The organism is Chloroflexota bacterium (genome assembly GCA_026710945.1).
Classification (GTDB): Bacteria; Chloroflexota; UBA11872; order VXOZ01; family VXOZ01; genus VXOZ01.
On sequence record JAPOQA010000035.1, the window covers coordinates 1 to 57671 of the forward strand.

Annotated in this window: 47 protein-coding genes and 1 pseudogene (1 of these 48 running past the window's edge); 23 read left to right on the forward strand and 25 right to left on the reverse strand. The window is 59.1% G+C overall.

Going from position 1 to position 57671, the window contains the following annotated elements; translation table 11 throughout:
• Window positions 1-176: 176 nt before the first annotated feature.
• Entirely contained in the window at window positions 177-980 is an 804-nt protein-coding gene (locus OXE05_06930; GenBank protein ID MCY4437052.1) for a cysteine hydrolase family protein, read from the forward strand.
• Window positions 981-1354: 374 nt separating this feature from the next.
• Here OXE05_06930 and OXE05_06935 read toward each other — a convergent pair whose 3' ends face one another.
• The 4 genes from OXE05_06935 to OXE05_06950 form a co-directional block, all read right to left on the reverse strand.
• On the reverse strand, window positions 1355-2278 hold the full coding sequence (locus tag OXE05_06935) for an AAC(3) family N-acetyltransferase (GenBank protein ID MCY4437053.1): 924 nt from the start codon (window positions 2276-2278) through the stop codon (window positions 1355-1357).
• Between the two features lie 68 nt (window positions 2279-2346).
• Window positions 2347-3309, reverse strand: coding sequence for an aldo/keto reductase (locus OXE05_06940; GenBank protein ID MCY4437054.1), 963 nt, complete (start codon window positions 3307-3309; stop codon window positions 2347-2349).
• A 376-nt stretch (window positions 3310-3685) separates the two neighbouring features.
• The gene (locus OXE05_06945) at window positions 3686-5068 is read right to left on the reverse strand and encodes an extracellular solute-binding protein (protein ID MCY4437055.1); all 1383 of its coding nucleotides are present in this window, start codon (window positions 5066-5068) and stop codon (window positions 3686-3688) included.
• A gap of 552 nt (window positions 5069-5620) precedes the next feature.
• Complete coding sequence (locus tag OXE05_06950) at window positions 5621-7003, reverse strand: extracellular solute-binding protein (protein ID MCY4437056.1); 1383 nt, start codon at window positions 7001-7003, stop codon at window positions 5621-5623.
• A gap of 435 nt (window positions 7004-7438) precedes the next feature.
• Here OXE05_06950 and OXE05_06955 point away from each other — a divergent pair, with 435 nt between their 5' ends.
• The 3 genes from OXE05_06955 to OXE05_06965 all read left to right on the forward strand — a co-directional run bounded on the left by OXE05_06955 (window position 7439) and on the right by OXE05_06965 (window position 9559).
• A complete protein-coding gene (locus tag OXE05_06955; GenBank protein MCY4437057.1) occupies window positions 7439-8770 on the forward strand; it encodes a membrane dipeptidase in 1332 nt (443 codons plus the stop codon).
• Between the two features lie 94 nt (window positions 8771-8864).
• Window positions 8865-9386 carry a hypothetical protein gene (locus OXE05_06960; protein ID MCY4437058.1) on the forward strand — a complete coding sequence of 174 codons (522 nt, stop codon included), beginning with the start codon at window positions 8865-8867 and terminating at the stop codon, window positions 9384-9386.
• 2 nt (window positions 9387-9388) lie between these two features.
• A complete protein-coding gene (locus OXE05_06965) occupies window positions 9389-9559 on the forward strand; it encodes a hypothetical protein (protein ID MCY4437059.1) in 171 nt (56 codons plus the stop codon).
• Between the two features lie 365 nt (window positions 9560-9924).
• Here the strand turns inward: OXE05_06965 and OXE05_06970 are convergent, their stop codons facing one another.
• On the reverse strand, window positions 9925-11064 hold the full coding sequence (locus OXE05_06970; protein ID MCY4437060.1) for a DUF1295 domain-containing protein: 1140 nt from the start codon (window positions 11062-11064) through the stop codon (window positions 9925-9927).
• A 53-nt stretch (window positions 11065-11117) separates the two neighbouring features.
• Window positions 11118-12257, reverse strand: a complete 1140-nt coding sequence (locus OXE05_06975) for a DUF1295 domain-containing protein (GenBank protein ID MCY4437061.1) — start codon at window positions 12255-12257, stop codon at window positions 11118-11120.
• A gap of 374 nt (window positions 12258-12631) precedes the next feature.
• Between OXE05_06975 and OXE05_06980 the strand changes: the two genes are divergently transcribed.
• The 4 genes from OXE05_06980 to OXE05_06995 all read left to right on the forward strand — a co-directional run bounded on the left by OXE05_06980 (window position 12632) and on the right by OXE05_06995 (window position 17907).
• Window positions 12632-13936, forward strand: a complete 1305-nt coding sequence (locus OXE05_06980) for an extracellular solute-binding protein (protein MCY4437062.1) — start codon at window positions 12632-12634, stop codon at window positions 13934-13936.
• Window positions 13937-14179: 243 nt separating this feature from the next.
• A complete protein-coding gene (locus OXE05_06985; protein MCY4437063.1) occupies window positions 14180-15550 on the forward strand; it encodes a restriction endonuclease in 1371 nt (456 codons plus the stop codon).
• 10 nt (window positions 15551-15560) lie between these two features.
• The gene (locus tag OXE05_06990) at window positions 15561-16598 is read left to right on the forward strand and encodes a site-specific DNA-methyltransferase (protein ID MCY4437064.1); all 1038 of its coding nucleotides are present in this window, start codon (window positions 15561-15563) and stop codon (window positions 16596-16598) included.
• 55 nt (window positions 16599-16653) lie between these two features.
• Window positions 16654-17907: an amidohydrolase family protein gene (locus tag OXE05_06995; GenBank protein ID MCY4437065.1), complete on the forward strand. Its 1254-nt coding sequence runs from the start codon at window positions 16654-16656 to the stop codon at window positions 17905-17907.
• A 389-nt stretch (window positions 17908-18296) separates the two neighbouring features.
• Here OXE05_06995 and OXE05_07000 read toward each other — a convergent pair whose 3' ends face one another.
• Window positions 18297-19652, reverse strand: coding sequence for an extracellular solute-binding protein (locus OXE05_07000; GenBank protein ID MCY4437066.1), 1356 nt, complete (start codon window positions 19650-19652; stop codon window positions 18297-18299).
• A 305-nt stretch (window positions 19653-19957) separates the two neighbouring features.
• Complete coding sequence (locus OXE05_07005; GenBank protein ID MCY4437067.1) at window positions 19958-21295, reverse strand: extracellular solute-binding protein; 1338 nt, start codon at window positions 21293-21295, stop codon at window positions 19958-19960.
• A gap of 545 nt (window positions 21296-21840) precedes the next feature.
• Between OXE05_07005 and OXE05_07010 the strand changes: the two genes are divergently transcribed.
• Window positions 21841-23049: a Gfo/Idh/MocA family oxidoreductase gene (locus OXE05_07010; protein MCY4437068.1), complete on the forward strand. Its 1209-nt coding sequence runs from the start codon at window positions 21841-21843 to the stop codon at window positions 23047-23049.
• 415 nt (window positions 23050-23464) lie between these two features.
• Complete coding sequence (locus OXE05_07015; protein ID MCY4437069.1) at window positions 23465-24220, forward strand: creatininase family protein; 756 nt, start codon at window positions 23465-23467, stop codon at window positions 24218-24220.
• Window positions 24221-24498: 278 nt separating this feature from the next.
• Here OXE05_07015 and OXE05_07020 read toward each other — a convergent pair whose 3' ends face one another.
• The 5 genes from OXE05_07020 to OXE05_07040 form a co-directional block, all read right to left on the reverse strand.
• Entirely contained in the window at window positions 24499-25077 is a 579-nt protein-coding gene (locus tag OXE05_07020) for a rhomboid family intramembrane serine protease (GenBank protein MCY4437070.1), read from the reverse strand.
• Window positions 25078-25659: 582 nt separating this feature from the next.
• Entirely contained in the window at window positions 25660-26556 is an 897-nt protein-coding gene (locus OXE05_07025; protein MCY4437071.1) for an NAD(P)-dependent oxidoreductase, read from the reverse strand.
• Window positions 26557-26645: 89 nt separating this feature from the next.
• Window positions 26646-27089, reverse strand: coding sequence for a DUF5069 domain-containing protein (locus OXE05_07030; protein MCY4437072.1), 444 nt, complete (start codon window positions 27087-27089; stop codon window positions 26646-26648).
• A 689-nt stretch (window positions 27090-27778) separates the two neighbouring features.
• Entirely contained in the window at window positions 27779-28078 is a 300-nt protein-coding gene (locus tag OXE05_07035; GenBank protein MCY4437073.1) for a hypothetical protein, read from the reverse strand.
• Window positions 28079-28237: 159 nt separating this feature from the next.
• Window positions 28238-28561, reverse strand: a complete 324-nt coding sequence (locus OXE05_07040; GenBank protein MCY4437074.1) for a hypothetical protein — start codon at window positions 28559-28561, stop codon at window positions 28238-28240.
• Window positions 28562-28722: 161 nt separating this feature from the next.
• Between OXE05_07040 and OXE05_07045 the strand changes: the two genes are divergently transcribed.
• Window positions 28723-29013 carry a hypothetical protein gene (locus OXE05_07045; protein MCY4437075.1) on the forward strand — a complete coding sequence of 97 codons (291 nt, stop codon included), beginning with the start codon at window positions 28723-28725 and terminating at the stop codon, window positions 29011-29013.
• A 135-nt stretch (window positions 29014-29148) separates the two neighbouring features.
• Here OXE05_07045 and lysA read toward each other — a convergent pair whose 3' ends face one another.
• On the reverse strand, window positions 29149-30465 hold the full coding sequence (lysA, locus tag OXE05_07050; protein MCY4437076.1) for a diaminopimelate decarboxylase: 1317 nt from the start codon (window positions 30463-30465) through the stop codon (window positions 29149-29151).
• Window positions 30466-30688: 223 nt separating this feature from the next.
• Here lysA and OXE05_07055 point away from each other — a divergent pair, with 223 nt between their 5' ends.
• Complete coding sequence (locus OXE05_07055) at window positions 30689-31624, forward strand: hypothetical protein (protein MCY4437077.1); 936 nt, start codon at window positions 30689-30691, stop codon at window positions 31622-31624.
• A 166-nt stretch (window positions 31625-31790) separates the two neighbouring features.
• Here the strand turns inward: OXE05_07055 and OXE05_07060 are convergent, their stop codons facing one another.
• Together OXE05_07060 and OXE05_07065 are read right to left on the reverse strand one after the other, a co-directional pair.
• Entirely contained in the window at window positions 31791-32093 is a 303-nt protein-coding gene (locus OXE05_07060; protein ID MCY4437078.1) for a hypothetical protein, read from the reverse strand.
• The gene (locus tag OXE05_07065) at window positions 32021-33865 is read right to left on the reverse strand and encodes a hypothetical protein (GenBank protein ID MCY4437079.1); all 1845 of its coding nucleotides are present in this window, start codon (window positions 33863-33865) and stop codon (window positions 32021-32023) included. The genes OXE05_07060 and OXE05_07065 overlap by 73 nt, the downstream gene beginning before the upstream one ends.
• A 269-nt stretch (window positions 33866-34134) precedes the next feature.
• Between OXE05_07065 and OXE05_07070 the strand changes: the two genes are divergently transcribed.
• Window positions 34135-37092 (forward strand): AAA domain-containing protein, encoded by a 2958-nt coding sequence (locus OXE05_07070; protein ID MCY4437080.1) that lies wholly within the window; start codon window positions 34135-34137, stop codon window positions 37090-37092.
• Window positions 37093-37766: 674 nt separating this feature from the next.
• Here OXE05_07070 and OXE05_07075 read toward each other — a convergent pair.
• The 3 genes from OXE05_07075 to OXE05_07085 all read right to left on the reverse strand — a co-directional run bounded on the left by OXE05_07075 (window position 37767) and on the right by OXE05_07085 (window position 40528).
• A complete protein-coding gene (locus OXE05_07075) occupies window positions 37767-38237 on the reverse strand; it encodes a hypothetical protein (protein ID MCY4437081.1) in 471 nt (156 codons plus the stop codon).
• Window positions 38238-38556: 319 nt separating this feature from the next.
• A complete protein-coding gene (gene fabG / locus OXE05_07080; GenBank protein ID MCY4437082.1) occupies window positions 38557-39315 on the reverse strand; it encodes a 3-oxoacyl-[acyl-carrier-protein] reductase in 759 nt (252 codons plus the stop codon).
• Between the two features lie 370 nt (window positions 39316-39685).
• Window positions 39686-40528 (reverse strand): methyltransferase domain-containing protein, encoded by an 843-nt coding sequence (locus OXE05_07085; GenBank protein MCY4437083.1) that lies wholly within the window; start codon window positions 40526-40528, stop codon window positions 39686-39688.
• A gap of 409 nt (window positions 40529-40937) precedes the next feature.
• On the opposite strand from OXE05_07085, the gene OXE05_07090 reads away from it, so the two are divergent.
• The 3 genes from OXE05_07090 (at window position 40938) to rnhA (ending at window position 45155) form a co-directional block, all read left to right on the forward strand.
• The gene (locus OXE05_07090; protein MCY4437084.1) at window positions 40938-42125 is read left to right on the forward strand and encodes a mandelate racemase/muconate lactonizing enzyme family protein; all 1188 of its coding nucleotides are present in this window, start codon (window positions 40938-40940) and stop codon (window positions 42123-42125) included.
• 481 nt (window positions 42126-42606) lie between these two features.
• Complete coding sequence (locus tag OXE05_07095) at window positions 42607-44052, forward strand: CehA/McbA family metallohydrolase (GenBank protein ID MCY4437085.1); 1446 nt, start codon at window positions 42607-42609, stop codon at window positions 44050-44052.
• Window positions 44053-44675: 623 nt separating this feature from the next.
• A complete protein-coding gene (rnhA, locus tag OXE05_07100) occupies window positions 44676-45155 on the forward strand; it encodes a ribonuclease HI (protein ID MCY4437086.1) in 480 nt (159 codons plus the stop codon).
• 238 nt (window positions 45156-45393) lie between these two features.
• Here rnhA and OXE05_07105 read toward each other — a convergent pair.
• The 3 genes and pseudogenes from OXE05_07105 to OXE05_07115 all read right to left on the reverse strand — a co-directional run bounded on the left by OXE05_07105 (window position 45394) and on the right by OXE05_07115 (window position 47846).
• Window positions 45394-45573: pseudogene (locus OXE05_07105) on the reverse strand (NAD(P)-binding protein).
• A 64-nt stretch (window positions 45574-45637) separates the two neighbouring features.
• Window positions 45638-46561, reverse strand: coding sequence for a lyase (locus OXE05_07110; protein MCY4437087.1), 924 nt, complete (start codon window positions 46559-46561; stop codon window positions 45638-45640).
• Between the two features lie 304 nt (window positions 46562-46865).
• Window positions 46866-47846, reverse strand: a complete 981-nt coding sequence (locus OXE05_07115) for a phosphotransferase (protein MCY4437088.1) — start codon at window positions 47844-47846, stop codon at window positions 46866-46868.
• 283 nt (window positions 47847-48129) lie between these two features.
• Between OXE05_07115 and OXE05_07120 the strand changes: the two genes are divergently transcribed.
• The gene (locus OXE05_07120) at window positions 48130-48609 is read left to right on the forward strand and encodes a phosphate uptake regulator PhoU (GenBank protein ID MCY4437089.1); all 480 of its coding nucleotides are present in this window, start codon (window positions 48130-48132) and stop codon (window positions 48607-48609) included.
• Between the two features lie 46 nt (window positions 48610-48655).
• Here the strand turns inward: OXE05_07120 and OXE05_07125 are convergent, their stop codons facing one another.
• The 3 genes from OXE05_07125 to OXE05_07135 form a co-directional block, all read right to left on the reverse strand.
• A complete protein-coding gene (locus tag OXE05_07125; GenBank protein ID MCY4437090.1) occupies window positions 48656-49717 on the reverse strand; it encodes a hypothetical protein in 1062 nt (353 codons plus the stop codon).
• Between the two features lie 179 nt (window positions 49718-49896).
• Window positions 49897-51153 (reverse strand): transcription termination factor Rho, encoded by a 1257-nt coding sequence (gene rho / locus OXE05_07130; protein MCY4437091.1) that lies wholly within the window; start codon window positions 51151-51153, stop codon window positions 49897-49899.
• Between the two features lie 715 nt (window positions 51154-51868).
• Window positions 51869-52147: a zinc-ribbon domain containing protein gene (locus OXE05_07135; GenBank protein ID MCY4437092.1), complete on the reverse strand. Its 279-nt coding sequence runs from the start codon at window positions 52145-52147 to the stop codon at window positions 51869-51871.
• 500 nt (window positions 52148-52647) lie between these two features.
• Here OXE05_07135 and OXE05_07140 point away from each other — a divergent pair, with 500 nt between their 5' ends.
• The 6 genes from OXE05_07140 to mutS all read left to right on the forward strand — a co-directional run.
• Window positions 52648-53847 carry an MFS transporter gene (locus OXE05_07140; protein ID MCY4437093.1) on the forward strand — a complete coding sequence of 400 codons (1200 nt, stop codon included), beginning with the start codon at window positions 52648-52650 and terminating at the stop codon, window positions 53845-53847.
• A gap of 167 nt (window positions 53848-54014) precedes the next feature.
• Window positions 54015-54422, forward strand: coding sequence for a hypothetical protein (locus OXE05_07145; GenBank protein MCY4437094.1), 408 nt, complete (start codon window positions 54015-54017; stop codon window positions 54420-54422).
• 273 nt (window positions 54423-54695) lie between these two features.
• Window positions 54696-54839 carry a hypothetical protein gene (locus OXE05_07150; protein MCY4437095.1) on the forward strand — a complete coding sequence of 48 codons (144 nt, stop codon included), beginning with the start codon at window positions 54696-54698 and terminating at the stop codon, window positions 54837-54839.
• Window positions 54805-55428, forward strand: coding sequence for a hypothetical protein (locus tag OXE05_07155; protein ID MCY4437096.1), 624 nt, complete (start codon window positions 54805-54807; stop codon window positions 55426-55428). The genes OXE05_07150 and OXE05_07155 overlap by 35 nt, the downstream gene beginning before the upstream one ends.
• Window positions 55429-55588: 160 nt before the next feature.
• Window positions 55589-56659: a M42 family peptidase gene (locus tag OXE05_07160; protein MCY4437097.1), complete on the forward strand. Its 1071-nt coding sequence runs from the start codon at window positions 55589-55591 to the stop codon at window positions 56657-56659.
• A gap of 363 nt (window positions 56660-57022) precedes the next feature.
• Window positions 57023-57671, forward strand: partial view of a DNA mismatch repair protein MutS gene (mutS, locus tag OXE05_07165; GenBank protein ID MCY4437098.1) — the start only. The gene runs 1913 nt beyond the window's last position; only the first 649 of its 2562 coding nucleotides appear in the window; the start codon lies at window positions 57023-57025; the stop codon falls past the right edge of the window.

Below are 57671 nucleotides of genomic sequence, written 5' to 3' on the forward strand. Positions count from 1 at the left end.
ATTCTGTCAACGAATTACTCAACACTTACAGGTATGACGGATCGGTGTCGTGCGGGGGATGACGCGCGAATACGCTTTGAACACTCGGAGCATCTAGATTCCGGCTTTCGCCGGAATGACGGAACCGGATTGCTTTCCTGCCGCGCACGCTGCTCGGCAATGAGACTTGGTTGACAATGAAAAAGCGTCCATCGATGCCACTGCAACTCTCGGTGCGTCACATTGTTCACGAGCCGAACCCGCCGCATCTGCCGTATCGGGAGGAGCACTTCGGGTACGTGAATCTCCCTGTGAGCATTCCGACAGAGCAGGCGGCGTTGGTGCTGGTGGACTGCTGGGACCAAATCATCGTGGAGAGCTTTCAGGAACGTGCTGAGCGCATTTGCGAGCAAACGATTAGGCCGGTGCTGGAAGCGTGCCGGTCGAACGGCATTACGGTTGTCCATGCCCCGTCGCCGCCGGTGGCTGAGAAGTTCCGCCGGTTTTGGCCGGAGGACGCGGCGGACGAGGAAGCGCAGGTGAGATTGGGCAGGCAGGACTGGCCGCCGGAAGACTTCGCACTACGTCAAGGTGAATGGGCGCACTTGCAGGCCCGGCGCAGCGGCCTGCACCAGGAACTGCTCGACCGCATCGATCATGACCGTTCCATTCATCCGGCGGTGTTGCCGCAGACGGGCGACCACGTAATCGCCACCGGCGACCAGCTCCACCGGCTTTGCCGCGAGCGCGGCATTCTTTACCTCTTCTACGTTGGCTTTGCTACCAACATCTGTGTGCCGGACCGGGACTACGGCATGCGCGCTATGCGCGAGCGCGGCTACGCCCTGGTGCTGCTGCGTGACGCCACCACCGGCGTCGAGGCAAGCGACACGTATCCACTCCGTGCGGCCACCAGCGTGATGATCCACCAGTTCGAACTGCGCGACGTGGCGGGGACGATTACGTCGGAGGCCTTCCTTGGTGCTTTGGGTGGGGCCTGAGTCCCACTGAGAGGCGTGAGCGCATTTTGTCGGGTACCGCTAACAATACCTGTCGCGGAAGTATTGCTCGCCCGATGGAACTTGCGTTGGAAGCGAGAAGAGGGCCGGCCGTCACTCCGGCGGAAGCCGGAGTCCAGTGGACGGGGCAAAGATAGATACCGGCTTGTGCCGGTATGACTGAGTGAGGGTGTCTGCACACCCTATGGCAATCCTGCTTGCGCAGTGGAAACGCGCAACTACTCGGAGCACTCTTGGATACTGCCAGTAGCTAGGCTGCAGCCGCAGGTGGCAGAGCACGAGGGTTCTTAGCTGATTGAGAAGCTAGACTTGCGGACGAGAGAATCCAAGAGGGATTCTGGTCGCTTTGGGGCGATTTAGGATCCGGTGCGTTCCAGCCAGCGCACAAAATCCTCCGAGCACCAGTAGGCCGGGTCTGCTTCCGCCAGGGCGATCCAGGCATCCACGACCGGCTGAATGTGCATGTAGCGCAAGCGCGCGGACCCAATTGCCCCGTACTCTAACAGTCCCTTCTCCGCGAAGATCTCTTCCGCGACCAGGCGTTTGTCGGTGCCAATACCGGCCCAGATGCCGTTGCTTGTCCAGCCGCGCACCTGGGCGAGCAACGCCTTGCGGCGGTCAGGAGCGGCGCGCGCCAGCGCCCGGTGGACGAGATGCGTCTCGACAAAGTGCACCATGGTGAGGCGTTGGCAGTTCACGCCGATGAGGCAGTAGAAGACATTCCAATCGTAGAACCGCTGCCAGGGACTCTGCACGGCGAATGCGCCGGGGCCCCAGGGACTCTCGCGCAGACCGGACCGGCCGTGGTCTGCGGTGAGCTCCTCAGCCCGCGGGCCGATCGCGCTTACCGAGTGGGTATAGTGGTTGCTGCGTTGGGCTTTCGAACGTCTCCGGAAAGTTTCCGGAATCAGTCCGCAATAGGTGGGCGTATCCGCGATGCTCCACAGATCCCAGACTCGGCGCTTCTCATGCAGTTCTCGCCATGAACTCAATGTCGGCGCAGCGACGGTGCCAGCGGGCCCCACCGCGTCCAGGAAGCCGTCTATGACCGCATCCGCGCCGCCGACCACGGTGCCCATACTGCTCAGAGAGCTATGGAACAGAACAGTCTCGCCCGCGCTCAGGCCCGCTGCACGCAGGGCGTCTGCGATCTCGTGCCGCGTCACGCGGACTAAGGGATCGCCCGGTTCATGGTCCATATAGCCGCCGGCGGCAGCTTCCGGCTCCACGCTGGCCTTAATCCGTCGGGCGGCGCGCTCCGCGCTTTCACGTGATGCCACAGGCAGCGCCCCTCAATAGTGAACTGGCAGTGACCGCAAGCCGTGCGACATGACAAGAGTGGCCGTGGTCATCCTGGGAGGACGGACGCCGCCGGCACAATATCGTCGACAGCGGCGAGCTCACCATCCGACAGCGTGACCTCAAGAGCGCCCAGGTTGTCCTGCAGTTGATGCGGGGTACGCGGCCCGATGATGGGCGCGGTAACTCCGGGTTGCGCCAAGAGCCAGGCAAGGGCCAACTGGCTCAGCGTGATGCTCTTGCCAGCGGCCAGCTCCTCCAGATGCTCGAGCGCGTCGAAGGTCGGCGCGTAGGTATCGCCTGCGAAATCCATGCCGCGTCCAGCGAACCGCGAGTCGGCGGGCGCACTATCGCCGCGCCGGTACTTGCCGGTGAGCCAGCCGCCCCCCAATGGGCTGTACGGCACGACGCCGAGGCCGTACTTGCGCGTCACCGGCAGCACTTCCGCCTCAATGGAACGATTTACCAGGCTGTATTCAGGTTGCTCGGAGACGGTAGGGGCAAGGCCGAGCCTATCGGAGGTCCAGAGGGCCTCGCAGAGCTGCCAGCCGGCAAACTTCGAAGTGCCGAAGTAGAGGATCTTGCCCTGGCGCCGCAGGTCTTCCAGAGTGCGGAGGGTTTCCTCGATCGGCACTTCAGGATCGGGGCGGTGCAGTTGGTAGAGGTCGATACGGTCGGTATCCAACCGCCGCAGGCTGGCATGCACCTGCTCCATGATGTGGTAGCGGCTGGAGCCGCGGTCATTGGGGCCGTCTCCCATGGGGTGAAAGACCTTTGTGGCCAGCACCACCTTGTCCCGGCGGTCTTTAATCGCGCGACCCACGATAGTCTCAGCGTAGCCGCGGGGTTCCGAGTAGGCATTTGCCGTGTCTATCACGTTGATGCCGGCATCGAGCGCGGCATGAATGAGTTCGGTCGCGGCCTCCTCATTAATGCGCGTGTTGAAATAGGCGGTCCCCAACCAAAGCGGCGAGACCTTCACACCGGCACGACCCAGATTGCGATATTCCATACTCTTGGCTCCTCCACTGTTCGATATACTTGCGCTTCTAGCATACCGCCTTGGGCAATCTCGTGCGTCCGGAGTTGCGTGTTTTGCGGAGGCGAGATCGCAATTCGGCATGTGTGCTGACTACGAGAGCTGCTCTTGGTCGCAGCAGGATGAGAGTTGAGTGATCTCACACATCTGATAGAGGCACGACATGTCGTGCCCCTACACCCGGCTCGTGACCTGGCTTTGGTAGATTTGAGCCTGAAAATGAAACTAGCGCGCCTCCAGGCCCTGAGGACCCGTTGACACGCTAGTTTTCGTCTGGCTTCTACCGTCGTTGCGAAAATCTGCGCGACATACTTACTGAAGCGCAATCCTCACGTTCACCTGGCTGTGACTAGCCACCAAACTCTGCGATGAATTCGTCCATCGCCGTCTGGGCTTGCTCCTCGAAGTTGCGCATACCTTCGGCAACCGTGACCTCATTACGCATGATCGCCTGCAAGTTTCTGCTCGTGATCGGGAGGATGTCGCCTGCGCCAGGCACACTCACGACAAAGCGCGCGCCAACCATCTCATCGATGGCGAGCTTGCGGAGCTTGTCGTCGCCGATGTACTCGGCACTCTGGGCAACGCTCTCGCGCACCGGAATGCGGTCCATGGCCAGCGACCAACGCAGGTTCACGTCGGCGCCATACATGAAGTCGGCCCAGGCAAAGCCGCCGTCGGGATTGCTGCTGCCGTTGGGCAGGCAGAAGGCCCAGTCGCCGGAGTAGGTGGCCGGCAGGGCGGTGCTGGAATCCAGCGCCGGATATGGCCCAAAGTCGTAGTTGAGGCCTTCCGCGTAGGGCGCAAGAGAGACACGAGTAGCATTGGTCAGATACATGTAGGTGTTGCCGCCGCTGCCGTACTCCTGCAAGCGGTTCTCAAACGTGCCGTGGAACTCGCGGACCTTATCGTAGCCGCCCTGGCCGTCAAGGACTTTCTTGAGCCAGGTCACGGTGTTGATTGCCTGATCATTGTTGACCTGGATCTTCGTCCGGTCCGGGCTGAGCATCTCGCCGCCCTGCTGCCAGTAGCCCACCATCCAGGTGTGGATGCCGCCGGAGCCGCGGAACGGGTCCCAGCCGAGACGGGCGATGTTGTCGCCCTCGACCTTGTGCACTTTCAGCAGCGCCTCGTCCATCTCTTCCCGGGTGGCCGGCGGAGACTCGGGATCGAGACCGGCTTCCAGCGAGTGGTCCACGTTCAGATAGATGATGCGGGCGTCGATGCTATAGCTGATGCCGTACGTCTTACCCGCCCACTGCATGGCCTCGTATTTTCCCGGCCAGAGGTCGTCAATCGGCACGTTGGCGGAAGCAGCGATGTAGGCATCGAGCGGCCGCACGAGCTCAATCAGACCCCACTGGGGTTGGATGTAGGACTGGGTCTTGGAGTTGTCCGGCGCGACACCGGCTGCCACCACGGTGGGAAGATCATTGAAACCGCCGTTGCCGCGCACGAGCGGTACGAGCGTGTAGTTGGTGGTCTCGTCGAATTCTGCGCGGAGCTGCATGGGGACTTCTTCGCGATCGAAGTTCCATGGATCAAAGCCGGTATACCAGAATACGACCGGCGACTTCTCCATCATCATTTCGCCGGAATCGCCATCGCCCTCAGGCGCGGCTGCTTCCTCCATGGCCCCGGTGCCTGCTTGCGCGCCGCACGCGGCGAGCAGTGCGCCCGCGCCTGTCAGAGCAGCGGTACCAAGAAAATGTCGTCTGGACAATGATGCCATATCGTTCACCCCTCCTGGGTAAAGAACTACTCTCGAACGCTCTCTCTGCATTCTCCAGAAAAATCTACACGCTCTTCGGCGGTCCCGCCCATCGCCATTGCGCACGTCTTACTAAGAATGCTTGGTAGTAATTCTAGACGCATAGTCCATCAATTGGCAAGACTATTCAATGGGAAAGCTCCTCCAAAGATTGATTGTGAGGGGCGACGCTGTGTAGCCGGTCTGAGCGGCGCGCAATGCCAACGTTGATCGTGACCTGATCTTGTGTCTTAACGAAACGTCGTGCAGGGCCGGAAGAAAACAGGAGGAGAGGGAGACATCTGCTGAATCGAGAAGAATGCGGTAGGGGCACGGCATGCCGTGCCCGTAGCGTAGGTCGAATGAGAGTGATGGCCGTAGTCTTCATCTTAATGCGAATTAATGCGAAACTAGCGTGCCTCCAGGCCCTGTGGACCCGTTGACACGCTAGTTTTCGTCAGACTTCTATCGGCGTTGCGAAAATCTGCGCGACATACTTACTGAAGCGCAATCTTCACGTTTGCCCGTCTGTGACTAGCCACCAAACTCTGCGATGAACTCGTCCATCGCCGTCTGGGCTTGCTCCTCGAAGTTGCGCATACCTTCGGCAACCGTGACCTCATTGCGCATGATTGACTGCAGGTTTCTGCTCGTAATCGGGAGGATGTCGCCTGCGCCGGGCACACTCACGACAAAGCGCGCGCCAACCATCTCATCGATGGCGAGCTTGCGCAGCTTGTCGTCGCCAATGTAGGCGTCGCTTTGGGCAACGCTCTGACGCACCGGAATGCGGTCCATGGCAATCGACCAGCGGAGGTTCACCTCGGCGCCGTACATGAAGTCAGCCCAGGCAAAGCCGCCGTCGGGGTTGCTGCTGCCGTTGGGTAGGCAGAACGCCCAGTCGCCGGAGTAAGTGGCCGGCAGGGCGGTGCTGGGATCCAGCGCCGGATATGGCCCAAAGTCGTAGTTGAGGCCTTCGGCGTACGGCGCCATGGAGGTACGGGTAGCGTTGGTCAGGTACATATACGTATTGCCGCCGCTGCCGTACTCCTGCAAGCGATTCTCGAACGTACCGTGGAACTCGCGGACCTTGTCGTAGCCGCCCTGGCCGTCCAGGACTTTCTTGAGCCAGGTCACGGTGTTGATGGCGAGATCGTTGTTGACCTGGATCTTCGTACGATCCGGGCTGAGCATCTCGCCGCCCTGCTGCCAGTAGCCGGCCATCCAGGTGTGGATGCCGCCGGAGCCGCGGAACGGGTCCCAACCGAGCCGGACAATGTTGTCGCCGTCGGTCTTGTGCACCTTGAGCAGTGCTTCGTCCATCTCATCGCGGGAGGCCGGCGGAGTTTCGGGATCAAGGCCGGCTTCCAGCGAGTGGTCCACGTTCAGATAGATGATGCGGGCGTCGATGCTATAACTGATGCCGTAGGTCTTGCCTGCCCACTGCATGGCCTCGTACTTGCCCGGCCAAAGGTCGTCCAATGACACGTTGGCCGAGGCAGCGATGTAGGCATCGAGCGGCCGCACGAGCTCAATCAGACCCCACTGGGGCTGGATGTAGGACTGCGTTTTGGAGTTGTCCGGCGCGACACCGGCTGCCACCACGGTGGGAAGATCATTGAAACCGCCGTTGCCGCGCACGAGCGGTACCAGCGTGTAATTGGTAGTCTCGTCGAATTCCGCGCGGAGCTGCAGAGGAATCTCCTCGGAATCGAAATTCCATGGAGCAATGCCGGTGTACCAGAATACGACCGGCGACTTCTCCATCATCATTTCGCCGGAATCGCCATCGTCCTCAGGCGCGGCTGCTTCCTCCATGGCCCCGGTGCCTGCTTGCGCGCCGCACGCTGCGAGCAGTGCGCCCGCGCCGGTCAGAGCAGCGGTACCAAGAAAATGTCGTCTGGACAATGATGCCATATCGTTCACCCCTCCTGGGCAAGAACTACAAATGTATCCAATTGCATCCTACGGAGATTACAGCGCGTCTCCTGGCGGAATCCTCAACCGCTTGTGCGCAACTCTCTTAGAATGCTTGATAGTAATTCTAGACCTACTGTGCGTCAATTTGCAAGATTTGGGTGAAAAGCGGGGAGTCTACTGTTGAATCCTAGGGAGAATTGCCATGAATGCTAGGTTTAGACGGATTTTGGGCGAGCCACTATGCGTTGGTACTGTGGCAAGAGGCTCGGAGGGATGTGGATATAGTGCTTGGTCTAGCTGGGAGGGTGGGTAGCGAGGTCTTGGCAACAGGTGGGAGAGGACTATCATTAGAATAGCGATGAGCCGGAGATAGTACGAGCCTTGAGTTCATTTGCATGAGTAGACTGGTTTCCCACGAGCGGAGGGCCATTCATGAATGTTGAGACGACAGACTCCGATCTACCAAACGGTATTGCGCCGCTAGAACGAGCCCGCGACTATTGCGTGCGACATGAAACCTTGGATCGCATCCGGGCGGGACACCAGGTCATCCTGGATGAACTAAAACCCTCCAACGCGCAAATCGAACGCGGTCTGGAACTGCATTACAACAGCTTCGTCGCCGACGTGCAGGGGTCGGTGCAGATGAGCTCGACGCACGGCATTGTAGGTGACCGGTTGCGGCAGGACCTGGAGCTATTTCGCGAGGAACTATCCCAGCAATGCCTGGATCCGGAGGAACTCAACCGTCGCCTGCACGCCAGCCACTTCAAACGGAAGACGTTCGAATCGGCCTGTGACGAGCAGTGGATTGAGGAGTCTCGAGCGCTTTACGCCATCGCCGGAGTAGACCTGGGTGTCTCTGACGTTGCCGGTCCCGAGGAAAATACGTACGAAGTGGCCTTGGATCGCCTGTCGCGCATCAACTTCGTCTACGACCGGCGCGATGACCTTATGCGTGTTACCAAGGTCGACGATATCGAGCGGGGGCGCCGCAGCGGCAAACCGGGTGTGATGTTTCATCTCGCTGGCGTCGGTTGCTTCGCGGAATCCTCAGACCCCCTGCGGAACCTGGACCTCTTCTACGCGCTGGGTGTGCGCATGTCCCAGATGACGTACATCCAGGCCAACGGCCTCTGCAGTTCGTACCTGCAGGAACGCGATACCGGCCTGACGCCGCTCGGCACGCAGGTGGTCCGGCGCATGAACGAACTCGGCATCATGGTGGACCTGTCCCATAGCGGCGAACAGTCGTCGTATGACATCATCGCGGCTTCAACCGAGCCGGTGATAATCAGCCACACGGGGTGCCGGTCAATTTACGACGACGCCACGAACAGAGGCTACGTGGAAAAGGTGTTCCAGCAGCCGTATGCCCGCGGCGCCACGCCGCCGACGAGACCGGTCAGCCGCAATGCGGACGATGCCATGCTCAAAGCCGTGGCCGCGAGCGGCGGGCTAATCGCGATATACTCCATCGACTACGTGCTCGGTACGGGGCCGGAATCCTTCCACACCTGGTACCGCCATTTGGAGCACGCGATCAAGGTAGCCGGCATTGACTACGTCGGCGTCGGCACGGACCGCACCTTCTTCCCCGGCTGGCAACCCGCCGCGCTCGACTGGACCAACTGGCCCTTTTGGACCGTGGGGCTCGTCTGCATGGGGCACTCCGACGACGAAATCCAAAAGATCATCGGCGGCAACTACCTGCGCTACGCCCAGCAGGTGCTCGACAAGCACCCCTGGGGAGCATTTATGTGACTCTCGCTAATGGCAAGCACCTGCGAATGCGTGAGATGATGGATTCTGGACTGAACTCTAAGTGTTTTTTAGGGCGATTGGGATAAGGGAAGGCATGGCAGACGTAGTATTCCAAGTGAAGTCGCTAAGTGGAGAGACTGTAGGCAAGGCCGCGGTGCTAGCAGCTTTTCCTGACGGGAGGTATCTTACAGGTCAGACCGACGCTGACGGCATGTGCAAATTAAATCTATACCGCGTCGATCAGTGCATGACGGTGCTTGTAGCTGCAGAGGGCTATCTCCCTTTCCCAACAACTCTTGTGCCAGGAGATTCTGAGGTAGTTCCCTTGGAATTGGAGCCGTCCAAGGATGACAGGAAGGCACTCCTTTTCACCCGAAGCACAGGATACATCCCGGGCATAGAAGGACGGCTCAATCCGCACAAAGATGGGTATGTTTACGGTGACAATATCGCCATAAACGGTAAACTTGCAGCGCCTGCCGCGCATTTTGAGTTAGGAGAGCCTCTCCACCTGCTTGACGTCTACGGCGTTGAGACAACGATCCGCTTCTTGGTGGTCGAGGGCCAATTCTCGCTCATCGAGTACACTGAGCTCAAGGCGTACACAGGGGAGTAGACATGGCTACTGCAGAGCAGCACCGAGAGATTAGCCTACAGTTCTTGGACCATGCCGAGGATGAGTTGCGTAAAGGCGATTTCCTGCAAGCCTCTGAGAAAGCTTGGGGAGCAGTTTCACACTTTGTAAGCTCTGTTGCCCGTCAGCGGAATTGGCCGCTGGGTTCGCACTGAAGACTGATAGAGAATGCCAACAGGCTAATTGACCAAGACCCGGCCAACGCTCGCCATAGACGGAGATTGCTACGATCTCTAGAGGCGCTGCATGCAAACTTCTATCAGGCGCACTTGGACGAAGTCTCGGTCGGGGAAGGAATTGAAGACGCCAAGGAACTTATCAGGACCCTGGATGACCTCAATTCAGACTCATTCCTGATCTCCCGGACGCCCGAATAGGGCAATTGCGCCTACGTCGTCGTACCGAATTAGCCGAGTATTGGCCCGACCTTCACAGATATAGAAACCCACTTCAGACTCTGCGTCGAGGGACCAATAGTAGCTGGCCCAAGCTTCCTGCAATAGGGTTGCGCAAGTCCCGCCTAGTAGATGCCGGGAAAGACCCGGTACTTCACCTTTGCCTGGTACTCCGCCCACTTTTCCGCGCCGTACTTCTCGACGCATTCCTTTTCGTCGTCACGTTGGTGCGTGATTATGTACGTTGTCATGTAGACGAAGTATACCCACGCCCAGGGGTTCGCGATGTGGCCGAAGAGCAGGGCAACGGCCAGGGCGATGAGCACCTCGCCCATGTAGTTGAAGTGCCGCGCCGGGCCCCAGAGTCCGTTGCACAGGATCTTGCGGTCGCCGGCCGCGATGTATTCAGGTTCGATGAGCCCCAGGAATTTGCGGTCCGGCCAGCGCTTGAATGTGTACTTCTGCAGGCTTGCGCCGCGCGAGATGCTCCAGCCGATCCAGAGCAGCGCAGCCGTGCCGCCGAGCAAGACGTACGTCCACGGCGACGAGATTTCCGGGCGCGGCAGTGCCGCCATACCCCAGATTGGCAGAACGTACAGCCATCCCCAGACCATGAGAGCGCCCCAGATCAGCTTGAAGCCCAGTTTCTCGTGGATCAAGTCGTATGTATAGAGCTGGACGCGCTCGAAGACGAAGTAGTCCGCGATATAGAACGTCATGAACGCCGCAAAGAGAAAAACGCCCGGGTTGGAGTCCGCGCCAAAGCGGGCGTAGTGATACGCGGCGGCGGAGAGCGCGTTGAGCGCCAGCATCGTCCCGCCGACGACGTAGAGGTACATCTTCACGTCGAAGCGGTTGTTGAAGAACGACAGCTCCTGCGCCCGCCCCAGCCAGAAGGCCGCGATGGGATTCTTTACCTCGCCACGCGGCTGGCTGAACACCGCGATGATTGCCAGAATCAACGCAACCACTGAGCCGCCGGCCACCGCGTAGGGCGCCGATCGGTAGAACCAATCCCGGGGCATGCCGGTGAGTTCGAACCTCCACACGACCAGCGCGAGGGCAAACACCAGAAGGCCGCTCAGCTTGTAGCCGCGGGGTTCGCCGGTCGCCGGATCGGTGACGTAGCCGGGTACCCGCCTGCCCGGCAGGATGAGCTGCGCCAGGAAGAACACGACGAAGAGCGCCAAGGGGGTGAGAAAGCCCAGCAGCGCTTCCGTGCCGGTAAGCGCGAAAAGGTGCTCGATGCCAAGCCGTTCAAGCATGACAGCTAATCGCTTTCTGTTGGGCAATCGTCATTGCTATGAGAGCAGCACGCCTAATAGATTCCGGGGATGATGCGGTACTTCACTCGCTCCTGGTACTCCGCCCACTTCTCGGGGCCGTACTTCGCTTCGCACGCTTCTTCATCTTCGCGTTGCCGCAGGGTGAAGATAGTGACGATGAATACGAAGTACGTCCATGCCCAGGGATTGGTGAAGTAGCCGAACGCCAAGCCGTATGAAAAGGAGAGGATCCCTTCGCCCAGGTAGTTGAAGTGGCGGGCGGGGCGCCAGAAACCGCTGGTCAGGATCTTGCGATCGCCGGCCTCGATGTACGTCGGCTCGATGATCCCCAGAAACTTGCGGTCGGGCCAGCGCTTGAAGGTGTACTTCTGCAGGTTGGCGCCGCGCGTAATCGTCCAGCCGAGGAAGAACAGCGCAACCGATGCAATTAGCCACACAATCGTCCCCGTCGTTGAAAAACCGGGATGCGGCAGCGCGGCTATGCCCCACAGCGGCAGAATATAGAGCCAACCGTAGACCATGATGCCGCCCCAGAAAATCTTGAAGCCCAGCTTCTCATGGATTATGTCGTACGTGTAGAGTTGGACGCGTTCGAAGATGAAGTAGTCCACGACGTAGTACGTCACGAACGCCGCAAAGAGAAAGACGCCCGGATTGAAGTCAGCGCCAAAGCGAGCGTAATTATATGCAGCGCCGGAGAGCGCGTTGAGTGAGAGCATTGTGCCGCCGACCACGTAGAAGTACATCTTAACGTCAATGCGGTTCTTGAAGAACGACATCTCCTGGGTCCGTCCCAGCCAAAAGGCCACCAGGGGACTCTCACTTTCGCCCCGGGGCCGGCTAAACACCGCAATGAGCGCGAGAATAGTGACAACCACCGTGCCGCCAGCCACCGCGTAGAGCGCCGACCGGTAGAACCAGTCGCGCGGCATGCCGGTGAGCTCTAGCGCCCACACGACCAGCGCGATGACAAACACCAGCAGTCCGTTTAGCTTGTACTTGCGAGGTTCACCGGTCTCCCGATCGGTGACGTAGCCGGTCACCCACCTGCCCGGCAGAATGAGCTGCACCAGGAAAAACAGGACGAGGATCGCCAGCGGGGTGAGAAACCCCAGGAGCGCTTCCTGCCCGGATAGCTCGACGAGATGTTCGATACCAAGCCATTCAATCATGACCGCAAACCTCTCATTCCGGTGGTGGAGACTCGATGGGCGTGGCAAAAAGGGAGGGGTTATTGACACACACTATGCAGCAAAAAGCCCGACAGAGTCAACGCATCTCACTTTGCCCTGCCCTCGACTCTTGAAATGGTGCGCGAATGGCAACGGCGGGCATGAATTTGACCTATCTACGCGATCAAAGTTTGACATCAAGAGGAGGGTGCTATACATTCAGCATTGACGAGTTATGGATTTGTACTGCTCCTTGAATTCGTTTCTTTGAGAGCTGTCGGGTGGGGGTGTTGCCGGACTGCGGTGAGCCCTTGGCTTGCAGTAACAGGCAGCGGATGCCCGGAAGCAAATTGTCACACTTAGGAGGTAGCGTCATGGCGCGCATGAGTAGACGACAGATGTTGGCGGGAGTTGGCGTAGGTATTGGAGCGAGTCTGCTCGCTGCCTGCGGCCAGGTGCAGACGGTGGCGGCACCGGAAGCGCCGGAGAGTGACGCGCCTGCGGCGCCAGAGGAGCCGGCGGGGATCACCGGAGTCTTTCACGTATGGGGCTTTAGCTCCCAATACCTGCCGGGGGTGGTGCTGGACGCGTTTCAGGAAATGCATCCGGGAGCCGTGGTTGTGCAGTCCCAGCCGGCCGGCAACTTCCGTGGCGAGAAATTCCCGGCTGCGGTGGCGGCCGGCGCGCCGCCGGCGCTCATGCAAGGCTTCCTCGACTTTGTCGCCATGTACGCTGACCGCGGCTTCCTGGCGGATCTCGGTCCCGCGGCCAAAGCGGGAGACTTTGGCGATTTGGGCGCCTATCTCCCCGGTATCGTCGAGGCCGGCACTTTTAGCGGGGTCCTGCACTTCCTCCCGCACCGGCAGAGCGTGAACATTCCCCTCTACAACAAGGATATCTTCGAGAACGCCGGCATCAACGAGCCGCCCACCCAATGGGATGACGTAGCGGAGATCGCACGGCAACTAACCCAGAAGAGGGCGGATGGCTCCGACCAGTTTGGCCTGACCGTCACCACCAGTAAGAACACGCTGAACTCGTGGTTCAATCCGGTGCTCTGGCAGGCCGGTGGCGAGTTCTTTGCGGAGGACGGCCGGTCAGTCACATTTGATGAAGACCCCGGTCTGGCGGCACTGGAATTCTTGACCGATCTCTTTAACAAGAAGATTGCCGCTGAGGGCACCACGCCGTACTTCGAAGGCTACGGCGCCATGATCAACGCCCGTACGCCTACCCACGTGAAGCGCCCCTTCGACAACGGCAACATCCCCTGGCTCGCGGCCAGCCCCGCCTGGCAGAAGGAAAAGCAACTCGGCTTTGGTTCGCTCTCAGGCTGGGTGGTGCCGGTAAGCCCGCAGTCCGATGCGGCCATACAACTGCTGGCGCATACCTTGCAGCCCGAGAACGTGAAGGCGTTCCTCAAGCTCGTCTTCCTGCTGCCGGTGAGGAGCGACATCGAAGTGGACTTCGTCGGCGAGGAGTACAATGACTGGATGCCGACGTTCATCGAGCAGAGCCAGAACATGCACTATGACATCCCGCACCCGCACATCCGGGCCATCATGCCGCTGGTCTCAGCCGAGATGTATAAGGCAATTGCGGGCGAGGTCACGCCGCAGGAGGCCATCAGGACCGCCGGTGATATCGCGAACCAATTCCTGGCGGACAACATGAGCTAGCGGCTGACTCTAATCTCCACGAAACTCAACAAAATCGAGAACCTTCGTGGTAAAATCCGATCTGGAGCGATAAGTCTCGGCCCCGGCAGCTGTTACGCTTCGCAAGCTAGGAATGCTGTCACTCATAGAGTCTTGGCTTCTTAGAGCATTGACATTCTATCCACTGTGAGCAATAACGCAGCCTCTGCTGCGCATTACCACTTTGCGCTCCCAGCGATACCACATCGGATCAAAGAAACCTATATGGCGCAAAGCGACCTTCCATTCGGTAGTGAATTCTCTCCTGCCCAGATAGACCTGCCAGTCCTTCTGGAGCTGGCGCATTTGCATGCGGCCGACTGGAAAACCTTTGAAGTTGCAGTTCGTGACCGGTACTTTGCAGGACACAACACCTCGGACTACAACAAACGCAAACTCGCCAACAACACCAAGTTGTCGATGCGCGCCTATGGCCTCATTGGCGAGAAAGACGCCACGCTCACAGAAACCGGCCAAGCCCTCTTAGCCATCCGAGCCGACGAAGCAGGCCTTTACGAGACGTTCGCTCGTCACATCCTCAAGGAATGTCAAGGCATGAACTTGGTACAGTGTCTCCTTGACATGCAGGCTGCAGGCGAAGAGGTCAACTTAAACAAGCTTCGCCTCTGGCTTAAAGAACACGGCATCAACGTGCCTCGTGGCGGGAAGCACATGAGCACGATGAGACTGTGGTTGGAGAAGGCTGGGGTATTCGTTTCCGGCTACCGAGTCGACCAAGGTCGCCTCAATGATATCCTTGGTCTAAGTGTAGAGGAGTTCGAGGTTCTAGCTACCCTTTCTGCAGAGCAGCAGGCTTACCTAAAGGCACTGGCGAATATCGGAGGAGGCGGTCCTCACTCTTCCAACGATATCGAGCGCCTTGCCGCATCCACTTATGGGGTCAGCTTCAACGAAAAGAATCTGCCCAAACAGGTTCTTTACCCTCTGCGAGATGCTCAATACGTCACGCTGGAACGCGGTACGAAGGAGGCTGGTCGGGGTGCCAAACCGTTCCTTGTCACTGCTACCAACAGGCTTGCGGTTGACATCATCACGCCTCTAATAGAGCAGCTTGAGAAGCAGATTCAAGCAGATCTTCGGCCCTTATTGCGAAAACCCCTAAAGGAAATCCGCGAAGAACTGAAGTCCAAAAACCGTCATATCCGGGGCCTTGCCCTTGAAGCCTTGGCATTCAAGCTAATGCGCCTCATTGATCTCACCTATGTTGCAACGCGTCTTCGTGGGGAAGCAACAGGTGGCGCTGAAGTCGACCTTATATTTGAAAGTGCACGACTTGTCTTTTCGCGCTGGCAGGTACAATGCAAGAACACTGCACGCGTGTCACTCGACGATGTTGCCAAGGAAGTGGGGCTAACGCACTTTCTCAAGAGCAACGCCATAGTAATGGTCTCAACAGGAGAAATAGGTAGCGAGGCCCGCCGGTATTCCAACAAGATTATGGCTGATTCCAACCTTTGTATCGTCATGTTGGACAAGATTGACCTTGCTAAAATTGAGTCACGCCCTGCGGCGATAGTTGATGTGTTTACCCGTGAAGCTGAACACGCAATGGACCTAAAGAGACTCGAACTCTAGGGAGATGGCTGTGCAGGAAGGAAATCATACCGCGTTCAAGACTTTCCACAAGACATCCCTCGGTGAAGTGATCCATGGTGATAGCCTGCACGTGCTTGCCACATACGCCGATAATTCCGTTAATCTGATTATGACTAGCCCACCGTTTGGATTAGTCCGGAAGAAGGAGTACGGCAATGTTGAGGCTAGCGAATATGTCGATTGGTTCAAGCCTTTTGGCGCCGAGTTTCATCGAGTTCTCACGGAGAACGGCAGTCTGGTCATTGATATCGGTGGCGCATGGAACAGCGGCTATCCCACTCGCAACCTCTATCATTTCAAGCTGCTAATCATGCTTTGTGAAGAGATCGGCTTTCACCTCGCACAAGAATTCTACTGGTGGAACCCTTCTAAGCTCCCAACACCTGCCGAATGGGTTACCGTACGGCGCCTCCGCGTCAAGGACGCCATCAACACCGTATGGTGGTTGTCCAAGACACCCTGGCCCAAGGCAAGTAACCGCCGCGTTCTCCAACCCTATAGCGCAAGCATGCAAGACCTACTCGAAAAAGGTTACAAGGCGAAGAAGCGACCTTCAGGCCATGACATCAGCGAGAAGTTCAGCATCGACAACGGCGCTGCAATTCCGCCTAACCTCCTTGCGATTCCCAATACTGAGAGCAATAGCTTCTACCTCCGTTACTGCGAAGAACACGGGATGAAGCCGCATCCTGCCCGGTTTCCGGCGGAACTTCCCGAATATTTCGTCCGTATGCTGACAGACCCTGATGACTTCGTGGTTGATCCTTTTGCTGGCAGTTGTGTGACTGGCGAAGTCTGTGAGCGCACAAATCGACGCTGGACATGCATAGAACTACTACACGAATACTGTGAAGCCGCCCTCGGCCGTTTTGTTCGCGATCCAAGTGAGACCACTAAGTCTGATTCCTATCCCAGTGATCCCTCAAACTATTACCGCGTTCCCCGACCTGGCATTCTGTGGGATAGAACTCACAACGGCTCTTTGCCCAAGGACGGCGGTAGGAAGCGCCGTATAAAGGCGACTTGACGCGCCCTGCGGCGGGGTGTTTACAACTTTTCCACGCTGCAAGGAGAAACTCACCGTGGCAATAACAGCGCTCATAAACGGCAGGATAATTGACGGCAATGGCGGGCCGCCGCTTGTGGACGGTGCCGTTCTCATTGTGGATAACCGCATCGAGGCTGTGGGCAGCAATGTGGATATCCCGCCGGATGCCGAGGTCATCGACATTGCGGGCACGAGCCTCCTGCCCGGCATGATGGACCTGCACGTGCACCTGCACGGGCCGTATCAGGCGCTGCAGAAGCTGCGCAAGTCGCTCCTGGCGGGTTTCACGACGATCGCCCACGTGGCGGGCACCATGCCGCCGGCCTCCACGCAGTGCCGCCAGGCGATTGCGGACGGCTGGTTCCCGGAGTGTGCCCGGTTGATTGTCGGCGCCGTGGTGGACTGTACCAACGGCCACGTACGGGGTCGGGTGGCGGACGGCCCATGGGAAGTGCGCAAAGCCGTGCGGGAGATGGTGCAGGCCAAGGTTGACTTCATCAAGACGGCTGCCAGCGGCGGCTTCTGGGCGGAAGACGAAGAGACCTGGTGGCTGGACTACACCCAGGAAGAGCTGGATGCCCTGGTACACGAAGCCCACAGCGTCGGGCGGCTCGTGGTGGTGCATTGCCACACGCAACCGGGGCTGGACATGGCAATTCAGGCCGGCTGCGATCAGATTCACCACGGCGCGCTCATCGACGAAAAAGCCCTGCAGGGAATCTTGGAGAACGAACTCTACTTTGTGCCGACGCTCCGCGTCACCTCCCGCCAGAACATGGCGATAAAGTACGGCGCGGGCCGCCCGTGGGAGACGCGCAAGATGGGCGAGGCCCACTACGTCCACCGCGAGGGTGTGCGCCTGGCGCACAAGATGGGCGTGAAGATGGGGCTAGGCACCGACTGCCCGAGCACACCTCCCTGGGACATCTGGGATAGCGGCTTTGAACTCCAGGAGTTCGTGGGCTGCGGCCTGAGCCCGCTGGAAGCCATCGGCGTGGCCACGAAGGGTTCGGCTGAAGCAATGAAGATCGACGATAGGCTCGGCACGTTAGAAAAGGGCAAGCTTGCCGACGTGGTCGTGGTGGACGGCGATCCCGCCAGCGACATTCAGGCCGTGGTGAACTATGCCAATGTCCGCTACGTCTTCAAGGAGGGCAGGCTCGCGGTGAGTAGAGATCCGGCCCGGCCGGCGACCGCCCATCTTGCAACCTATCCCCGCGACTTCACCCCAATTGACGAGCGCTTCACCGCCGATCCGGACTGGGAAGCCGCAGCCGGGCTGGCGTAGGTCACAGCTTGCGATGCAGTCGCGGTCATCAATCAGCGACGATTTGGACGAGGAGTTGGCGGTCTTTCGACATGTTTTGACCGACCCCACTTTCTTGGTCTCCCCAATGATGGTTCGTCTCGTGTTAGTAAGAGGTGTGGAAGAGTAGGTGCGAGGATAGCGCGTCCTTCCCGCTAGACCTGTCCGTTCAGTGCAAACAGAGTGACGACTTTCCTGGCAGTCACGTCATGCCTGAGGAGAGTGAGACATCCGGCCTGCTGGCCTGCTCCTGAGTCTGCTGCTCGTGGCGTACCCCCATTGAGAAGGCAAAACGTAGGGGCACGACATGTCGTGCCCCTCCCAGCGTGCTGCGGAATTCGCAACCTTGCGCTGTTCCGTGTTACAGGTTCTTACCCCAGGCAGCCGCCTTTATTAATCCAGCCTTGTACCTGCTCTTGAGTAGTCGCCATGGCGTCGGCGACTGGAAGCGATCCCTCCACCATGGCATCCCAGGTGGCGCGCCACGCGGCATAGAATTCCCTTTGCTGCAGCAATTGTGGTTCAGGCCTTCCGTCTTGCGCCATCTGCGTGTAGACAGCGGGGTTCTCGAATGGATAGAGCGTCAGCGGCGCAAGATGCTTGTTGGCATTGAAGCGGCCCTGGCCGAAGACAGCCAAGTGCGGTTGGGCCGCGGCGCTCACCGTGTACTTGAGGAAGGTCCAGGCGCCGTCGGCGTTCTTGGCGCCGTTGCCGAGGTGGATAGCGCTTGGCGTCATGACCGTGCCGCGGTCGCCGTTCGGGCCCCGCGGCCGGGGAGCCATGCCAATGCTGAAGAGGTCGCGCGCCGCGATCCCCTCGTCGAATTGGCGCACGGCGTCTGGCGCGCGCTCGACCATGCCTTGCGTACCATAGAGAAAGGTGCCGCCAATGACGTTGTGCTTGGTAAAGAGATCAACGCTGTACTGCACCGCGTCCGTGAATGCGGGAGTAGTAAAGGAAGCCTCGGTGCAGCCTTCATCCCAAAGTTCTGCGCCCCACGCCCAGGCGTAGTACGGCAGATACGACGTGAACATAGGGAAGACCTGCAAGCCGCCAACTGTAATGTCGCTGTCCCCGCGCCTGGTGAGCTTTAGGGCGGCATCCAGCACGGCCTCCCACGTCCAATTGCCCTCAGCTTCCAGCGCCGCGGGCGTTTTCAGACCGGCCTCTTGGAACCTGTCGGCATTGAACCAGATCGGATGCGCGGTAAGCTGCCAGGCGAGCCCGTAGACAATTCCCCTGTGTCTGAGCACGCCGAAGTCATGGAAGTCGTCCATTGAGACATCGGTGTCTGTTGACAGGTAGGGATTGATCGACTGGATGATGCCGGCGTCGGCAAACAGCCCCAGCCAGTCAATGAAGCCGTAGACCGCGTCAAAAGTGAATCCGGCCGCCATGAATGTAAGCGCTTTGGAGGTAACGCTAGCGAACGCGGAATCGGTTACTGCCAGCTTGTATTCAGGGTGCTGGGCTTCGAAGTTGGCGAAGATGTCAAGCCACGAATTTATCCAGGTCTCATTCTGGCCCCGCAGCACCATAAGCGTGCTAATGGTGGACGGACCCGAATCTTGAGGAGTTTCCTGAATTCTCGTCTCTACTTGCGGAGCTTCACCGGATTCCTGCTCCATAGACTCTGTGCCGCACGCTGCCAAGGCCACCATGCCCGCACCGCCCGCAATTCCGCTGAGAAGGTACCGGCGGGTCATTCGCCTGCGGATGCTTATCAATGCTCTGCCTCCTCGGCGCATGACAGATCTTCAGCCGCTATCGAGTATGGTGCTGCATTAGCGGGAAGGTCAAGTGAAAGAAGCAACGACACCTCCGGGTGCGGTTCAACGAGTCACCGCTTTACCGCGGAAGCGGGAATCCATCTTCGTGCGCCAAGAGTCTCGTGCAACTCATTGACAAAGAGCTACGCAAGCACTCTGCCAATGAGAAGAGGAGTCACGTAGGGGCACGATATATCGTGCCCCTACCGGCGTTCGCTGAGTATCGCAGCGCTAACGCAACGATGCGACGTGCCTTTTAGCTCCTAGCGCAGGCAACCGCCTTCGTTGATCCAGCCCTGCACCTGGTCCTGGGTCTTCGCCATACCCTCGGCAACCGTCAGAGAGCCCTCTACCATGGCGTCCCAGGTGGCACGCCACTCGGTATTGAAGTCGCCCTGCTTGAGCAGTTGCGGCACCGGACGGCCCTCGCTCGCCATCTGCTTGTAGACTTCGGGGTCTTCATATGGGAAGAGCGTCAATGGCTCCAGATGCTTATTGGCGGTGAAGCGACCCTGGCCGGTGGCGGCAACCTCCGGCAAGGCGTCGGCACTCACCGTGTACTTGAGGAAGGCCCAGCCACCATCGGGATTCTTGGCGCCTTCGCCGATGAAGATGCCGATGGGAGTCATGACTGTAGCGCTATCGCCGTTCGGCCCCTTGGGTCGTCCCGCCATGCCGATCTCAAAGAGATCGTTGGCGGTGATCTGTTCCTCGAACTGGCGTACGCCGCCGGTGGCACGCTCGAACATGCCCATGGTGCCCTCGAGGAAATTGCCGCCGATCACCTTATGTTTGGCAAAGAGGTCAACGCAGAACTGCACGGCGTCCGCAAACGCAGGGGTGTTGAACGTGGCCTGGGTGCAGCCTTCGTTCCACAAGTCCGCGCCCCACGCCCAGGCATAGTAGGGCAGATAGGACGTGTGCGTGGGGTAGATTCGCAAGCCGCCAAACGTAATTTCATCGCCTTCGCGTTTGGTGAGTCTAACTGCCGATTCTAACACGGCATCCCAGGTCCAGTTACCCTCGGCCTCCAGCTCGGCGGGCGTCTTCAAGCCAGCCTCGACGAACTTGTCATTGTTCGACCAAATGGGATGCGCGGTGAGCAGCCACGCGAGGCCGTATGCCACGCCCTTGTATTTGAGAATGCCGGATTCGTAGAAGTCGTCCGGGGATACCTCAGTGTCCTTCGCCAGCAACGGCGTGACCGGCTGGATGATTCCGCCGTCGACAAACGGTCCCAGCCAGCCAAAATAGCCGTAAATGTCGTCAAAGGAAATACCGGCGGCCAGGGCTGCGCCTGCCTTGGTCGTGACCTCCCCAAACGTGGAATCGGTGATATCCATCTTGTATTCGGGATTGGCGGCTTCGAAGTTGGCAAAGATGGTGTTCCACGAGTTGATCCATGTCTCGTTCTGGCCCTGCAGCACCATGAGCGCATTGACGATGGTCGGCTCCATCGCCTTGGGCGCTTCTTCCGCCTTGGTTTCTTCTTCTGCGGGAGCTTCGCCTTCCTCAGGCATCGTTGTGACAGTGCCGCACGCCGCCAAGGCCAGCATGCCCGCGCTGCCCGCAGCTCCCTTGAGTAAGAATCGACGTGTCATTCTACTTCGTTCGCCTTGCATCGCTCCACCTCCTAGGTGCATGACAACAGTACTGTCGGTAACAAGTATGAAGTCGATTTAGCGAATCTGTCAAGAGATGAGATTTGCTGCGGTCTTGGCCTTGCCCGAGTTAAACACCTCACCTTCGCGGCAGCGAGGAGCCTGCGCGCAATCGTGGCTGACATTCTGTCACGACGTTTGCAGTTGGACCGCTCCCATTTTCTTTGAGGGCGAAGGTGGGGCTATGGTAGACTGCCGCTACGCTGGAAGTAAGCAATAGGAAACTCATGCATTGGTCTGACGCTTGGGGCTATAGCGCGAACTCGGTGAAGAGTTCCCCTCACCCCGTCCCTCTCCCCAAGGAGAGGAGGTAATTCTTACGCCTCCGGCCGGAGTTATGCAAAGGTCTCCACTGGGAGAGGGGGCATGCTTGCCCGCCGAGCCGGATTGTGCCAAAGTTTTCCTTGGGCTTGAGGTCCATCGACTGAAGGAATCGTCTGGCGTAGGTAGCGATATGCAAAAACAGAATTCGAGGTAGGTACCTGATGGCTTGGGATGAAAGAGTTCCAGTACTTCTGATTGGCGGCGGCATGATCAGCCAGGACGTGATCATCCCGACGCTCTTTCAAGAACAGGATCGCGGCGTCGTGGGTGAGGTGAGCATCGCCTCACGGCGGGCGAGCACGCTGCACAAAGTGCGCGATCTCTTTCCTGACTATGCGTTTCGCGGCTATCCCGATCCCGACACCACCGATCCCGAGGCTTCATTCCCCGATTCGTACCAGGCCGCCTTGGACGACCTCGATCCTCACGGCGTGGTGATGGTGGCGACGCCGGACCATCTCCACACAGAGATGATCCTGGCCGCTATCGAACGCGGACACCACGTAGTGGTCCAGAAGCCCCTCTGCCTGAAGGTATCCGATGTTTACACCATTCTGACCGCCGCCGAAAACAAGGGCATCTACGTCTATACGGACTACCACAAGCGCCACGACCGCGCCATTCGCGCCGCCCAGCGCTACTACCGTCAAGGGCATTTGGGCGAGATGCTGCACGGCCACGCGTGGATCGAGGAGCGGCGCGAAATGCCGCTGGATATCTTTTCCTTATGGGCGGAAGAGAGTTCGCCGTTTGAATACATCGGCGTGCACTATGCCGACGCCTACTTCTTCATTACCGGTCTCAAGCCCGCCCGCGTGTGGGGCTTCGGACAGAAGAAATTCCTGCCGACGCAGGGCCAGGACGCGTTTGACGCGGTGCAGGGCGTGATCGAGTGGACTGACGGCTCGGTGCTCTGGGTGCAGACCTCATGGGTCTGCGCGGAGGCAAATAGCTCCCTCACCAACCAGGGCATGCAACTCTCCGGCACCCAAGGCGAATATTGGGCCGATCACAAAGACCGCAAGCTGCACTTCGTGACCCAGGACAAAGGCTTCGAGCACTTCAACCCCAACTTCTTCAAGCAGTATGAGCCGTGGGACGGCGAAGGCACCGAATACGTGGGGTACGGCTACGATAGCGTGATGCAGGGTGTCCATGACGCGCGCCGCATCCTGCGCGCAACCGAGAGCATGGACGCGGCCCAGGCGTTGCAGGTTCGGCGGGATATGCTCGCCGAATTTGCCAAGTCGCGTCCTCTCCCACAACAGGCCGTCGTCGGCACGGCTATCGCCGAGGCCGTGCGCCTGAGTATCGACCACAACAGCCGGGCGGTAACGTTTGATGAGCTTCTCTATCCTGTGTTAGAGTAACTCGCTTGTAATTCGCAGGGCCACTCCCCTTTCCATTGGAGAGGCCAAAATGCCCGTCATTCCGGCGAAAGCCGGAATGACGGGCGTGGAGAACCGCGCGCTTACTTGCCAAGCAGCCCTCTTCGCTCCAATACAACCTCTCACCCCATTGACCAAGGACGACCGGCGAAAGTCGTTCAATATAGTGGGGCAGAGTGGTGAGATGATTGCATGCCCGACGTAGCCAGTACGGCACATTCATGCTGCCGACTCCTTAGGTAAGCAGCGTCTCACCGGTAGTGGGCACGCCCTTACCTCCCCTCTGCGGTGCACAAGGCCCCGCGCTACAAGATAGGGCTTCTCGTGGGTAAGGTGACGAGAAGGGCTACTTAATCTAAGTTCTAACGACTGCTCTTAAATTTCAAGGACACTTGCCATGTATTCGTTTCGCAACACCACGAAACAACTGACCGACGTCGGTGTAGATACTGCGATTATTAGCGTCGGGTCCACCGAACAGTGCGGCCCGTGTCTTCCTCTCCACATCGATACGCTTGTCGCGGAGTACTTTGCGCGGGCGTTTGGCGAACTGCTCAACGCCTACGTGCTGCCGACCTTGCCTTTCAACACCGCTGAAGAGCACGCCTCGTTCACAGGTACGGTCACGCTGCGGCCGGCTACCGTGATGCTCGTGTTGGAAGAGATTGTGGCCGGTCTGCGGACGCAGGGCTTCCGCAAGCAGGTGCTCACCTGCGGTCACGGCGGCTCGTACTGGCTCACAGCCTTCATCAAGCACATCAACCGGCAGTTTGCGGACATTGTGGTCGTCAACGCTCATCAGGGCGGCGACCGCGTCTGGGAAGAGGCGCGGAAACAGGCCGGTCTCGCCGGTCGCGGTGAGGTGCACGGTGGCGCGGAGTCCCGCGCGCTTGCGCTCTATCTCGCGCCGGACTGTGTGCTCCCCGGCCCGTTCGGCAGCGCGGTGGCGGAAGACGAACAAGCTTACATGGACTACATGACGTGGGACAAGCTCACGCCGGACGGCAGTTGGGGAGCATACGCTGAGAGCGACGCGGAGGTAGCCACCGCCGAGGCGGGGCATGCTCTGTTAGCGTACTTTGCAGAGCATCAGGGCAAGTGGTTGGCGGAGCATCTAAGGGGCGCGTGCGAGCGCAAGGGGATTCCGGCATAGCCAGGCACAGAGTGTGCAGGTTCATGCGGCGTCGGGTGTTTTTACGCTTCTTGTGCCCTGCGAGCGCAGGTTGCAAACCTGCGCTGCCGGAAGCCTCTTTGCCTGCGTAAAAGCAAGGTTCCGTCCGACAAAAGTCATTCACCACAAGCGCTCCGCGTAGGGACAACCACTAGAGCTGTTCCTACGAGGGACAGAGAATTGTCCGCCAACACGTCTCGTCATCGATTGCGCCGGGCAGCGGGCAGCCACAAGGGTTGCCCCGACACCAGATCGGCGGCTTAGGGCGAATGCGTTGGTGCCGGCTTCTCTTTTCTTCGGGCGCCTTGGATGCGTGCGGCGAGAATGCCGGCGAGGAGACCGAAGAGGTGGCCTTCCCAAGAGATATAGGTGGTCGTGGGTAGCACGCCCCACACGAGACCGCCGTAGAAGAAGAGCGTTACCAGCGCGATGAAGATGGACCAGAGACTGCGGTCGTACCAGGCGCGGGCTACGAGGTAACCAAAATACCCGAAGATGAGGCCGCTCGCGCCGATGTGGTAGGCCGTGCGTCCAAAGACCCACAGGGCTATTCCCCCGCAGGCGATGACGACGAGCGACACGCCAAGAAACGCCCGTCTGCCCTGTATGGCGACAAGCCCCCCGAGCACTAGAAACGGCACGGTGTTTACCAGCAGGTGGCCGATGTCGCCATGGAGAAACGGACTTAGCGGAATGCCACGCAGTCCTGTAACGGTGCGCGGCAGGATGCCCCAGGTGTTAAGGTGATGTCCCGTTAGAAGGTTCGCTGCTTCCACGGCCCAGAGCAGGGCAACGGCTGCGAGCACAAGCAGTAGGTTGGATTTGAGCTGTGCGACCATGCGATTTTGTGCCCCCGGCACTTTTGCTCCGGGTCGGGTGCCTGACTGTATGACGACATTCGCTGGACTGCGCAATTCAGAGGCAATGTGACAGTCTTATCGCGGCGCCCGTTCATGCTTCGACAGGCTCAGCACGAACGGAGGAGTTCCCCAAAAATGCTTCGACAGGCTCAGCACGAACGGAGGCGCTCTCTATAAGTGCTACGACAAGCTGAGCACGAACGGAGGGATCTCCCTATGAGTGCTTCGACAGGCTCAGCACGAACGGAGGGATCTCCCTATGAGTGCTTCGACAGGCTCAGCACGAACGGAGGAGCTCCTTTTGAGTGCTTCGACGAGGACAGCACGAACGGAGACACTCTCAATAAGTGCTTCGACAGGCTCAGCACGAAAAGAGGCGCTCTCTATGAATGCTTCGACGAGCACAGCCGAACGGAGGCACTCTCTATGAATGCTTCGACAGGCTCAGCACGAACGGGCAGGACTCCTAGTTTTGCAGGGGTGGCCGTTCGCCCCCGTTTCAAGTACGGGGCAGGCACTGAGCCTATCGCGGGGTGAGCGGACGCTAAAGTCTCACGCTTGTTACGAGCCGCCTCTGCCGGGGTAGGTGAGCTCCGCCACGCCGGACTTATCGAGTTCGCCCAAGCCCATGTCAATCATCTTGTCGTACTGCGCCTTAGTTGCCTGTGCCAGCGGTAGCGAAAGGCCGGCGTCCGCTGCCAAATCCAGCGCAATGCCGGAGTCCTTAGAGGCATGGGCGGCGGAGAAATAGCACTCGTGGTCGCGGGATTCCATGTCCTCGCCGTCGGTCTCCAGCACGCGGGAATTGGCGCCGGTCTGCGCAAAGACTTCCTGCAGCAGCGCGCTGTCGAGCCCCAGCGCTTCGCCCAGGCCGAGGCCCTCAGCCAGGCCCGCCGTGTTGATGTTCATCACCATGTTAACAAGCGCCTTGACCTGCGCCGCCTTGCCGGCGGACCCAATGTAACGCAGCGAGATGCTCATGGTGTCCAGCAGCGGCCGGGCGCGGGCAAAGGCGTCCTCGCTACCACCGCACATGAGGTACAGCGTGCCGTCGCGCGCTTGGGTGATGCTGCTCGCCATGCACGCCTCCAGGCTTTGGGCGCCTGCCGCCTCGGCGCGCTGCTCCACGTCCACGTGGACCTGGGGCGCGATGGTGGCGCAGTTCACGAAGATTTTGCCGGCGGCTCCCTGCAGGAGGCTATCGCCAGTTTCCGCGAAGATCGTATACATTGCCTGGTCATCGGTGACGACGGTTATGATCGTGTCGGCGAGACCGGTTACGTTTGCCAGCGAATCGCAGGCCTGCGCGCCGATTTTCCCGGCGAGTTCCTGGGCAATGGCGGAGTTCACGTCGTAGACGGCGGTTACGGCGTAGCCCTCGTCATTCAGGTGGCGGGCAATATTCGCGCCCATCCGACCCACGCCCACAATACCGACCGTTCCAAAGTCACTTCCCATGACTCTCTCCCTTTCGTATTAATAAAGAGCCGTTCGGCCCACGCGATGGTCAGGCCGAACGGCAATTGCAGTCGTTCCTTATGCGTACGTTAGCCGGATAGCGAGCTGTGTAACTCTTGCCAGTCCTCTAGTGCATTTAGCGTGGCAGCATCCGTAATATTGCCATCATTTGCGAGGCCGGTGGCATCGCAAATCCCGGCGACCGTGTCACCGTCATGGTTGTAACCGAGAATTGCCGCATTGCTCGCCTCGACGGTCTCCGCAGCAATGCTCCCGCCGTTCTGGTCCACGACCCACTGCTCAAACTCCAGGTACGACGGCCGGTTGGACCGCAAGTAGGCAAGCGCCGCGTCACGGTTGACGTTGAGGCCGTCTAAGACCATTTGGTCGAAGCCCGCGCCGCACTCGTCATAATCATCGGGCAGCCTGCCGTTCGCCGCCAGCGTGACCTTTAGCCACAGGCGAGGCAAGTGCACTGCTCCCAAGGGACCGGCTTCACATGAGCCAATCAGGGGTACGAGCTTATCTGCCATGACTCTTTCTCCTTGATCGCTGCACTGCGGCAACGTGGTCCGAACACAATACATCATTCAACATCGGAATCACTATAGCCGCCCAGCGGTAGCACTGTCAACACCGGTAGGTGCGAATGTCACGGGGTTTACATCCCCAGCTAGCCACCAAATGAGAATTTCTGAGAGACTCGCAAATCAATACGTTTGAGGAGGAATCGCTCAGATGAACTACTACACGCCAAGAATACGAAAACGGTTGCTCGAAATTGCTCAATGCGCAAAGCACATGATGGCCTAGCGAGACGAATCTCTAATACCCCAAAAGAATCCTCACAATGCGAAAACTCGTGTGAAGAATCGTAAATAGATCCATTAGATAAGCAAATCTATCATCGAAATCATCACTTATAGGCTCTCTAGCCATATATGATTCTATAGTGTCTAACTCTCTCAAGATTTCCCGCAACGCACTTTCGTCAACTTCCCCTCGCCTACTATAAGCTTCAATCGCAACAAGCACATTTTGCAGTCTTGCCCGTCTTTCCTCAAAGCTCACAATTTGCTCTTTCAACTAAATGGGACCCCGCGGTTGCGCATAGTAGCCGCGCGAGGGCCTTCATCTATACTAAAGGCGGGGTACTCGGGGGAGAGGGTACACTCTCGTGAAAGCGAAAGCTATTAGCTCTCCCTTTCCCTCATGCCAAGCCTTAGAGGGAAGTCAGTCTCTTTAGAATCCCAAAGTGTGTTTCCTCGTCAACTTCAAAGAGAATGGAAATATGAGTGGCGTCCGCTCCGGCAAAGTTTGTTTTGCGCCGGTGCTCTTTTACTTGCTCCTTCAAATTGCCAGTCTTGCCCACGTGTAGAATGAGTCTTTCCAATACCCTTTCACTCTCGAATACCTTCTTTTCATACATGTAAGTGCAGAGCAAAGAATCAAAGCAGTCTAGGATGTCATCTTCGGCATTGGCACTGATGCGCAAATAATGTCTGCAAGTCTCTAAATCCATAGAATCTTCCTTTTCATTCTTTTAAACTTAAGCCTAAAGACGTTCTGTAACAGGGGTAGCGTGATGAATGCAACGACAGTTAAAACCCAAACTAAGCTCTTAGAATCAAGAGACCTTCATCTTCAAGAAACGAGGGCTGCTATAGAGAGAGGCAAAGTACTACGGCCGATCTTTAAACGTAGAAGAAAAATCAACAAGAAGGTTGATCTTAATTCCTAGGATCGCTAGTCGCATGTTAAGATTAGCGTTGTGACTGATAAGAGAAGAGACTTTTTCTAAAGAATCTGTCTCATCAGAAGTAAGCCCAATCAATGACTCCATGTCTTTCATTAGAGCAGCCATCGCGCGTTCGCAAGCAAAAAAGACAAGCTTTGCCTTTTCCTCATCCCCTATATAATTGGCCAAGTAATCTTGGTATAGTAATATTGCAGCTTGATATGTCTGATCAGGATCATCACTGCGAAAGTCTGGCAAATCTGACATCAAATTTCTAATCCTTCGATTTCAACACTATTCTTCTACCACAATGAATGCCCGGTGATGATCTCCATACCTCCCATGTTTATTATTGATCTCGATCTCTGTCTGATCAACAGAAACGCTCTTTGCGGCAAACGTAGTGTAGCACAGACGGGAGAGAACGAATGCTCCTTAGAGTAACTGTCAAGAAAGCAAATGAAAGAATAAACGCTAAAGACCCTAAATGGACATCCACTGTCAACCTTGAAAGAAACGAATTTGGTGCGCCCAACGCCGTCAAAGTCTCGGTAACCATCTTGGGACGAACACATGAAGCCATGGCGCAGTTGATGATAGACACATTTAACCCGTCCCTAGACAGCATACAACACGCGGAGGATACAGCTTTTGCTAAAGCAGTAAACAGGTTCGGGTTCGACTTTGAGGTTGACCCAGAACGAAGTGATCCCTATTAGCCATCTATCCTTGCCGTGAGTTTTACTTTTCTGAGAAAATCTGACTAGCTAGGTATGTAGGTACCAGTAGTCACGGGATTTCGGTCGCTGCGGCTACAGGACGATACACTCTTAGGACGCGTGTCATCCACACGCTTACACGTCCAGGTGCGGCTGTATCAGATCGTCCAGGGTCTCGCGGCGGCGGATCAAGCGGGCGCTGCCGTCATTCACAAGCACCACTGCCGGCCGCGGCACCAGATTATAGTTGCTGGACATGGCCAGGCAGTACGCGCCGGAACTGGGCACGGCGATCAGGTCGCCGGGGTTGAGCTTGGGCATTTCAATGTCTTTGAACAGCACGTCGCCGCTCTCGCAGTAGCGGCCGGCGATGGTCACCGTCTCCTCAGCAGGATCGTGCATGCGGTTGCCGACAAGCACGGTATACAGCGCGTCGTAGAGCGCCGGTCGGATATTGTCCGCCATGCCGCCATCCACCGCGACGTATTTGCGCAAATTCGGAATCGTCTTGCTCGACCCCACCGAGTAGAGTCCGACGCCGGCCTGTCCCACGATGGAGCGTCCCGGTTCCACCACCAGACGAGGCAGCTCCCAGCCCAACGCGGCCATGCGGTCCTTTACCGTGGCCGTAACCGTTTCCGCCAGGTCTTCGATGGGCGGCGGATCGTCGGCGCCGGTGTAGCGAATGCCCCAGCCGCCGCCGGGCGAAAGCTCCTGGACAGAGAGGCCGTACCTATCGGCCATCTCGTGCGCGAACTGAATTAGCAAGTCGAGAGTGTCTACGTAGGGCTCGATGTCGAAAATCTGGCTGCCAATGTGGGCATGGATGCCGATGAGGTCCAGGTGCGGCGCGGCCTGCGCCCGCTTGACGGCTTCCTCCGCTTGGCCGATGGGCAGCGCGAAGCCGAACTTGGAATCGAGCGCGCCGGTCTTGATGTAGTCGTGGGTGTGCGCCTCGACTCCGGGGCCGATGCGCAGCAGTATTTGCGCCCGCTTCCCGGCCTCGCCCGCGATGGAATTGAGCAGGTCGATCTCGTGGAAGTTATCCACCACGATGCGTCCCACGCCGACTTCCAACGCATAGGCGAGCTCTTCCGGCAGCTTGTTATTGCCGTGGAAGTACATGCGTTCCAACGGGAAACCGGCAGCAACAGCAACCGCGATTTCGCCCGCCGACACCACGTCCAGCCCCATGCCCTCTTCAGCGGCGATCTTGACCACGTGGGGGTCGGAATACGCCTTGCTGGCGTAGAGCGGAAGGGCATCCGGGTAATTGGCGTTGAGGGCATTTACATAACGGCGCATGTTCGTGCGCAGGGTTGCTTCGTCATAGATATAGAGCGGCGTGCCGAATTCCTTTGCCAGTTCCGTGACAGGCATTCCGCCTATGGCAAGTACGCCGCTGTCGGACACTTCTGCGGAAACGGGCAACACCCGATCTGCTACTTCAATCATCTATTTCCGGCTCCTGACTTGCGTGAATCTAATGAAGAAATGCACCTCTCATGGTACCGCACTCAGCTTGGCGATGTGTAGAATTTAGGTAGGTGACGGCGCGGTTTCTCAGAGTGCGGAGAGCCAGAGTCTGCAGGGGGTGTGCCGCGGGTAGTGAGCTTTTCTGACTGCAGACGTAATGGCGCGACGGGCACCACCGTAGTACAGAAGGGATGAGACAGTGCTTCAACCACGCCGATTTGCGGGGTTAGTCTTCGTGCTCATCATTGCGTTCGCACTCTCAGGTTGCGCCATAGAGACAGGTGAGCTTCCACCGGAGTCGGCTGACGCGACGGTAAGTCCCAGGGCCACGGGCGTAGCGCAGTCTGACCAGAGCACGGAGTGCCCGGTAACGACACCCGTTCAGGTGCACCCGCCGGAGCTGATTCACGAGAGTAGTCCGCTGCCGCGTGGCGAGTATTTTGTGAGCGTCGATAAGAAGATCTGGGCAGTCGCAGTGCCATGGCGACAAGGGAGCCACAAAGTACCCTGGATCAAGCCGCTTGGATCGCAATTGGTGATACAGGGGCGGCGTCTCGACGGTGACTCCGCTCCGCTCTGGGCTTCGCTGCCCGCAGGGTATACCAATGACTTTCAACCGAGCCGTTTGATATTCTCGGCCCCCGGCTGTTGGGAGATTGAGGCCCGGGCGGATGCGAGCGTGTTGCGCATTGTAGTTGAGGTCGCGTCGCAGACGGAACCACGGAGAGCGCCATCGTGCGCGGATGCGAGCCATGTACTGCACATTAACCGGCCGATCATTCACGGCCGCATTGAGAGCAGCACGGTCGATTCAAGCGGGCGCTGGGGGTGGCTGACTGTACGGGTCGTGCGTGACCTGATGCATCCCTTCGCATTGCATTCGGTGCAAGCCGGCCAAACGCTCATGGTACTGCAGGACACAGAAAGGGAGCCATTCCTCGCGCGGGACGAGGATTACGTACTCGTGCTTGATGGTGCGCCGTGGCAAATTGTGTGTCCGCTCCAGACGTTGGCGGCGATTGACAGCGCGCATAGGCCAATTACCATTGAACCTGTGCTGCCCAGGCTGACACTCTGGACCGGTGAGACACTAACGGAGATAGAAGCGCAAGTCAGAGAGGCTATCAGAAGGTAGAGCCTACGGTGCCGTAGGCGCAAGATTCAAATCTGCGCTACCGGTTGCGCGCCCGCATGCTTGCCTTAGATTGCAGCTAATGCCGACTTGCGTTTTTCTTCATAATGCGCTGCCTCACCGAGACGTTAGTGCGGCCATCAGTTAGCCTCCGGCGCTCAGAGTCTCGTCACTCAGCAATCTGCAGGGACACGACGTCAATTTCATCCAAGCGCGGCAGCGTAACGAACGTGTGCTTGCCTTTGCGCTCAACGTGCACAGGTTGGCCGCTGGCGGCGGTTGCCGCGCTGACCCCGAGCGCTGTCTTGATGGTTACGTCGGCTAACGGCACCGCTTCCGGTATGTCGACCCAGGCCCCGGCGCGCCGACCGCGGCCAACGCCATCGCCGAGGGGCCGTGTCACGGGACAGTTGACGAGAAAGAGCTTGAGTTCGTTGCCGTCTTTGGTGTAGGTGGCTTCAACGTTGGGCACGCCTTGCAGTCGCAGGTCGGCGGCATAGCCGATGAACTGCAGTATCCGCATTGCCATGCGTCCAAAGGCCCGCGCGCCCCGCACATGTATTCAGCGAACGGCTCATGGTTGCAGTAGGCGATTTGGCCCGCGCCCATACGCCCAAAGACCACCGCCGGCATGCCGGTCTCCGTGCTCCAGCGCGTGCCGTGGCTGTCCCACACCTCGCCATGGGGCTCAACGACGGGTTTTAGAGTATACGCAAGCTCCCCAAAGCCGGGAAAATTCCGCAGCGGCCAGTGGCCGAGGGAACATGCCAACTCCCAATCCGGAATCTGCCACGCCTCAGGCGCGTGGATAAACCAACCGTCCTGGCGCCTCCCACGATGGTCTTGCCTATCGGCGAGAATGATGTCGAGTTCGCGCTGCAGGTTGTTCGCGCCGGTGACGAGCATCCGGCCGCCGCCTTCCACGAATTCCCGCAGGAATGGCAGCGATTCCGGCCGGAGATCGCCCGGATGGGCGACGATGACTGCTTTCAAGCCGGCGAGATCGGATGCCTCCAGCATGTCATCGCAGAGGAGCCGGAAGGGAAAGTGCTGTTCGGTAAGGTACTTGTACGCGCCGGCCGTGTCGCGGCTGAAGCCCTGTACGGTTGGCACGTTCCCGATCGCCACCTGCTCTTCAGAGTAGAGCAGGCCGACTTCCGCGTATGCTGTAGCTCGTGCACGCTCATCTGCGAGCGGCCCAATCTTCTCAAATGTCGCAGCTACCTTATTCAGCACCGGTTCGCCAAAGAAGCCCGTACGCGTGTCCGGCGCACCCCAGATGGTCGTGGTGTCGGCTCCCGCCGCCAGAGCGCTGGCGGCCTGGTACGTTAGTTGGCATTCGCTGACCCCCGCGTACATGACGTTGTCCCAGCAGAAGGCGATTTCGACGGGTCGCCCCTTCGCCACTGCCCGCAGCCGGTGCGTCTGCATGGCGGGCGCAAAGAAGTTGGCGCCGGTGGCATCGGATTCGCCAAAGAGGTAGTCATCATGCATGTAGGGCCAGAAGGCGTTATGAGTGAGCTGAATGTCTTTGCCGCTGGCTTGGATGCGCTCCTTTACGCCTGCGAGATACGTTTCAACTACGTGATTGCCAAAGGCGGCGAGGCGTGCCCGGTGCTCCAGCGCAAAGCGACGGCGATGTCCGCGCGCGCCGCGCCCTCTTCTAGATCGGCGCTGAGGGCCGGAAGGAGGCACCGGCACCTCGGGAAAGGGCTCTCCAAAGAATTCTCCCCAGGCTTGCCGGCAGTGATCGCAGAAACAGAGCATCCGGTAGTGGACGATGTCCAAGAACAGCCGTGAAAACGTGTATTGGGAAAGCAACTCGTCGAGCATGGCGTAGGTGTAGTCGCGATAGGGCGAGTTGAGACAGAGCCAGCGCCAGCGCGTGTGCGGGCCGGGCTGAGGGTTGCCGTCTGAATCGTGGCTGCGCCACTCAGGATGGGACCGATAGGCGTGCTCGTCCCAACGCACCGAGTAATAGAGCGCCGGATCTATACCATGCTCGCGCGCAGCGTTAGTCTGGGCCGCGATCAGGTCGAAGTCGAGCGCCGGATGCCGCTTGCCGACGGCAGTGTCATAGTACGTGTGACCCCAATGGCACTTGGCTTGCAGCAACACTCCGTCCGTACCGATGTCGCCCAACGCCGCCATCTGCGCGGCGGGATCCACCTGTGAGAGCGTGTGTGCGCCGTAGGGGCCAAAATGATTATCGATAAGTATTTGTTTTGGGCCTGCTTCTGCCATGGGCTACTTCCCTCTTACCGCGATGCCTTTGTAGGATTCACTTGCCTCAGCTACACGACTGCAGCGACAGTAGAATGTGTTCCTTGCGTCATCTCATGTGGCGTGCGGCCTATACCGAAGACTGGTTAGCATGATTCTCTTCAATGCTACTTACCTCGCAGCTAATTGCCAACTTGCCAGACTTGCCAGCCGGGGCTGACACTCTTGGCGGTCGATTTGGAGCGCCGCCCGTGTTAGGCGGTATTATAGGCGGTAGAGCAGACTGCATTTTGATCGGTAATCGCAAAGTGAACGTGCGCCCGTCCGACACTGCTACAGCAAGAGAGAGCTCCCCGCGCCTGCCCATAGAATTGCAAGAGGCGGTGGCTGCTGAAGTTGCGGCTATGAAGGCCCAAGCGGCAACGTTTCATGCGGAGGTGTTGTCCGGCACACTGACTTCAGAGGCAGACAGCGACTATACCTATGCGTTCTCATTGAGTTCGCTGCTGCCAATCCCGGATGATACGCCGGGCGAACTCCACATTGGGAGCCAGGTGCATCCATGCCGCATTATTGCCGTGCAAGGGTTGCGCGCGTCGCTGCGGCTGGCAGTTGCTCCCGCACGCTTCATCGAGCGCGCCACACTTGTGGCGCAACCGTGGGTTGCGCTTGCGCGGCTCCACGCGGCGCTTGGGGAGCAGTCGAGCGAGCCAGGCACGAGCCCAGGATTGAGTGCTGCGCTCTTTGAAGGTGAATCTTTAGCCGCAGAAGAGGTACGCGAAGATACGACAAGCTCTCAGGCGACGATGCTCGACGAGGCACAGCAGCAGGCGCTTGACACAGCACTTCAAAGAACGGTGACGGTCATTGCCGGTCCGGCAAACTCCGGGAAGACCCACCTGCTCAGCAGCATTGCGGCAGCCAGTATTGCGGCCGGCTATCGTGTGCTCGTGCTCGCTCCCTCCAACAGCGCGATAGATTCAGTGCTCCGAACGTTGATCGAGACCGGAAGCAGGACCGCCTATACAGCCGGTGAGGTGCTCCGGAGCGGCTGCAGCGCAGATCCGGCTGCGCAAAGCGCCTACCCATTGCTTGCAATGGAGCGAGCTGAAAGCCACCTCAAAGACGAGCTTGAGCAAGAGCTGGCGGCTCTGCAGGCTGAGCGCAAGGCTCTGGCGGAGCGAAATCAAGCCCTTCGCGTCCTGCAGAAGGCCGTAGGTCTGGCTCAGCGGGCAGCGGAGGAGCGTGATGCTGTGCAGGCAGAGGTGGCTGCGCTGCTGGCGCGGCAGGAAGCCGCGGCGCCCAGACCTGTTGAACCCTCGGGAGTGCAGTATTTGAAGGAGCGGTGGGAGCTTGTGTGGCAGCAGGCCAGGCGTCTCACCCGGCGGTCCACAGGTGTTGGCCGGCGCACCTTTCGCGTTGATCCGGAGCGGCAGCGGCAGGAGGCCTACGGATTTGCGCAACGGCTTGCGGAAGCGCGGCGCCGTCTCGCAGAGAATGAGGCGGCTGCGGAGCGCCTGCGTGCCAGCATTCAGCAACAGCTTGCGCAGTACGAGCTGACCACTGACAGTTTTGATGCGGCGCTTGCAGATACGGAAGCACGCCTGAGTGAAGTGGATGAAAAGCACCGGAATGCTTTGGGCGGGATGAAAGGCGTGCGACTCGCCACCCGCGAACGAGCACGACTTGTGGCGAGCACGGTCTCGCAAGCTCTCGCCGCGGAATCCCACGCTGCTGAATCGTTTGACGTCGTGCTGATTGACGACGCCCACGGTATTCCTTTGCCGCATATCTTCTGGGCCGCGGGCCTCGCGCACTCGCGTCTCGTAGTTTCGACCGAGGAGACCGCGCTACAACCCTGGCACTGCGCCCATACTGCGGTTGCCGGGCGCTGGCTGGGACGCTCGTTTGTTGAATACATGGCGGGCTTGGGGACGCAATCTGCAGCCTGGGTAGTCAACCTCTTGGAACGCCATACGCTCCAGCCGTCGTTTGCCGAAGCCGTCTCGCGCTGGCTCGACGTTGCCGGGGACGGCAGCAAATCGCTGTTAATGCAGGCGCCAAGCCGACTGCAGGGGCCGCGCCGCAGCGTGCGGCGACGCTTACCGGTGCGCGGACATACCGTGCCCCTTGAGAAGGCGTTGGGGCAGGAAAGTCCATTGTTGCTCGTAGATACCGGTGCATTGAAGCCGTGGAGTGAAGCGATCCCGCAGGAAGGGCGCATGAACATCGGGGGCGCCCTTGCGGCGGTAGCGCTCGCGGAACGGGTCCACGCGGCAGAACCAAAGGCAACAGTTGCAGTCGTGACGCCATACGCTGCACAAGCTCGTCTCTTGCTTCACTTGGCCCGAGACCGGGAGATTAACGCCGGTATCGACATTTACGCGCCTCCATGCCTGCCTCAGCGGGGGGCAGACATTGTAATTTTGGATACTGTGGAGACGCCGGGTACTTTCACTTGGTCTGCTCTTGACGATTCCCGCCCCGATTCCCAGGCGTATGCCCTCTTTAGCGGCGTGTTTAGTCAGGCGCGGCAGCGGGTGATGATCGTCGCCCATTGGAAGCACGTGCGCGACACGTTTGGCGCGCGTGCGCTCATGCGGCGCATGTTGGGAGAGGCCGTGCAGTCCGGGTGGGCGGTTTCGGCGTCCGAGCTTGTGCGAAGCGAACGTGCCGGTGCGCTGCCACGCGTTCCGTTGGCGCCGTCTCACTCCAAAGGAGCGGGCGCCAAACGGTCCGGCAAACCTACCGGCTGGCACCTTCTCTTGGAAGACCTGCAAGCGGCAGAGCGCCATGTGACCGTGTGGAGTCCGCATTTGGCATTGTCCACCGTGGAACGCCTGCTAGACTCGCTGCCGTCCGCGCTCTTGGAGCGTGGCGCGGTGAGAGTTATCACCCTTCCTCCCGCTCAGCAGAGGGGGCAACGAGCACAGGGGGCTGAGGCGCGGCAGGTATGTGAACAGGTCGGTGCGGTTGTAGAAGAACGCAGCGCGCTGGCAGCAAGTCTTGTGACCGTGGACGACCGCCTGACTTGGGAATGTACATTCCCGCCGCTCGGGGCCGTCAGCCGCGGTGCGGAATTGCGCCGAGTTGAGAGTGAGCAGATCGCGAGGACGCTGCGGAAGCTCCTGGCGCCGCCACATAGCGCCGCCGCTCCCCAGGACATGGCAGCTTTCATGCCCTACACTGAGGCAGCGAGCTTATTGACCCAAGCTGGCTCCTATTCTCCTGCACGGGAGCTGCGGTAGATTGCGGGCAGGCCGGTTTGCCAGCCGGCTGGCAAACCCCAAATCGCCTTCTTGCCGGTGTGAGAGGAAGTCTTAGCGGGCCGGTCAGGCGTGAGAAATTCACTTTGCATTGATGGTAGGCATGAGGGTGATGCCTGCACCTGACGCAGGTTTCAAACCTGCGCTACCGCAATGAAATAGGGCGCCGTGAGCTGCGGACTCTCGACGCACGCAGTCGTGCGTCGAGGCTTGCGAGATGTCCATGAAGCGCGTACTGCGGCTGTTTTCTCGCCTGGGGAGAGACTATTGCGAAACTCTGGCGGTTCCCAGGAACCGGGCGACATTGGTGTAGATTTCCCCTCACCCCGGCCCATTCCCCCAGGGAGAGGGTGTCTCCACTTTAGAAGGCCCTGGTTGCGCAAAAGACTCCCCAAGTAGAGAGGCGTTTTCGCCTACCGGCATGGATGTGCATAGGTCTTGTTCAGCGAGTGCGGAGCCAAGGGGGAACGGGAGCCCCCGCCCTACAGGTTGTGCCTGCAAGCTCAGGGTGGAGCAATGCGGTGCGGTTGGTAAGCCTCCGCTCAATGGTTTGAGCAGGTTGGCGCAGGTGGAGAAATGCGGCGCGGGGGCTTGCCCTCCGCACTACTCCCGATTCAAGGCCGCTGAGAATATGCAATCTTCCTGGCGTGGAGTGGCTAGTCTGCCGCAAAATCGGCGAGGGTGGGTTGCTCGACGTCGATGAAGTCTTTGCATGCCATGACGATCGAGGCCGTGCGGCTGCCCGCGTTGAACGAGATGCGCTCGTTCGCCAGCAGGCCGCGGTCCACGTAGGTTGGAAGGTCTATGACGCTGCCAAACGGGGGTACCGCTCCGACGGGCAGGCCTGTCGATGCGCGCAGTTCATCCGGATTGACCATGCGCAGGTTCTTGATGCCGAACGCTCGCTTGAAAGCACGCGTGCCCACTCGTCGATGGGCGGGCACCACTGCCAGCACCATCGCTTCGTCCGCGGCAAAGACGAGGGCTTTCGCGCCCTCGTGCAGAGGCGTGCCGCGCACCGCCGCCGCTTCCTGGCTGGTCTTCACCGGTGCATGTTCTTTAAACGAGAAGGTGGCACCGTGGTCGCGCAGCAGCTTGAGGATGCGCTCGGTTACTGTGCTTGACATAAGGATACGTTGCCCCCGACTGTTTGGAAAGGCCTGAGAGATGCGGTAACGCCGAACGAGAACCTGTCGCCAGTATACCACCGGAGGCCGGGCGAGCCAGATCCAGAAAGAGCAACGAGAACTCATCTCATAGATAGATTCGACATGCCGTTTCGTTTTCCCGTTCCTTCTGAGCCTGTCGAAGGGCAGATCTGCGCAAAGCTATGTATTTATGAGATGAGTTCTAGCAAGAAGCAGACCCAGTGAAGACTTTATGCTTCGTTGGCAGCGGGCGCATAGGGTTTACACAGGGGCCACTTGCTGTGCTGAGGGTTCCGATTCAGAGCAAGCCCGCTGTCAGGCCGCCGTCGATGTGGATGACTTGACCGGTGATATAGGAGGCGGCGTCGCCGGTGAGATACGATACGAGCGCAGCAATCTCCTCGGGAGTTCCCGCGCGCTTGATGGGAAGCTTCTGCATAAGGCGGTCCATGAGGTGCGGCGGTATGTCGTGGGTCAGGTCGGTGGGGATATAGCCGGGCGCGATAGCATTGACCGTGATACCCCTGCTGCCCATCTCCACGGCAGTGGAGCGGGTCAACGCGACGACTCCGGCCTTAGCGGCAGTGTAGTTCGCTTGCCCGGGATTGCCGACCAGCCAGCCGACTGACGTGATGTTGACTATGCGGCCCCAGCGCTGCGCCAGCATGGGGCGCAACGCGGCGCGGGTGCAGAGAAAGGCGCCGCGTAGGTTGGTGTCTACTACCAGGTCCCAGTCATCTTCGCTCATCTTGAGGACGAGAGTATCTTTGGTGATACCAGCATTGTTCACCAAGACGTGGATGCTGTCGAACCGGCTCAGGGTTTCGTCTACGACAGACGTGACCGCTGCGGAGTCTCGCACGTCCCCGCTGACTGCCAGCGCGTTGCCGCCATCGCTTTGGATCTGCGCTACAGTTTCGAACGCGGCTTCTTCGTTGACCTGGTAATTGATCGCTACGTTAGCGCCGGCTGCGGCGAGATGGAGCGCTATAGTGCGCCCGATGCCGCGCGAGGCTCCCGTTACGAGCGCCGTTTTGCCGGCGAGGTGTTGTTCCATATTTTCAGTGCGTTGCGGGAGAGCTTGGCTGGACATTACGTATCTGTAGAGGCGGTTGAGACCCGAGTCCTCAGCTAGTTCTAGCGTACTTGAACTGGACTAACGGTCGTGGGACGGATCAAGTAAAGCCCCCCCCCCTCACCCCGGCTCTCTCCCCAGGGAGAGGGAGTCACTTTGGCTGCCGACCTGGACTGAGCAAGAGTCTCCGAGGGAGAGGGAGCCCCCGCCAGGTTGTGCGGACAGTTCATCGTCTGCGTTAGAAAGGACTCTTACTGCTCGCTGTGGTTGCGCAAACGTCTCCTAAGAGAGAACTCTCACTTGCGCCGGTTACGCTCTACGGCGAGCGCAAGCCGTTGCAGAGCGCAAAGCGTCACGTCTTTTCGGCGACAACCTGCAGCCAGTAGCGGGGGACCGTGGTTAGTTTCAACTCCTTTAGGGCTTCCCGGATGCCGTGCTTGAGCACCTCGGCGCCTATGTCCAACGGCACGCTGGGCAAAACCCCTTCGATGAAGAGAGAGTAATCGCTAATGTCTTCCAGGCTCTCCTGTGTCATTTCGACTTGCCGGCACTCCATGTGGGTAACGGCAAAGCCGTTCTCTCCGAGCAGCGCTTCGTATTGATCGGGGGAGAGCCAGCGCATGGCGGTTGTCTTTGCATCCTTGACGACTTTGACATTGGGATATTCTCGTCGCAGCTTCTGCACCGCACGGACGATCCATATGCGATTGGCCTTCTCTGTAATGGGAAGGTAGGCCCCGTCGAAGAACGTCGTATTGAAGGCAATCACACCGCCGGGATTGAGGGCCTTGCCGACCTCCCGCAAGACAGCCTGTTTGTCCTCGATCAGATGAATGGCATTGCAGAAGAAGAGCGCGTCGGCAGAAGAGACCAATTGGGATACGTTTTCGGCGCTGCCATTGAGAAACTTGACCATGGAACTGCTAACGCTCTGCCGAGCCTTGTCCAACGCCAAGGGAGAAGGGTCAATCCCAAGAATCTGTGCTTTCAACCCGAGATCCTGCACTTTGGCGAGGACCAGCCGCGTAATGGCACCGGTGCCGCAGCCCAGGTCCACGATGCGCCGCTGCACGGTCGGATCAAGCCGCTCGAGAAAGCCTAGGGCGGATTCAACCAGTCGAGTGTTGGTTTCACGATAGAATTCATGCCGAGCGAATGGCTCGAAGGAGTGATCCGTTGCCTGCAAATCTCCCATTGAACACTTTCCTCCCACCGGCACGGACGCTGAACTTCCAGTTAAGCGGTGCCGGTCACTTCCTTGTGCGCGGGATCAGCCGTGGATACCGCGATACAGAACTCGACGTTGTCTCCGACTTTCAGCCTATCCGTGAATAACACCGTGCAGAGCTTTCGAGAAGCCCCTGTCGCAGTTTACTACCCATTATACGGGTTTTCGGTTTGGCAGGGACAACCACACGCCACAACTCTGCGCTCGTTCCCGGCTCCCCTGGGCAGACCGGTCTGAAACGCAATGCTACAATGTGTGCGTGAGTGGGCGCAAACAGCAGGAGACTCTGCTGTCTACCGTATCACTCCGCGTGAGCCGCGCGAGGGAAAGCGCGAGCGTCGTCAACGAGAATGGGTGTTTCCATGAGGAAGAGCGCATGAAGATCCGCACGGTAGAGGCAGTGCCGCTGCGGTGGCCGGTGCAGAGCAGCGGCCGCGAGCGGCCTTCGGACTATGGGCTTCACGACGAGACCCACGCCATCATTGTAAGGATCGAGACGGACGACGGGCTCGTCGGCCATGGCGAGGTTCATCCGGGCTATGGCTACACGCGAGGCGCGTGCTTTTCATTGCAAGCCATTGTCGAGCGGGAACTCGGACCGGAGATCATTGGTCAAGACCCCACGCAGCCTGAGTATGTCTGGGAAAAGATGTACAACGGCCCGCGCCTGGACATTGCGCTCACCTACGGCCAGAGCGCGCCGCGCATGGGCCGCCGGGGTGTGACCGTTTGCGCTATGGGTGGCATTGACATGGCACTTTGGGACATTTTTGCCCGGTCGCTCGGTGTGCCGATTTACAAGCTGCTGGGCGGCGGGTACCGCTCCCGCTTGCCTACGTATGCAAGCGGCGGTCACGCTGACGCGGACGGCGCGGGAGATGAGGCGCTGGGCTACATTGCACAGGGCTTTCGGGCAGTGAAGATGCGCGTGGGCGCCATGGATGCGCCCCGCATCGTTAAGGACGGCATCGCGCGCATTCGCGCCGTACGGGAGGCTATCGGACCCGACAACAGAATCATGCTGGACGCCCACGGTTCCCTTAATGAGGGCCAGGCGATTCGCTTGGCGCAGGCGGCTGAGGAATATGATATTGACTGGTTCGAGGAGCCGGTGAGCAGCGACAACTGGAACGGTATGCGACGGGTGCGACAGGCAACGTCAATTCCCATTTCAACCGGTGAGAATGACTTCACCCACTTCGACTTTCGCGACATCATCGCGCGCGAGGCGGCAGACATCCTGCAACCCGATCTTGCGGTGGTCGGCGGGTTTACGGCAGCACGCCGCATCGGCACCCTGGCACATGCGGCAAATCTGCAGGTGGCCCCGCACATTTGGGGATCGGCGCTCCTTTTCTACGCCAGCTTGCAACTGGCGGCGGCACTGCCGAATTGTCCGATCATCGAATTTCGCCAGGGCGGCAATCCGCTCTTTACCGAACTGATCGCACCGCCGCCCGCGATAGACAGTGAGGGCTGCGTGACGATCCCAGATGGGCCCGGCTTGGGTGTGGAAATAGACCTGGAGGCAGCCAAGCGAAAGTTTCCCTTTGAAGGTGCGTAGCGCGGTTGGATGTGCCATGCGGCAGGATCATTGCCACAGGAATATACCGTAACCGGGCAGGTTGTGTATCCTGATCTTGAGAGAAAGCGCACGTTTCTGCAGTAATGGCAATTGCCATGACCCACAAGCAGGCACTTGTGTAGCTCTGGCATGCAAATGGAATTGGGGTGGATGGGCACCCGATTCCCCTCACCCCGGCCCTCTCCCCAAGGAGAGGGAGGAAGTCATACGCCTAAGGGAGAGGGAGGAAGTTATACGCCTGAGGAAGAGGGCGCAAGTCATACACCTGAGGAAGAGGGAGCAAGTCTCGCGCCTGCGGCGTGCGGGAGGGAAGCTCTTGTGCTAGCGGAGTGAGAAGTGCAAGTCTTGCTCCTGGGGACGGAGAGGTAACAAGACTTCCAACGGCATTCTTGGAGAGTTAGGTGTTCATGGCGGCCGGCGCGGGTCATGCGATGGGCTCAATCAGGGAGAAGAGATAACGGTGGCAACTCTTACGGGCACAATTCACGATGCATCTACCGGCAGCCCGCTGGCAGCGAAGGTCTCGGTGCAAAGCAGTCAGGGCAGATTCCTTGTCCCTGAAGACAGTTTGGAGACCGTTGGCACGACCAACCCGTTCTTCTACTGCGACGGCGCCTTCACGCTCGAGGGCCCGCGGGGACAGGTGGACGTGCGCGTGGAGCGGGGTACCGAGTACGCGCCGCTCGAAATGACCGTAGACCTCCCAACCCAAGGCACGGTCAACCTCGAAATGCCGCTCCAGCGCTGGATAAGTCTGCCCAAGCAAGGGCTCTACCCCGGCAATACACACATCCACTACCGTGAGTTCGAAAGCCGGCCGGAGGAACGCCTGCGCTTCGACTCCACGGTAGAAGACCTCACCGTGACCATTATCAGCGTGCTGCAGCGCCAGGAATTGGAGTACGCGACAAATCGCTTTCCAGTGGGACAAATGGAGCACCCCACCACGCCGGGACACGTGCTGGACGTAGGTGAGGAATCTCGTCACAATCGCACTCCTTGGGATATCGGCTACGGCCATGTGATGCTGGTGCGGCTGCAAGAGCACGTGGAGCCACTGAGTCGCGGTGTGCTGGTGGATGAATCAGCGCCGGACTACCCGCCCCTCATCGATGCCTGTACCGCCGCGCAGGAGCAGGGCGGTGTGACGATCTGGTGTCACAACGGCCAGGGAATGGAGGCGCCCATTGCCGCCGGTTTGGGGCGGCTGGATGCCTTGAATCTCTTTGACCCCTACTGGTCAGACCCCGAGTACGATCTGTGGTACCACCTGCTCAATTGTGGATTTCAACTGCCGGTCAGCACCGGCTCAGACTGGTTTGTGTGCTCAGCGAACCGGGTGTACGTGCAGCTCGAGGACTCTTTCTCGTACGACACGTGGTTGGATGGTCTCAAGAGCGGGGCAACGTTCATTACAAACGGCCCATCGCTCACTCTCCGCGTTGCCGGGCAGCCGCCTGGCAGCGTGCTGGACATGCGCACCAGCAGACGCAAGCAGGTGAATACCTTTGTGCGCTGGCAGGCATTGCGGCCGGTGCAACGCATCGAACTCATCTGCAACGGGGAGGTGGTGGCGCGCGAGGAATACGGTGACGGACTGCGCGAGGGCGTCTTGCGCACTCGCTTGACGGTTCCGAACGACAGTTGGATTGCCGCGCGCTGCTGGGGTCGGCAGCGCGATAGTTACGGCCATGCGCAATGGGCCCACACTAGTCCGGTGTACGTGCAAGCTGGTGGTTCCAACCCGGCTACCAGGGCGTCTGCTGAGTTCTTCGTGGCAGCAATCGAGCGGGCTACCGCGTGGATTACGACGAAAGGCCGCTTCGACCATAACGACCAGCGGCAGCGCATGCTGGAAATCTTCAACACCGGTCGCGAGCAATATACCCGTCTGGCACGTGGATAGGTCGAGGAAAGTTTCAGCTTCCACATCCGCGGTAAGATTTTCCAATGTTCGATTCAAGAGGGCTAACTCAGGCTACAGATGTTGCCCCGTGATTGTGTATGTGGAAGAGACCATCGTGTAGCGCTGACAAATAACAAGAATCTAGACTGAAGCGACGAAGTTTTCTCCTCAGCCCGGTCCTCTTCCCCAAGAGACCTTTGCAAAACCCATGTGGAAAGGAGATTGTCCCCTCTCCCTAAGGAGACTTTTGCATAACCCTTCACCTTTGAGGGGGAAGGTTGGGATGGGGGTGAAATGACTTGACATCATGCTGTCTTTAGTTGTAAAAGCGCTCTGGATTCCGGCTTTCGCCGGAATGACGGAGTTACGCAAAGGTCTCCCAAGGAGTGGGGGTTTCCGCTGCTGCCAGCCTAGAGGGTGCAAGAGCCTTCATGTTGTGCAAAGGTCTGCTATGGAGGGAATTGGGGCAAGGCAGCGCGCGCCACGGGTTCGCTGAAGAAGATTGCCCCGACTGGGGAAAGGAGCGGCGACTAAACAGCACGGGCCTTGGCGTGGCCTAGCGAAAGCTGACTGCATGGCTGAGCGTGGTCTAATTGCAGCATGGGACGACCCAATATGTCCATATGAAACGCGTGACTATCTACACGGACGGTGCTTGCATCGGTAATCCCGGGCCGGGCGGCTACGGCGCGGTAATCATGTTCAAACAACACCGCAAAGAAATCTCCAGCGGATTTCGCAAAACGACGAACAACCGCATGGAGATTCTTGCGGCCATTCGCGCGTTAGAAACGCTCACTGAGCCCTGCGAGGTGACCTTGCATAGTGATTCCGCATACCTTGTGAATGCAATGATGCAAGGTTGGGCAGAGAGGTGGAAAGCCCAGGGGTGGAAACGCGGGAAGCAGGGCAAGGCCGCCAATCCCGATCTCTGGGAGATCTTGCTCAATTTAGCCGGCACGCACCGCGTTACTTTCAAGTGGGTACCCGGTCACAAGGGAATACTGGAAAACGAGCGTTGCGATGCGCTCGCGAACGCGGCGGCGCGGGGCAAGAACTTGCCGGTTGACGAGGCGTACGAAAAGTCTACGACACCGACATAGACGGAAGCAGAAGCAGTCCGCTCGAGTGAGCTTTACTTGCAGATGCCATACGACGGGTACTCGCGCAGAGGTGGGGTGAAGTCGCCAAGACCGGTGCAAGCCGTAGTTTAGGGCAAGCCCTGTGGGTCCAGATTCCTAACGGCTGCTCGGAGTGCCGCATCGCCGCGATTCCGGGCTAACCACTGCGGGGTGAGCCAAAGAGCAGTATTGCGCAGGGCGCAGGCGAGGGGATTCTGCCATTGGCGCGGAGTCCAATGCCTGCCCCTACTTCCTGCAACACCGGCGCGCGTTCGTAAACGGCGGCGGGAATGCCGGCCTGTTGTAAGGCAAAGGCGGCTGCCAGACCGCCAATGCCGCCGCCGATGATGAGGACGGCGCTCTCAGCGGGGCGCGCCTGAGGCTCACGTGCGTTGGCTATGGCGGATAACCTTTCACGTACAGCGACCTAAGCGGTCAAGCTGCGCGGATTAAGGTGCACAAGGCTACCCTGTGCGGGCCACGACAAGTGCATCGACGCCGGATTCTGCTCCCCAAACTTCGCCAGGCCTACCGAGGAGTTGTCGCACCGCGGCACCGCTGCTGGGCCAGGGATAGGTGGCGAATGACTCGTCAGTTGGGTCGAAGCGCACAAGGGCGTTGGCGCCGAAGTCCGTAAGCCAGACCAAGTCGTGCTCGTCGACATAAACGGCGTAGGCGCGGGGTGAATCGCCAGGGAGCCGCCACTCCCGCCAGCTCTGATCTGTCGGGTCGTAGAGACTGACCTGTCCGGCATTCCACTCGGCCACCCAGATGCGGCTCTGCGAATCCGACCACACGCGCCGGGCGCCCTGGCCCGCCGTGGGCGGATCCAGTTCCGTGACGGCACCGGTAGTTGTGTCTACGTGCCCCACGTAGCTACCTGCGAGTGAGGCGTAATAGACATTGCCGTCGGGTGTGGTGCAGATGCCATACGGGCCGCGACCGCGTGGAGCATTAAAGACCTGCAATTCCCCACTCTGCGGGTCAACGCGACCGTAGATGCCGCTCTGTCCGGTGAACCAGCAGATGCCATTGGAGTCGAACGTTGCCGTGTTGAGATTGGCGTAGCCCGTGCTAGCCGGCAGCGAGAAAATAGCTACGTCCTCTGTGGCTGGATCGACGCGCACCATGGCGTTGAGGCCGCCGTCGGTGATCCAGGGCGCGCTGTCCGGACCCACGATCACGCCGTGAGGCCGCGCGCCGCTGCCAAGGTGAATGTGGCGCGTTTCACCGGTGGTGGGATCGAGAATGCCCAGGGCTTCTCGGTGCTGGGCAGTGTACCAAACGATGCCGTTGGTCTCCAGCGCCGGTGCCACGTCGTGGGGGTGCGCGCCGCTTGGAACAGGGAATTCCTGCAGGGAGACACTCTCCGCAGTGGGCTTCGGCATGGATTCCGTTTTCGTCACCGGAGTCGCGGCAGGCGTGGGAGTTGGCATGGGGGAGGCAGCGGGTTCCTCCGCCGTTTCATCCGAAGTGCCGCCGCACGCCGCTGCCAAGCACACGGTGGCCAAAGCCAGCCCCTGACCGAGTAGTTTTCTTCTCGTCATAGTAATCAGGTTGCTCCTTTGCAGGCGTCGCGGCGTCTGAGCGCCGGACGGCGGTACGTCAAACTCTCCTGAATCCACCATACCGCAGACGTGACGGGTTTGTGAATCAAAGACAGCGTTGCCTGTGTACGCCGATAGTTGCCGCCTACTCTCTCGTCGCGCTGGTGGAGACGTCCAGCCAGTCGCCAATGGGGTCGATATCGTGTCGCGCGCGGTGCAGGCGCTGTCGAGCGTTGTCAATAAAGCGCCGGTCGTTAACCTGGATGCCGTAGAGCAACTCTATGAAGAGGATGCGTCTTGCGATGAGTTCGATGCGGCGGCGCATAGCACGAGACACGTCCAGCGTGTAGGAGTTGAGTACGGCCTCCAGGAAGGCGGTACCGAAGCCCGCGAGCAACGCGCAAAAGTCTACCGCCGGGTCGCCCTTCTGCCCGGCTTCCTCGAAGTCTATGACGCCGCTGACTTCCCCTCGTGATTCATCGTAGAGGATATTCGATCCGTCGAAGTCGCCGTGAGTGAACACGGGCGTGAGTTCCCACAGAGAACTGTCGCCGGACATCTCCCGGAACAGATTGCTCGTCCACTCCTGCTCCTCCGCACTAAGCAGCGGGAACGCCTGCGCTTTCACCTGGCGGAATAGGCTGCGCGCGTTGTCACGCCCGATAGTCGATGGGGAAGGTGGGCGCAGCTCTGCCGGTAAGGTTGATAGCGGGATGGCATGAAGCTCTGAGAGGAACGCGCCAATCTGGCCTGCCACGCGCTGAAGCTCGTCTTCCGAAATGGAGCAGCCGGACAGGCTCCGGCCAGACAGCCTAGCGTAGCCCGCCACCGGGTACGGGAACTGCTCGCAACCCGCGCTAAAGTAGCGGTAGCGCGGGACCGGGAGCCGGAGTAAAGGTGCTACGGAATCGTACACGCGTTTCTCGTGGAAGAGGAATGCGCCGTCTTCCTCAGGTGCGTCGCCGTTATCTACTGAGCCGCCTGCGTGAGGAAAACGAAATATCAGCGAATGATTGACGACGAACACGCGGCAAGTCCCGCCGCCTTTGAAACGGATGTGCGCAACCCGAATATTAGGGAAGCACGTTTCAATGACACGTTGGTAGAAGGTTTCGTCTACGGACATGGTGGAGTTAATGTGTACCTGTTGACTCTACGCTTGTTTCACCGTGACCACATACATGTGTCTGCATTCCCCTACCCAACCCCAAGGGCGGCGGTGACCGCCTGCCAGGTTGGATCGCTTTCACGGTTGGGCGAATCGCCAGCAGAAACTCGCTGCGCCCGCGTGGGATGAGCTGCGCTCGAACGTTTCATTTGCCTGCGGATGGGATAACTCCCCAGCGAGGATGCGGCTTGCCAGGAGCGACGCCCTATGAGAGTAAGTATAATACTTCGGCTAACCGGCTATGGGTGAGGATAGCATCGAACTGCGCGCACCCTTTACGGCAGTACTCCGCGAATTTCAAGACGAAGTGGTTGCTTTCGGGCACATGGTGGGCGTTGCCGTCAGCCAGGCGGAGGGCATCTGCAAAAACAATGTCATGCTGGATGATGAATCGCTCGTCAGGCCCCTGATCGACATTCCCCGTATGGCGGCGACAGCAAACGGTTTGCTGAGCCGCTCGCGTGAAGCCTCAGTGGAGCGCGACGTAGAGAAGGCCAAGCGTGTTTCGCATGAAGATGATGCGGTAGATGCCTTGCGCGATCAGATGGCGCGCGAATTCATTAGCTTCTTGATCGAGGACTCGTGCACGATGCAACGCGGGCTCTATCTGAGCCGGGTCTCCCACAACCTGGAGCGCACCGCCGAACGGGTGACCAACATCTGCGAGCGTGTGGACTGCATCGTCACCGGCGAAATGGAAGGGATCAACGCATCGATGTAATGCGTATCGAGCGCTGCGAGGGGAGCGCTAAACTCTTGCTCTCGTCCTAGTTGTCCTCGTCCTCGAGGTGCAATCGGGTGTTGCCGCGCTTGTCGGCGAGCACCCGGTTGTTCTCGTGAATAACGCCGATCCAGAGCTGTACCGGATCTTGCGGAAAGTTCTCATTCACGGTGATTGTGCCGGTTACCGCGGCGCTCTCGCCAGGCGCGAGGTCGCGACCCAGGCTCCAGCGAAACGGATAACCGATCCCGCTGCGGTTGAGTGAAAAGTCTACGCCCCAGCGCACGGTTCCGGCGGCCGCCGTGTACCCGAGCGAGGGGGCATCCTGGCCCCAGGCGTACGTGGCTGGACCCGGAGGCGCCGCACGCAATGTGACCGCTCCGACGTTCGTGACAATTGCGGAGACCGCTATCGTACCGCCGGGCGGTACGGTTTCAGGTGTGATCTCAAGTCCAGATACTTGTGCCTGCGGAACGCCCGTCTCGCCGATTTCAATGGTGTGGCGCTGCATGGTGCGGTTGCCTGCAGGATCCCAAATCGCGACTTCCACCTCCGCCCGGCCGGCAGGTAAACGGTCCACCGCCTGATTGAGACTGGGAGCGTGCCGCACCGATGGCGGCCACGACGTGCGCACCGTGCCGGGGGGTGCAGCGACATTGCGCACCAGCCATCGCGTTTCGTCGCCTGCAAAGAGGCGTACTGCCACGATCACGGGCTCGGCAACGGCGAAGCTAAGTGTCAGGCGGTCGTTTACACCGTCTTGGTTTGGTGAGAACACTGCCGGTGAGACCTGGAGGTCTTCGATCACTGGGGGTGACGTATCGGCGTTGGCGATCGCGAGCGGCTGTCGCTGTTCAACTGACGCACCTGAATGGGAGTCCTCCGCTGTGGCGACAACGGTGTATGCACCGTTGGGCAGCACGCGACCGTCAACGGCGCCCTGAAAGACAAAGGAATACGCGCCCGGCCCGCGTGCAACGCGGTCCCGCAAGACAGCCACCGTGCCATTGGCAGACTGCAACGCAAGCGAAACGGCTGCCTCGCGCGCGACTTGGTAATGAATGGTGACAGACCCCGAGCCGTCGGCCTGCAGCGAAGCCGGACTCACCTGGAGTTCGAGGAGCGGGCGTGAAGAGTCAGACGAAGCGCAAGCGACCAGGAGCAAGAGAAGGAGAAGGCACAAAACTTGCCGCAACCGGAGTCGTGCGAGAGATAGCAGCGCAGCCTGTCGTCCAGGGGGACTCATTGATGCAGGAGCACGTGCCCGGCGTGAAGCGAGTGCCGCGCCTAGACCGCGTCTTTGCTCAAGCGTGCGAGGAAGTCCGCATTTGATTTCGTGCGCTCCAGACGGTTGAGCATGGCTTCATAGCCTTCGGTATTGCCGAGGGCCGAGAGCATGCGGCGCAACGTGACTACTTTCCTGAGCATTTCAGACTCAAACAGCAATTCCTCGCGTCTGGTGCCGGAACGTGCAACGTCAATCGCCGGGTAGATGCGGCGCTCGGCAAATTTGCGGTCGAGCCGCAGTTCCATGTTGCCGGTGCCCTTAAATTCCTCGTAGATGACGTCGTCCATGCGGCTTTCCGTCTCAACCAGACACGTTGCAATCATCGTGAGGCTGCTACCATTGTCGACATTCCGGGCCGCGCCGTAGAACCGTTTCGGCGGATAGATCGCGGCGGGGTCGATACCGCCGGAGAGCGTCCTGCCGCTGGGCGGAATGGCCTGATTGTAGGCTCTCGTGAGGCGCGTGATAGAGTCTAGCAGCAGCATCACGTCCTGCCCGCCTTCCACCATCCGCTTTGCCCGCTCCAGTGCCAGTTCCGCGATACGGGTTTGATTCTCCGGAATCTCATCGAACGTAGAAGCGACGACCTCAGCACCCACACTGCGTTCCCAGTCCGTTACTTCCTCAGGTCGTTCACCGATGAGGACCACCATGACGTGCACGTCGGGGTAATTTGCCATGACGGCGTTCGCAATGCTCTGCAGGAGCATTGTTTTACCGGTCTTGGGCGGAGCAACGACCAATCCGCGCTGACCGCGGCCAATCGGCGAGACGAGATTAATGAGACGGCCCGTAATGCTGGGGGAAGCAGTCTCAAGGTTGAGGTGTTCATCGGGGAAAATTGCCGTTAAGTTCTCAAAGTGCGGACGGCGCTTGGCTTCTTCCGGATCGAGGTTATTGACGGTCTCGACCCGCAGCAGGCCGTAGTACTTCTCGCCTTCCTTCGGCGGACGCACTTGTCCTGCGATCATGTCTCCGGTACGCAGGCTCAAGCGGCGAATTTGCGTGGGGGCTACGTAGACATCCTCGGCCCAGCCGGTATTCCAATACCGATGAAGCCGCAGGAATCCATACCCATCGTCGATGGTTTCGAGGAGCCCGGTGCGGTAGAGATTGCCTTGTTCTTCGGATTGCGCCTGCAGGAGCCGGTTGACGAGTTCGTGCTTCTTGAGGACTGAGTAACCGCTAATTCCCAGTTCTCTCGCACGCTCTCGCAGTTCGGCCAATGGTTTGGCGTCTAAATCTGCGTATTGCACTCCGGGGTCGCTCCTTTGGTTGGTTGGATTGGATGTATGGTTCGTTCCATTACGTTGCATCCAATGGCGGGTAGAACGTTTGCGACGACGATTGCCACGTTTGCGAGAGGGTAGTACCGTTGACAGATGTGTCCTCCTTCAAAAGCAATACAACGAACCAGACCCATATAGAGCAATGCTGAATTCAACTAGTGCTGTACCCAGCATAGTAGGCGTGGTGCATTAAAACAGATACGACCTTCGCCTTTGGTGAGTTACCCTGCCGCGAGTTGTTTACGTGCGATGCGCCAAGTAATCCGTATCGAAAAGTGGAAGATAAAGAGACTACAAAGTCTCGAAATGTCTAGGCGCCGATAAGCAGTATTAGGTAACTGATGGGCTTGTGGAAAGAACAGAGTGACGAAGCAGGTGCTTCTATAGCTATTCTAACAGATTGTAGTGCGGGTATTTCGGAGGATTATATAGAGCTCGCGCTTCACAGTCAAGATTACCAAACGGTAGTATCCCTGTCAACCGACGAACTGGAAAAATCTGCAACAAAATGACCCACACGTGCGGGTAAGGAAGAGCGGCGGAAAAGTAGGAACCTGCTCTGCCGACTATGGCCCTGTCCCACGAGCGAAATCCAAGCACCCGTCGCTTATAGACTTGGCTAAGGAATCACAGTGTCAGCGGTCCAATTCTCCGCATACAGCCGGCGAAACCCCAGGTTCTGCTAATTTTCGCGGCGGTTAGTGAAACAGTCGCTGCAGTAGATGGGTCGGTCGTCCCGCGGCACAAAAGGCACGCGTGCGACGGTGCCACACTCTGCGCACACTCCTTCATGCATCTGACGCTCACCTTGGCGTTCCCGCCGCCGTGAGTTGCGGCAATCCTGACAGCGGCGCGGTTCGTGCATGAGGCCTTTTTCTTGATAGAATTCCTGTTCACCAGCAGTAAATACGAACGACTGGCTGCACTCCACGCAAACTATCGTGCGATCCTCGGGTGACACTGTGATCTTCTCCTTGCGTTGGGTCTCACCGCGCTTCGTCTCGCTTCAGGCCAAATCGTGTGGTAACGGTCAACTGCGTTTGCAGCACCACTTTCGCTCATCTCTCAAGCAATCACACCATACGCATGACATGAAATGATTGCCCAAGTATACGAGACTACTCGTATCTATGCAAGCTCGCTAAGTCAATAGATGCGCGCGTGCTTAACCCGGGCAGTTGCCTCGCTGCCATGACGTGCGGATACCTGAGACATAACGAGGCAATGCAGGCTGCTGGCAGGGAGGCATGTGCTATAGTAAGTGCGCCGGTGCGTTGTGTGGCGATAGCGACGAGCCCCTTGCTGAGCGATGCTGACGAACTCTTCTGTAGGCCCCCTCCCATCGCACGTCTTGAGTGCGGCAGGCAGGGCCGGTGGTATAGACCGACTTCTGCCTGCTCTTGTACTCGTTAAAGGTAGTTGCTGCCACCTTGTCGCGGCGATTCCTTCTTATAGCCACTCATGAGTCGCCGTGTCCTTGCGCTCATGCTGCCGGTGTACGTGCCCAGCTTTCTGCTGGCGTTTACACAGGGACTCTTGATCCCAACCTTGCCTTTGTATGCCACGACCTTTGGCGTGTCGTTCAGCTTGGTAAGCCTGGCGGTAGCGGCCCGCGGCATAGGCACGCTGGCCATGGATCTCCCGTCGGGCGTAATGCTGGAACGCCTGGGGAGCCGCAAGGTGATGTTGCTGGGTGTGGGAGTGGCATGTATTTGCCTGGCGCTCATGGGCCTCATCGAGAACTTCCACGTGCTTGTGCTGCTGCGGTTAATCGCCGGGGGCGGTGCGGCTATGTGGATGCTCTCCCGCATGGCCTTCATCTCAGAAGTCATCCCGGTAGAGGTGCGGGGGCGGGCCCTTTCGGCGTTTGGCGGTGTGAGCCGTATCGGCGTGTTTGCGAGCCCGGCAATTGGCGGATTCGTGGGAGCGAATCTTGGACTGCAAACGCCGTTCTTGCTGGCGGCGGCTTTGACCGGAGTGGCCCTCGTAATCACGCTCCTGTACGTGCCGGAGTCGCGTAAGCCGGTCGAAGCTGCGCATCGCCGCCCCCACTGGCGCACCATGGCGCAAATCGTGGGGACATACCGCCGTGACTTGCTGTCGGCGGGAAGCGCCCAGGTCCTCGCACAGATGATCCGCGCCGGACGCGATATCATCGTGCCTCTCTACGGCGGCACAGTACTTGGGCTGGACCCAACTGCTGTCGGCGTCATTATCACGGTGTCCGCGGCGATCGATATGTCTCTCTTTGGCATCGCCGGACTGCTGCAAGACCGCATGGGTCGCAAATGGGCATCGGTTCCCTCTATGATAATCCTGGGCGTGGGCATGGCCATGGTGCCCTTGGCCGGAGGGTACGGCGGATTGCTCGCGGCGGCTGCTATCATGGGCTTAGGCAACGGCCTCGGCTCCGGCACGATGATGACCCTGGGGAGCGATCTTGCGCCGCGCGATGCCATGGGTGAGTTTCTCGGCATGTGGCGGCTAATTGGCGACGGTGGGAATACCGGTGGACCGCTCGTCGTGGGCGCCGTGGCGGACCTTACAGGTCTCGGCCTTGCCGCTATTGTTCTGGCGGGCGTTGGCGCACTGGCGGCAAGTAACTTGGCGTGGTTTGTGCCGGAAACCCGAAACCAGCGCGAGCGGCGCGCCTTATCCTAACAACGCGGTCGGCGGGAGATCAAATGCGGGAGAGTCTTGGAGGACAGCAGTCGCCAAACACAAATCACGCATACTCAATCACGGACTCGATGTCGCCAAATTCCGGCAACTGCTGATGGCATAGCTGGTGACGTTCACATTGAAGACACAGTGTAGGGTTCTTGGAGATGTCATTTGACCTAAGTCTCTTTAGCGCCGGCTGGCTCCTTCTCCTGCTGGGAGCGCTCATTCACTTCGCGCTAACCGTAGCGACGTTGCTCGGCTTCGGACCCTATGGAAAGCGCCTGGCGCCCCGGCTGGGGGCAAGCGACGTACCGGAAGTGCACGCGTTTTCGCGCCACATTGCTTTGCACGTCTTCATCATGGGCGTGGCGTGGTGGGGGCTGGCTTATTGGGGCATCCGCGACGGCTATTGGTGGGCGTGGCTTGCGCTCTTGCTGATGGGTCTATCGCACTTTGCCGCGTTTGCATGGACCGAAACTCGCAGCGAGGGGAGTTGGCAACCGCCGGACTGGCGCTGGTGGGGACTGTTGGTGGGGTTTGTCGTCAGCATGATCCTGACTGTGCCGAGCTAACGCTTGGCGCGTGTGCACGTACCCGGGAATCCAGCCGGTTTCGCTAGAGTTGGGTAGCGGTAGCCAGCCAGGACCGATTCCGCTACAATGGCTTCAATCTGACGTGTGGTTAGGTAGTGTTGACATTTCAGGTCATTCCGAGCGCAGCGAGGAATCTATAGTGTAGCGCGAGGGCTTGTCCCCCGCTTGAGACAGCGTGCGCCGTGCGGAGTGGATGGCTTCCCGCTTTCGCGGGAATGGCGGGCCGGTTCTTGAAACAATCAAAACAACCTAGTGGCAAAGATAGCTTCCGGCTTGCGCCGGAATGACGGACTTGGCGGCTTGCGCCGCAATGACGGATGTGGCGGCTGGCGGCAACTGCCGGAGATACGGGAGAAGACTGATGGATTTACCGCTTGGCGCACCGATCTCTGCTGAAGGTGGAGAAGCGGTTGGCACGCTCGGTGGCATTACTATCGATCCACTTTCGCGTACGGTAAAGGCGATCGTGTTATTCCTCGATCAAGCCCTTGTCGTGCCGGCGGCGGTGGAGATTGAAGCCGTGCGGGAGGGGCGGGCAACCACCCCCTCTACGTCCGCCGAAGGCATTGTGCGCGTGCAGGTCCCGCTGTCATTCATACGCGGCGTTTCCGGCAAAGCGATAACTCTTGCGCTTACGCATGCTGACTTGTCCCAATCCTTGGAAGCGTATCCCGACGTCGACTCTATTGCGGGCATCCCGCTGGTGCTGCGAACCCGCGCCGACGGCAGCCTGGATACGGAAGCCGCCGCATTGCCTGATACATTCGTACCCGACGCCGAGCTCGATGGAAACACGTTTGTGCGGGATGTCTACGCCAAGATAGGGCACTGGGATGAGATGCGCGTGGACCCGTTTACGCACAAGCTCCAGAGCTTGAAGGTGGTCGACACGCTAACGAATGATAGAACAGAAAACCGCATCCCCGTGCACGCGCTGGGTAGCATCCACCGCCGCTTCATTACGGTAAAGCTGCCGCTCTTCTAAGTGCCTTGCCTTGAGATGGCGTTTGCCCTCGTATCAAGTAGGGGCATGATGTTGCGCCAAGAGGCGGGGGACGAGCCCCCGCGCTACGGCATGGTAGGGAAGAGGCGGGCGACGAATCCCAACGTCACGGCAAAGTAGCGCAAAACGGACGAAACGTCTGATGTTCGACCTCATCGCAGAACTAACGACAGCCCACTCTCCCGTAGGCAACGAGCGGGAGATAGACGCTGTACTCCGCAGACATCTTGATCCTCTGCCATGCGACGTTTGGCAAGATTCTGCCAATAACGTAATTGCCAAGATTGCGGGCGCAGCCAGCGACTGCCCGTTGATCCTGGACGCCCATAAAGATGAACTTGGCCTGATCATCAAGCGCATTGAAGACGACGGCAAGATACGAGTAGCTACCCTGGGCGGCACGTATCCCTGGAAGTACGGTGAGGGCCCCATGGACATTCTGGGGGACGCCGGCACGGTACCCGCTATACTTTGCTTTGGCGCCATGCACGTGACGGAAGAGAGCCCGATTCAGGCCGTGCGCTCTGGTGGGGGTCGGCAGCTCAAATGGTCGGATTGCCACCTGGATGCGAAACTCAGCAAGGACGAACTCTTGGAGCAGGGGGTGCATCCCGGCTGTAAGGCGGTCGTCTCGCGCGAGCGCAAGCACCCGGTACGCATTGGCGACTTCGTGGGCACGTATGCTTTGGACGACAAGGGCGCCGTGGCAATTCTCCTTTCTCTCGCCACACTGCTTGTGGGCAGTCCGCCGCCGCAAGACGTGTACCTGGTCTTCTCAAGCACGGAAGAAAACGCCGGCGGCGGCGGTCCGTTTGCGGCGCGTACCTTGCCGGGAGATACGTACATTGCGTTAGAGATTGCCCCGGTGGCTGACGAATACGGCCTGGAAGCCGGCGGCGCGCCGGTCTTGGTGTATAAAGACGCCTACAACGTATACGATGAGGGCATCCTGCGGCGCTTTGCCTCTCTGGCCAAGGAACTCGAACTAGATGTGCAACACGCTGCCTTGGAGTCCTATGGCACCAATGCTTCCATAGCCCGCAAGGTAGCGGCAATCGGCCGCATTGCGGCGTTGGCCTTCCCGTGCGAAAATACGCACGGCTTTGAACTGGTGCACCTTGACTCTCTCACCAATCTCACGACCTTGCTGCTCACGTTCGTCAATCGCTGGCCGGCGATTCTTCAGGACGAACCGGCGTCGCCCGACGCCTGAGCCAAGTCAGGCCAAGCGGAAAGCACCCCTTTCACCGCTTGCAGAGAGACTGCACCGCGACTTAGTACCTCGGCTCATTTGTGTTCCCTTGCCACCATAGGCTCGATTCCGACTTATAGAGCCGTAGCGCGGGGGCTTGTCCCCCGCATCTTGGTGTAAGGGAAGCAAAGCGCAATCAATTGGATTGCCTCTTTGGCAGGTGGGCGCAGGTTTGCACGTCTCCCGTGCGAACCGGTGCTACCGGGGAGTGTAGCGCTTCGCCTGAACACCTACATGTCCCAACAGTTTAGAATGAATCAGAGCCGTCTTCTTCCATGCGGTCGTGACATAGTGAGAAGCCTGTCTCCTAAGAGCAGTACGCCAATGCCTAAGTCCTCTCGGAGCATGACGCCTGTACAAGAGCAGTACTATCGCATCAAGCAGAACTACCCGGATGCGCTCCTCTTCTTTCGTCTCGGCGACTTCTATGAGCTTTTTGGGGATGATGCCAAGGTTGCCGCTGAGACCTTGCAGATTGTCCTCACCGCACGCGAATTCGGTAAGGGTCAGAAGATGCCGATGTGCGGCGTGCCCGCACATGCCGCGGAAACATACCTGGGACGACTGCTCGCGGCGGGACACCGCGTTGCGATTTGCGAACAGGTCTCTGAGCCCGGACACGGTCTGGTGGAGCGCGCCGTGGTGCGCGTCGCCACACCGGGCACGATTGTAGACCCGGACTTGCTTGCGGCCAAGCAGAATACCTACGTGGCGGCCGTCGTACACGATAAGAAGGGTGTAGGGCTGGCGTACGCCGACGTCAGCACGGGGGAGTTCGCCGCCACCGAGATCCGGGAAGATACCGATGCTGTCCTTGCCGCTGAATTGGGACGGCTGCAGCCGGCAGAGTGTGTGTTTCCCGAAGGCAAGACGCTGCAGCTGTCCTCCACGGCTCTCACCTCGTATGCATCATGGCACTTCGACTTGCAGGAAGCGACGAGCACCTTGCTGCGGGTACTTGCAGTTGCCGCGC

What these genes read in the sequence shown, in the direction of transcription:
- OXE05_07005 (MCY4437067.1), bottom strand. Translation starts at nt 21,295, where the DNA reads ATGACACGTCGATTCTTACTCAAGGGAGCTGCGGGCAGCGCGGGCATG.
- OXE05_06960 (MCY4437058.1), top strand. Translation starts at nt 8,865, where the DNA reads ATGGCAGACGTAGTATTCCAAGTGAAGTCGCTAAGTGGAGAGACTGTA.
- OXE05_07010 (MCY4437068.1), top strand. Translation starts at nt 21,841, where the DNA reads ATGGCTTGGGATGAAAGAGTTCCAGTACTTCTGATTGGCGGCGGCATG.
- OXE05_06950 (MCY4437056.1), bottom strand. Translation starts at nt 7,003, where the DNA reads ATGGCATCATTGTCCAGACGACATTTTCTTGGTACCGCTGCTCTGACC.
- OXE05_06940 (MCY4437054.1), bottom strand. Translation starts at nt 3,309, where the DNA reads ATGGAATATCGCAATCTGGGTCGTGCCGGTGTGAAGGTCTCGCCGCTT.
- OXE05_06980 (MCY4437062.1), top strand. Translation starts at nt 12,632, where the DNA reads ATGGCGCGCATGAGTAGACGACAGATGTTGGCGGGAGTTGGCGTAGGT.
- OXE05_06985 (MCY4437063.1), top strand. Translation starts at nt 14,180, where the DNA reads ATGGCGCAAAGCGACCTTCCATTCGGTAGTGAATTCTCTCCTGCCCAG.
- OXE05_06945 (MCY4437055.1), bottom strand. Translation starts at nt 5,068, where the DNA reads ATGGCATCATTGTCCAGACGACATTTTCTTGGTACCGCTGCTCTGACA.
- OXE05_07145 (MCY4437094.1), top strand. Translation starts at nt 54,015, where the DNA reads ATGTCATTTGACCTAAGTCTCTTTAGCGCCGGCTGGCTCCTTCTCCTG.
- OXE05_06930 (MCY4437052.1), top strand. Translation starts at nt 177, where the DNA reads ATGAAAAAGCGTCCATCGATGCCACTGCAACTCTCGGTGCGTCACATT.
- OXE05_07110 (MCY4437087.1), bottom strand. Translation starts at nt 46,561, where the DNA reads ATGCCGAAGCCCACTGCGGAGAGTGTCTCCCTGCAGGAATTCCCTGTT.
- OXE05_07085 (MCY4437083.1), bottom strand. Translation starts at nt 40,528, where the DNA reads ATGGGAGATTTGCAGGCAACGGATCACTCCTTCGAGCCATTCGCTCGG.
- OXE05_06970 (MCY4437060.1), bottom strand. Translation starts at nt 11,064, where the DNA reads ATGCTTGAACGGCTTGGCATCGAGCACCTTTTCGCGCTTACCGGCACG.
- OXE05_07065 (MCY4437079.1), bottom strand. Translation starts at nt 33,865, where the DNA reads ATGGCAGAAGCAGGCCCAAAACAAATACTTATCGATAATCATTTTGGC.
- OXE05_07040 (MCY4437074.1), bottom strand. Translation starts at nt 28,561, where the DNA reads ATGTCAGATTTGCCAGACTTTCGCAGTGATGATCCTGATCAGACATAT.
- fabG (MCY4437082.1), bottom strand. Translation starts at nt 39,315, where the DNA reads ATGGAACAACACCTCGCCGGCAAAACGGCGCTCGTAACGGGAGCCTCG.
- OXE05_07075 (MCY4437081.1), bottom strand. Translation starts at nt 38,237, where the DNA reads ATGTCAAGCACAGTAACCGAGCGCATCCTCAAGCTGCTGCGCGACCAC.
- OXE05_06965 (MCY4437059.1), top strand. Translation starts at nt 9,389, where the DNA reads ATGGCTACTGCAGAGCAGCACCGAGAGATTAGCCTACAGTTCTTGGAC.
- OXE05_07030 (MCY4437072.1), bottom strand. Translation starts at nt 27,089, where the DNA reads ATGGCAGATAAGCTCGTACCCCTGATTGGCTCATGTGAAGCCGGTCCC.
- OXE05_06955 (MCY4437057.1), top strand. Translation starts at nt 7,439, where the DNA reads ATGAATGTTGAGACGACAGACTCCGATCTACCAAACGGTATTGCGCCG.
- OXE05_07035 (MCY4437073.1), bottom strand. Translation starts at nt 28,078, where the DNA reads ATGGATTTAGAGACTTGCAGACATTATTTGCGCATCAGTGCCAATGCC.
- OXE05_07015 (MCY4437069.1), top strand. Translation starts at nt 23,465, where the DNA reads ATGTATTCGTTTCGCAACACCACGAAACAACTGACCGACGTCGGTGTA.
- OXE05_07115 (MCY4437088.1), bottom strand. Translation starts at nt 47,846, where the DNA reads ATGTCCGTAGACGAAACCTTCTACCAACGTGTCATTGAAACGTGCTTC.
- OXE05_07025 (MCY4437071.1), bottom strand. Translation starts at nt 26,556, where the DNA reads ATGGGAAGTGACTTTGGAACGGTCGGTATTGTGGGCGTGGGTCGGATG.
- OXE05_07045 (MCY4437075.1), top strand. Translation starts at nt 28,723, where the DNA reads ATGCTCCTTAGAGTAACTGTCAAGAAAGCAAATGAAAGAATAAACGCT.
- OXE05_07160 (MCY4437097.1), top strand. Translation starts at nt 55,589, where the DNA reads ATGTTCGACCTCATCGCAGAACTAACGACAGCCCACTCTCCCGTAGGC.
- OXE05_07020 (MCY4437070.1), bottom strand. Translation starts at nt 25,077, where the DNA reads ATGGTCGCACAGCTCAAATCCAACCTACTGCTTGTGCTCGCAGCCGTT.
- OXE05_07140 (MCY4437093.1), top strand. Translation starts at nt 52,648, where the DNA reads ATGAGTCGCCGTGTCCTTGCGCTCATGCTGCCGGTGTACGTGCCCAGC.
- OXE05_07090 (MCY4437084.1), top strand. Translation starts at nt 40,938, where the DNA reads ATGAAGATCCGCACGGTAGAGGCAGTGCCGCTGCGGTGGCCGGTGCAG.
- OXE05_06975 (MCY4437061.1), bottom strand. Translation starts at nt 12,257, where the DNA reads ATGATTGAATGGCTTGGTATCGAACATCTCGTCGAGCTATCCGGGCAG.
- rnhA (MCY4437086.1), top strand. Translation starts at nt 44,676, where the DNA reads ATGAAACGCGTGACTATCTACACGGACGGTGCTTGCATCGGTAATCCC.
- OXE05_07120 (MCY4437089.1), top strand. Translation starts at nt 48,130, where the DNA reads ATGGGTGAGGATAGCATCGAACTGCGCGCACCCTTTACGGCAGTACTC.
- OXE05_07155 (MCY4437096.1), top strand. Translation starts at nt 54,805, where the DNA reads ATGGATTTACCGCTTGGCGCACCGATCTCTGCTGAAGGTGGAGAAGCG.